This is a genomic window from Microcoleus sp. PH2017_34_RAT_O_A (genome assembly GCF_020737885.1).
Lineage (GTDB): Bacteria > Cyanobacteriota > Cyanobacteriia > Cyanobacteriales > Microcoleaceae > Microcoleus.
Genome location: NZ_JAEQDD010000054.1, coordinates 16,875 through 66,042, shown reverse-complemented (window position 1 = coordinate 66,042; position 49,168 = coordinate 16,875). Strand labels below are relative to the sequence as shown.

The following is a 49,168-nucleotide window of genomic DNA, read 5'->3' as shown; positions in this document are numbered from 1 at the left end:
ATGTCTTTATCTCCACATAAACTGCCTAATTATCAACAAGGCATAAGAGCTATGAGCCTTATTCTATCAGCGTTATAGGCGACTTGTCACCCCGACAGCATCGTTTGTTTTCTTACGTAACCAGAGCCTGTCAAGGAGTGATTTTTACTGATCTTGAGTTAGTGAAAAAACTCATGGCAAAAACTCATACTAAAACCGGGCTTTCTGTGGTGATAAATGTGCTTGATAAAATCTATGAAACTGGTCGAAAAGTAGCTAATGGATTGAAAGAAACAATGAAAATTATTTTTGATGAATATCTGCCAAAATGGAATTATCGTGCAGTGCCGATTATTTAACAAACGCTAAAGTTATTAAATTTTCATTCCTTAGTCCTGGGCGCATAAACTCTTTGACCTGGTGAAAAACAAGTTGAAAGACTTACTAGGCAAGGTTTTGAACAGATCATGAGTTCCTGAGGTTAGATCTTGTTAGTTGAGTTACTCTGCATCACGATCGCTCCGGTGGGATAACGGCTAGTTTCAGACGATTCCAACGTCACGAATAACCCGGAAATACCTGCGTCATAAAAGTCGGCAGGCATCCAGAATTTATCTAGCACCTTTCCCTGGGAATTAATTTTTAGAGTGCCACAGGGAATTTTTTCGCCATCCGCGATCGCCCAAAGTCGATAGACTTTACCTTTGGGTGGAGTCACCAGATTTTGCACGGCTAGAATCCCCTGCCGTTTTCCTAGATTCACCACAAAGCTACCCGCAGCAGTATCCGACGCATTCACAGCCTTGAGAGAGAAAAGTTGCGTCTGGGACTGTTGCAGTAGGGTATTGATATCTTGAGCCATGCGGAAATCCTGTCGCAAGCGATAGTTATCTACTCCTAAATACAGAATCAGAAGTGCCGCGACACCACCCATGACGGTGCGCCAGGGGAGTCGAGACTGTTTTTGTTGGGAGGGTTGGAAAGTCGTGGTAGCGGCAGCCAGGATGACAGATTGGAGATGAGGAGGCGGTTCAACGCTGTTTAAGCTGTAAACAACTTGGTCTAAGGTTGCCTGAAGCTGCTTCACTTCTGCCACTAATGCTGGATTTTCTGCCAACATTTGCTCGAATACCTCTACTTCGGCGCGATCGAGATCGCCGATGACATAGCCTGCTGCCAAGATTTCGATTGCTTCGGGAGTCAGAGATTCAGTCATTCGATTTTAGATTTTAGATTTTAGATTTTGGATTTTGGATTTACCCCAGGGATAAATTCGGGGGCTTGAGGATGCAAGGATTTTCGATTGATTCCACGGATAAATCCGGGGGCTTGCACTATCAAGAAATTATTGGTCATAAGTCAATTGAATCCTGTAAAAGTTGCTTCAGTTTGACGAGTCCCTGGCGAGTCCAGCTTTTCACGGTTCCCAGGGGTTTATCCAGTTGTTGGGCAATTTCTGATTGGCTGAGTCCAGCATCATAGGCTAGTTCGATCGCCTGCCGTTGCTGTTCTGAAAGCTGGGTCAATGCCTGTCGCACTTGCTGCGATCGCTCATTGAAAACAGCCTCCTCAAACGGAGTAGGCGCGGGGGTTGCAGCGGTGACGTTCTGCCCCCAACGTTGCACCAAATTAAGGATACGACTGCGCGATCGCAATTTGTCGATCGCCCGCGATCGAGTCATGGCAATTAGATAGCGCACCAAATGACCGTGTTTAGCAGGATCGATCGGACGCTGCCACAGCGACAGAAAAATTTCCTGTGTCAAGTCTTCGGCTTCCTGCTGGCTTTGTAACACTTTTAGCGCTACTCCATACACCACGCTGCCATAGCGATCGTAGAGACACCCTAATGCCTCTGGTTGCTTTGCCTTCAGGCTATCCAATAGTGTGGCATCACTGGGAGTTAAAGGCTCTGAGAAATTGCGATCGGGAGAACTCGACGGCATAGATTCAGGTAAGTAGACCGAGGTTAATTTCTCTGCAAAAATGCCCGATGCCTCTTGCAGTATGAGTGCCAACCCTGATGTAACAACTTTTTTTGAGCATAGAGCAAACTTCCTGTCATTTATAAAACGATTGATCGAGCTAATTGGATGAGTCTAGCATCGATTTTTTGTCGAAGTGGTGATTTCGATCCGATCCGTTGACATTAGCTAATGTCTCAAGCCGAACAAACCGCGCACAGCAGTTTAGTAAGAAATTTTACAGAATTCAAATCCAAAATTGATCCGCAGTCGTCTTCATAGTACAGACAAGCAAATAGCCTGGTTAGCATTCTTCCCAGGGAGCGTTTGCAACTAAATCCCTGAAAAACTATGAACTTCCACAAAATCACGTTTGCGACTTTATTAACTATCTCTACAGTCGCAGGATTACAAAGCACAGCTTTTGCCAATCATCGCTTTGACGCTCTCAACCAAAAGAATAGCGTTCAAGTAGAAGCTTCTCAACCAGAAAACCCTCAAGACATCTCTCCAGAGACGCAGCAATCTCAACCAGAAACCCCTCAAGCCATCTCTCCGCAAATGCAGCAGTCTCAAGCCTCGACAAAGACTCAAAAAGATAACGAAATCAACGTTAAGGATATTAGCCCAGAATACTGTCGCTATCTGTTCCCATCATCAGGTAAGGTGAGTTTGTTTGAGTATTCTGAGGGTTTAAATCGTTGCCAGTATGGCAATTAACAAAGTCCTTCTTCTTTTTGACCGCAAGCAATTTGGTGACAAGCCGCCGGATTTATAACCGCAGGAAGCAGGAAGAAGGAAGAAGGATCATCCCAATTTTGCAAATAGACTGCCAGCAGACAAAATAATGGAACATCCCAAATTTAAGTGTAAGGGCGAAGCATACCGACAGACAATTTATTGGTAAAAACCAGAGATTTACGGCCGTCAGGTGCTTCGCCCCTACCGATATATTTGCAAATACGGAATGCTCTCAAGGAATTTGCCTCTCCTACTCAAATTATAAGGCGTTTCCATACCATTACACGAAACTAAAATGATGAAAAAAGATTTTCGCAAGTACCATCGGATGATTGCCACATTCTTTTGTTTGCCACTACTTTTCACTGCTCTAACTGGCATTAGCATTGCGATCGCGGATACATGGCTACATCAAGCAAGACTCGCTGCTTTTTTAATCTCTGTTCATACATTTCAAATCTTCAAACTTGATGCAATCATGCCAATTTTGAATGGGTTGGGTTTGATTTGCTTAGTGGCTACTGGAATCAGTATGACCGGATTATTTACCAAACGCCATCAACCGAGGCAGATAGGAGATCGATCGTGAAATATATTGCTTATTTTTTCATGGCAATTGCCAGTGGATTCCTGGTTATTATGTTGTCGTTGTCATCCTGTAGTCCGAACCATCAGGCAACGAATCAACCAATGGTGATGAAAGATCAACCCAAAGCAACTCCCAGTCAGACTCCGGCAAAATCCCCGGCTAGCCAACAAATTGCCGATGTCACGGTCAAAATTAGTAATTTCAAATTTGAGCCAGCGAATTTGACGATCGCAGTTGGTAAAACTGTTCAATTTATCAATCTTGATGAAGATCCCCACACAGCAACATCTATGGATGGTGCTTTCAACTCTAAAGGACTGGATACCGATCAAACCTGGAACTACACCGCCACAAAACCAGGAACCTATCCCTACATTTGTGCAGTTCACCCTTTTATGAAAGGAACGCTGACAGTCACACCTTAGAAAAACCGATCGAAAACTAACCAGAGGAACACTCATGCAACGCAGAAAATTTATCGAACACGTTAGCTGGACAGGATTAGGAATCGTGTGGGCAGTCAATTCTAATGGCTTATTGACTGCTTGTCAGGTAGGAGAATCAAATGCTCAAAAATCATCCACGGCTGCACCGTTTTCCTTCGTTCAAATTAGCGATACGCACATCGGTTTCAACAAACCGGCAAATGACCATGTTACCGACACGCTTCAGAAAACGATCGATGCGATTAATGCTTTACCCACTCCGCCAGCATTTGTGATGCACACGGGTGATATTTCCCATTTATCTAAACCAGAAGAATTCGATCGCGCGAAACAACTGCTTTCTCAATTAAAAGTCCCGTTGTTTACTCTACCAGGAGAACACGATACGATCGGCGATCGGGGCAAAGCCTACGAGGAAGCCTTTCCCCGAAAGGATGTCAGGGAAGGTTTACAGGTTTGGGATCAGGCGGGAATACACTTTGTCTCTTTGACCAATGTGCTGGAATTTGGGGAGACTGGAACAGGTAAACTAGGTCAGGCGCAACTGGACTTGCTGGCGAAAGATTTGGCAGCACAGAAACAGGATACGCCTCTCGTTGTTTTCAGCCATCTTCCCCTATATGACCTTTATCCTAAATGGGGATGGGCAACTGCTGATTCTGCCAAGTTGCTTTCGCTGCTATCTCGCTTTGCGTCGGTCACAGTATTGACGGGTCACATCCATCAAGTAATTGAGCATACCGAAGGCAATATTCGCTTCCACACCGCTGCGGCGACGGCTTTTCCTCTACCCGCCCCTGGTAATGGCGAGCAACCTACTCCCATCAAACTCCCTGAGAAAAATCTATTGGCGGTGTTGGGATTCCGCACGGTTGAGGTGATTGCAGGGAAGGAGACTAAAGTTGACCAACATACTCTGGGCTAGATCGTGTTGGTTAATAGCTACCCGCCTCAACGATTGACTCATAATCGTTTAAAACTGGGTAAGGATATGGAGAGGAAGCATCCCAACTTCGTTAGCGCAGCCCTCGAAGAGGATCGCCCTCCTGTCTTGTCCCTTGCCTTATGTCCCCAGCAGAAACAATTATGCTATCCCCAAATCTCAAATATGCTTACTTTCCCGGTTGTGTCGCCCAAGGGGCCGCCCGCGAACTTTACCTTTCTACCCAAGCGCTGACTCAAGCTTTGGGGATTGAACTGGTGGAACTCAAAAAAGCTTCCTGCTGCGGTTCTGGCACTTTTAAGGAAGATTCACAGTTGTTGGAAGATACTGTTAACGCCCGCAATATTGCTTTGGCTGAACAACTTAATCTGCCTTTACTCACGCATTGCAGCACTTGTCAAGGGGTAATCGGTCATGTGGACGATCGCCTCAAGGAATCCCAAAAGACCGATCGACCTTACCTCGAAAAAGTAAACGGTTTACTCGAAAAACAAGGCTGTTCGCCTTATCAAGGCAGTACGGAAGTGAAACATCTGCTGTGGGCAATAGTCGCAGATTACGGTCTGGAGGAAGTGCAGAAGCGAGTCACCCGCAAGCTTTCGGGTTTGAAGTGCGCGTCTTTTTACGGGTGCTACCTGCTGCGAGCTCAGGATAACTTGGTTTACGACGACCCGCACCAACCGGAATCCATGGAAAATGTGTTTCGGGCGATCGGGGCAACTCCGGTTTACTATCGAGGACGGACGCAATGCTGCGGTTGGCCGCTGGCGAGTTATGCCACAAACCAATCTTTTCAGATGGCCGGCAAACATATTGTAGATGCTCTTGACAACGGTGCTGATTGTATGGTAACTCCTTGTCCGCTTTGTCACTTGAATTTGGATTCGCGTCAGCCGGAAGTCGAAAAAGTAATTGGGCGTAAGTTGGGTTTGCCCGTATTGCATTTACCGCAATTGGTGGCTTTGGCTTTGGGTGTTGAGCCAAAAAAACTAGGACTCGATCGGCATATTGTTTCAACTAAGCCCGTGTTAGAAAAATTAGGCTTTTAGTTTTTCTAAAGTTCGTAGTCAGGACTTCAGTCCTTTCTAACTCGGATAGGACTAAAGTCCTGACTACGAACCTACGATCGACTGTGAAGTTTTGTCGCTTTTTCGCGAAGTGCTTCCAAGCACTGCGGTAGACTAACCTTTAATTCTCTGTGCAGGCATAAGCGGTGGTACCTCGCCGTCAAATCTTTTAACTCGCAGAGCCCGCAAATTTTTAGTGACTCGTTGGGAGCCTTTATTCAATGTCTCATTCAGTCAAAATCTACGATACCTGCATCGGCTGCACTCAATGCGTCCGCGCTTGTCCGACTGACGTTTTGGAGATGGTACCCTGGGATGGCTGCAAAGCGGCTCAGATTGCCTCGTCTCCCCGCACAGAAGACTGTGTCGGTTGCAAACGTTGCGAAACAGCTTGTCCTACCGATTTTCTGAGCATCCGGGTTTACCTGGGAGCAGAAACCACTCGCAGTATGGGTCTAGCTTACTAAATATCGATCGAACTGTCGATCGAGTTACGGGCACAGGAGAGGGGGCGATTAAATTGCCCCCTCTCTTTTTGTCGCGGAATCTGCATTCTGCGACAGGAAGAAGGTAATACAATTTGGGATTTGGGATTTGGGATTTTCGACGATCGGCAACAAACGGACACAAGCCCCCGACGCGAGTGTCAGGATCAAAAGCAAAATATTAGATCTGAGATCTTGCACCATTCTCAATTAGCCGTAGGGGCGGGTTCGCCAGTAGCCTTAAAGGTAGCAAACAGGTTCTATAAACCCGCCCGACCCCACGAAAAATCCTCTTATTGACAAGGCGTGCAAGATCTCAGTTAGATCCTAGTTCCAGCTTCCAAATTCAAAGTTGCAAGTCAAATCTAAAATCTACAATCTAAAATCGACTGAGTATCATGGTTGGGATCTTCCCTACAGTTGCATTCTTTTTTGCAACTGGTGTAAAAATGATAAAAATTGGGTTTTATCGCGATCGCTAAGCAGGAGTAGTACCTTAAATGTGCGGAATCGTTGGTTATATCGGCACGCAAGCAGCAAGCGAGATTTTGCTATCAGGATTGGAGAAACTGGAATACCGGGGTTACGATTCATCAGGCCTCGCTACCATCTCCGAAGGAAAAATTACCTGCATCCGAGCAAAAGGCAAATTGCACAACCTCCGGGAAAAGCTAGCAGAGATAGACTCTCCCGCTCCCATCGGTATCGGACATACCCGCTGGGCAACTCACGGCAAACCAGAGGAATATAACGCTCACCCTCACCTAGATAATAGCGGGCGAATTGCCGTAGTTCAAAATGGAATTGTCGAAAATTATCGCGAGTTGCGCGAAGAATTGAAAGCCAAGGGACATAAATTTGTCTCGGATACGGATACAGAAGTTATCCCTCATTTAATAGCTGAAATTTTCCAAGAAGGAAGAAGGAAGAAGGAAGAAGGAAGAAGGAAGAAGGAAGAAGGACAAGATCCAACAGCAGAGGAAATTACTGAGTTGTCGTTTTTGGATGTGGTTTCAAAGGCGGTGAATCGGCTAGAAGGAGCTTTTGCGATCGCCACAATTTGTGCAGATTTTCCAGACGAAATAATTGTCGCCAGACAGCAAGCTCCTTTGGTGATTGGCTTTGGTGCAGGTGAATTTTTCTGTGCTTCCGACACGCCAGCGTTAATATCTCACACCCGCGCTGTTTTGTCCCTCGAAAATGGCGAATTAGCAAGACTAACTCCGATGGGAGTAGAAGTTTATAGCTTTGCAGGACAAAGGCTGAAAAAAACTCCGCGCATCCTCGGCTGGAACCCAGTTTCAGTCGAGAAACAGGGCTTCAAGCACTTCATGCACAAGGAAATTTACGAACAGCCGGCAGTCGTTCGAGCTTGTTTGGAGACTTATTTAGACAGCGATTGGCAGCCCGGAAATCCAGGCTCTCCCATCAATCTCAACTTGCCACCAGAACTTTGCGCCGATGTCGAGCAAATTTCCATTCTCGCCTGCGGAACGAGCTGGCACGCCTCGCTAATTGGCAAATATTTGTTGGAACAGTTAGCTAATATTCCCACGGCTGTGCAGTACGCTTCTGAGTACCGTTACGCGCCCGCACCGCTGACAGCAAATACTTTAATTATTGGGGTAACTCAGTCGGGAGAAACGGCGGATACGCTGGCTGCTTTGGGGATGGAACAGCAGCGTCGCGCGGCTTTTACCGATAAATTTCGATCGCGAATGTTGGGCATTACTAACAGGACTGAAAGCTCGATCGCCCACATGATGCCACACATCATCAACACCCACGCTGGTATAGAAATCGGGGTGGCGGCAACTAAAACTTTTGTCACTCAGTTGATGGCTTTCTATTTCTTAGCTTTGGATTTGGCGCACCAGCGGCAAACCATCAGCACCGAGAGATTGGCAGAAATTCTTGCGGGTTTGCGCCAGTTACCAGCCCAAATCGAGAAGTTTTTGGAGATTCAAGAACAGTATGTCGAGGAATTGTCGCACCAGTTTACAGAAACCCAAGATTTTATCTTTTTGGGGCGGGGAATTAACTTTCCGATTGCTTTGGAAGGGGCGCTGAAACTTAAGGAAATTAGTTACATTCATGCCGAAGGATATCCGGCGGGAGAGATGAAACACGGCCCGATCGCCCTTTTGGATGCTAAAGTGCCTGTAGTGGCGATCGCGATGCCCGGAAGCGTCTACGAAAAAGTCCTTTCCAACGCCCAGGAAGCCAAAGCCCGCGACGCCCGTTTAATTGGCGTTACGCCGAAGCATGGCGCGGCGGAAGCTGATATTTTTGACCACGTTTTGCCGGTGCCTTTGGTGGATGAATTGTTGTCGCCGATTGTGACAGTGATTCCGCTGCAATTGTTGGCTTATCACATTGCCGCGCGCCGAGGTTTGGATGTGGATCAGCCACGCAATTTGGCGAAGTCGGTGACGGTGGAATAATTGTTGACAGTTGACAGTTGACTGTTGACTGTTGACTGTTGTCAATTACCCGATGCCCGATTCCCGATGCCCGATGCCCGATTCCCGATGCCCGATTCCCTATTCCCTATTCCCGATTCCCTATTCCCGATTCCGCAAATCGCCGCCAACAACACCCAACTTATCGTATTAACCCGCAAATCAAACAGAGTTACATCTACAGTGTTAAACAGCGTACAGGCGGCGAAGGCTAATAAATAACTGAAGAAAATTAGGCGATCGGCATTTTCGACATCTTGACAAACCACCTGATTTGTGCTAGTAGATATTGAATTTTGATTGAGAGCTAAAGGATTTTCCGGTACTTCCAGAGTTGCTATTTGCTCCTGTTTGATATTCGCAGGAAAAATCTGCCAATTCGCCAGCAATAAAACACCTTTAGCCAAAACCCAACCAACTAAACCAAATAACAAAAGCGTTGTTGGGAATCCCGTTTCCGCAGCCAACATCAGCATCAAACTGTGAGGATGACCCAGCCATTCGTGCATTCTATCTTGATAGAGAGGCGTAAAATTTCGCAATCCCCAACCAGTCCAAGGACGCTGCTGAGCCATCGACCAAGCAAATTCCCATTGAGTAGTTCTCAAAGTAGCAGTCGGGCGATTTGGAAACATTTCATCCGTAAGTCTCGCCCAGAAAAAAGCCGGGATAATTATTCGCAAATATTGCCGTAAAGGTTCCGGGCCAAACGCCGACAAAAACACTGCACCCACTGCACTAAAAACCGCAGCTAATATTTTTTTATAACCCGCATAAAATGCAAAAGCCAAAACTGCCAAAACTGCCAATCCCCAAGCATTCCGAGAATTAGTAAAAATCAAAGCAACAGCATTTCCTACTACTGCAAAACTTAAAAATATGAATTGGGTATTGGGCATTGGGCATTGGGCATTGGGCATTGGGCATTGGGCATTGGGCATTGGGGATTGGGCATTGGGCATTGGTAATTGGTAATTGGGCAATTCTCCCCCTCTCCCCGTCTCCCCCTCTCCCCCTCTCCCCCTTTCCCCCTCTCCCTTCTTCCCTCTTCCTTCTTCCTTCTTCCTTCCTCGTTCTTCCATCCACAATCCGAGTGTTAAAATAAAAGCGATTGTTAAATAGCCGGCTAAAATATTAGCGTACATAAATACAGAAGCCATGCGGCCGGGGGGATTGCCTTTCGGTTCGAGTACCCAGCCAAAAATAGGCTGCAATTGATCGATGCCGCTCCAACCTAAAAATTGCTGTCCCAAACCTAAAATTATGACGGGAATTGCACTAATTGCTATTATCCAAGACAATTGTCGTAACTGAGCTGGAGTTTGAATTAAACTGCTAAAAGCAGCAAACAATATAAAGAATGGCCAAAAATTGCACAAGCCTAAAACAGCCTCGATACGGTTGTTGGCAAAAATCGTTGTGATGACTAGCAGCACACTCAAAATTGCGAATCCTCGATTCAGCGGGCTGCGGCAGATTTGCCGGAACTTTTGCTGACAAGTGCCGGCCAATCCCAGGAATATTCCTAAAGCTCCCAAGATTGGAATTGTCGGAAAAATTAGCATCCCGATTTGAGCGAAATTCCAAGGGATTTGCAGGCGGCGATCGGGATGTTTTTGCAGGTAAGAATTGAGATTTTTTGCTGTCTGTTTTACAGCTAATTTCCACGTTTTTTTGATATTCACCCAAACTCCCAATTCTTCAATTCTTCACTCCAAAATCCAAAATCCAAAATCGCTATGCTAGTTCCCAAACGCATTCCGATCGCGTTAAGCGAATTTGAGCCAAGGCAAAAATGGTCGGGATAATGCGCCCGTAGTTCGTAGAAATCGATCGCCAACCCAAATCTGCTAAAAACCAAGTCCACATCACCGGGCCGAGCAATGAAAACACGCTCCGTGTCGCACCGTAACGAGCCGCAGTCACGGCCATCCCCCGCCGCGCCGTCTGAATTGCGACATAATTTTGAAACTGGGTTGCTGCGGTTGCAGTCCCTGCGATCGCTACTTGTGTGGCCATTTGATAGGTAGCAAAGTGCAGCGCAAATTGATTGGCCATCAATTTCAGCAACATGGGTTTTAAAATTGAACTAACGGCTAAAGCGCTGCCACCTTTGAACAGCAAACCGAGCGGGTCTTTTTCAGCAGAAATTGGCAACGGTTCAGAAAGTTTAGCATCGACAATTGCTCGCTGTACGCGGACTGTCAGGGCTTGCTGTTCGTCTTTCGGTAAACGCTTCCAGGTGCGGCCCATTAAATGCAGAAATACTTCTGCCTCTAAGTCGGTGGTTGACAACTGTTTGGGATAAGGGATTTTGAGATAGCGGCAAACTTGAATTAGTGCTTGTCTGTAGGTTACTTGTTCGGTTCGCCCTCTCAGTACCGTCAACCCGTCGGCGGCAAGATACCGAAACCTTTGTTCTACGGCGTCTAGCCATGCTTCGCGATCGCGGCTTTGTACGTCTAGGGGTGCGGGGGTTTGCACGTAATCTAAAGGGTTAAACTTGCGACTGAACAGAAGTTCGGTTAGTTGCTGCAATTCTTCTTCTGTTGTCAATTCTAGTGCTGCTCTGAGTTCGTCCAAGATTTTGCCCTCCCGTCATACTATTTTAGATTTTAGATTTTAGATTTTAGATTGTCGCTGAGTAGCGCGCTTTTGGAACTTGCCGATCGCTACATTTTTTTAACTAATCTTACCTGTCGATTATTTTACTACCTGGCGGAGGGCGATGGCTTACGCCCCGCTACGGCTTTGGCCTTTTATGTTCGTGGTGCAGAGCATCTTTTGCCCCGCAGCCTTTATGCTGATTGGTAAATCAAAAATACCTGACAGTTTAACTATGTTCGATGTTGTGGCGATCGGTGCGGGGATGGCGGGGCTGATTTGTGCTCGACAGTTGCGTCTGGCTGGCTATTCTGTGGCGGTTGTTGAGAAATCTCGCGGCCCCGGCGGACGAGTCGCTACTCGCCGCGTACATGGCACGAGGGCCGATCACGGGGCCCGCTATTTGGAGCCGCAGGGGGATGCGGTGCAGGCGTTAATTGATGTTTTGGTCGATCGCCAGATCCTGAAACTTTGGACGGATAGCGTGGGAGAATTTCGAGAAGGAGAAATATCTTCGATTCCCAGTTCTTGTTATGTGGCACCTGCTGGGATGAATGCTGTCGGTAAGTATATCGCAGAGGGTTTAGACATTTGGTACGGCCGCCGAGTCAAAGCGATTTCTCGTACTGAGAGTGAAATGTGGCATCTTTCTCTGGAAGTTACCGACGACAATTTAGATCTACCTCAAGAATTGATTGCTAAGGCTGTGGTGGTGGCAATTCCTGCTCCTCAAGCTTTAATGTTTTTGGATACAGAACTTGGTTTTTCCTCTGATTTTATTGACAAATTGCGCTCTGTAGAATACGACGCTTGCATTACAGTTATGGCTGGCTATTCTGCGGAACGAAATTCTGATTTGAGCAATCTAAATCCGCAGTGGAAATCGGTTTCTTTTCCCGATGATTCTGATTTAAGTTGGATTGGGCTCGACAGCAGCAAGCGCAGCGAGTCCCAGCAGCCTGTGTTTGTGGTTCACAGCAGCGCCAATTTTGCCGATCGCCATCTAGAATCTACCGATTTGCCAACAATCGGTCAGCAATTGCTCGATCGCGCTTCTGAACATTTAATGCCTTGGCTCAAGCAGCCGGAATGGTTGCAGGTTCACCGCTGGCGCTATGCTTTTTGTCGGAATCCTTTACCTGTTTCTTGTTTGGTGGCGGAAGAAACTTTGCCGTTGGTTTGTGCGGGGGATTTGTGCGGGGAAGGTCAAATTGAAGCTGCTTTGCGATCGGGAGTTGCGGCGGCTAATTGGGTTGATTCTCAGTTGGATAGTTTGCCGTTAAATTCCAGTCTAAATTGGTAATTAAGACTACAATTAAGGTGTGGCTGGGAGGAAAATCTAAGTTAAGCTTGATGTTAGGTTGGGTTCTGTAGTGAAGATTTACAGCAAAGCAAGTGGTTGAGATTAAACTAATCCAGCAACATCAAATTGAACAAGCCAAGCAAGTAGTCATTGCGGTATGTCTAGAAATTTGGCAGGGCGTATTAACCAAGGATGAGTTGAGTCGCTATGATTCAATGTCTGATATTGAGAATGTACGATCGCACTATTTCGACAATAACGGCACTTTTTTGGTATTAGTTGATGGTGAGCAGGTTGTAGGCACTGGAGGCATCCGAAAACTTGATGATGAAATCTGCGAACTTAAGCGGATGTGGTTTCTCAAAGAGTATCGAGGACAAGGGTTAGGCTGGAAAATGGCTCAAATACTCTTTGATTTCGCACTCGCGGCAGGTTATCGGAAGATTAGGCTTGACTTAGCAAACGAAGAGCGACAACCAGAGGCACTCAAACTTTATAGGAAGCTTGGCTTTTATCCAATTGAGAGATACAACGATAGTCCATGCCTTGTATTTATGGAGAAGTTGTTGCAATAGATTTCTGGCAAAAAGATAGTCCCTAACAGGCAGGATGCCTGTTCCACAATAATTATGCCAGAGGTCTAATAGTAGGGACAAAGAAGCAGAGCTTTATCTCAAACGCTGCACCTCCTCCACCGACACAGAAAGCGCCTGGGCAACTTGTTCGAGACTCAAACCCATTCCCAACAGTTGGGGGATAGCATCTCGTTGTGTTTGCTCCGCGCGATCGGCCCGTTGACTCTGGGCTTCCGCCCGTTGACTCTGGGCTTCCGCCCGCTGACTCTCAGCTTCCGCCCGCTGGCGTTCCTGTTCGGTATGGAGGCGTTCGAGTCGAGCTTGCTCGCTTCCGGTTAGCAACAAATTTCCCTGGTTATCCCACCAGCGCAACCACCGCTGTGTCTGATTTTGATAGCTGCCTTCCCATAGGCCTAATTCTATGCCCATACGGTCGATCGGGTAATGTCCGCGATCGTTCGGTTCCAATCGGCAATAGCAACCATTCACCCAGTTGTAGACTTCCAGTTGGCTGGTTTTAATTACATAAATGGCGTAGTAGGGAATGCGGATAATCTGTTCGTATACCCAAAACTTCCCTGGTTTCTGATTAGTACCTTCTGGTAAACGAGATAAAGGCGTGTTGTCTCGTTCTTCGGAACCATTCCCACTGGCAAACTCGATCGCAATTATTGGCACCATATACTCGCGCCAAATCACGTAAGAGCGACGAATTTCGCCGTCCACGAGGGGCCCAACGTTGGGGACGTAGAACCAGTCAGGCGCTTCGGCACCCTTTTCTGGTGGGTCGGTTTCGCGCCAGTAGATGCCACAATCTTGCCCGATCGCATATTGTCCGTCGGGGTGAAGCCTTTGCAGTGTGATTTCTAGGGAGTCGGTGAGCAAAATGCTCTGGGGATGCGCTTGAAAATTATGACAAAATGTACCGTCAGATTCGGGGAGTTGCGTGTGATCTGGGAATGCGGGAGGCAAGCCTGTTTCACTGAGACTTTGGGTCATGACTGGTACGCGATCGACCTAGCGATCGGACTGATGCTCTATTACCACAGCATAGCGATTGTCGATCGATTTGTGCAGAGGAAGAAGGCAATTAAAGCAATGATTTTAGCAAAAGAACATCCGGTGGAACCGGGCGTGGTTGCTACTTCTTCGTTATTCATTCAGCTATTGCTCTAAAAAATAGATCGAATGATATCAAATCCGCTCTTCATCGGAATCATATAAACGGAGGATACCGCGAGTGCCTTAGTCCCTACAATTGATCGCGGTAGGGAAACGGCATCTTGAGTGTCCTCTATATCATTCCGGCGCAGCCGGAATTGATATGACTTACAAAAACCTGGGAAATGGTGTAAATTGCCACTTTCCCCATTTTTTATTTTTGTGCTGTCTCCTGCTTTTTCAAAGCTTGTTCTTGCATCTGCAATAACTCTGGAACTGTTACAAATTTGTACCCTTCTTTTCTCAGTTTAGCAATAATATCCGGCAAAGCTTGTACAGTTCTCGATCGATTGCCACCGCCGTCGTGCATCAACACAATGCCGCCGGAATTTGCCTGCCGCATCACGTTGTCCATCAACGATTGCGTCGCAGTCCGCCAATCTAAAGAATCAGCAGACCACATGATAACTGCATAATTTTTCTTCTGTGCGTAAGCTGCCAATCCATTGTTTAAAATGCCTCCTGGTGGCCGAAACAGTGATGTTTTTACCCCGGTCACTTCCTCAATTAATGATGACGTGCGATCGATCTCGCGAGCCGCACCGTCTTCGTTATATTTAATGTATTGGTGGTTCCAAGTGTGGTTGCCGATCGCGTGACCGGCTGACGCAACTTGTTTGCCAAGTTCGGGATATGTTTGCAGGTATCTTCCTACCCAAAAAAATGTAGCCTTAATATTGTTTTTCTTGAGAATCTCTAGGATTTGTCTCGTAGTTGTCGGCCAGGGCCCGTCGTCAAATGTTAGGGCGATCGCCTTGTGCTGCTGGTCCAGTTTTGCCTGACGCAGCATGGTACCTTTAAACTGGGATGGTAGGGATGATTGAAAACGAGTTTCCTGCTGTTGAGCTAGAGCTTTTTGGGAAACTTCTACTCGATGGGCGATCGCTCCTGCGATCCCACTAACATTAGATATCAATTTTGGTTCTGGCGAGGATACTGCCAAGACTTGTGGCTGCATCGGTGGCGCTGGTTGATTGGCCCGCAAGTTCATTGGTAACGTCACACCCAGCAAAAAACTGCCTGCGGCGGCCAGAAAAGCAACGATTAATTTTTTTTGCCGCCTCAAAAGCCGTTTCATATTTGTCACGTCATTATCTCCTTCACACCTTGGAAAATTAATTCTAGATTTTATTTTGATATCAAGTTAATCCACTCAGGACGATCGTATTAAATGCGATTGTCCATAGAAATGTTACTGCAAATGACCGATCGCGGGGAAGTCCGGCAGGATTAACAAGTTTAAGAATTTTCACCCAGAGTTCCCCTAACCGATCAAAACGGGGAATAGTGGCAATCTTCCGGAAGGTAGTTAAATCCCGTTAATTGCACGTTCTATTCTATATAGTTAGGGGCTCAGACCCAAAAAGCCGGGCCGCTAACTGACACTACGGGCCGATCGCCCGCCCCAGCGTCTTCAAATTAACTTTTAGGGCCGATTCTTTCTTGATACAAGCCGACAATCCGATCGATAACTTCGTCAACAGTCAGATTATCTGTTTGAATTTCCACAGCATCAGCAGCTTTCCGTAAAGGTGCTATCAGGCGAGTGCTGTCCTTGGAGTCCCGCAGAGCGATGTCTTGTTCTAACTGGGCCAAACTAATATTAGCCCGATCGGCGTCTTTAAGTTCTAACATCCGCCGGCGCGATCGCTCTTGTACCGAAGCCGTCAAATAAATCTTCAATTCCGCATCGGGAAAAACATTAGTTCCTATATCGCGGCCTTCTGCCACAATCCCACCTTTTGTACCGCAGCGCCGCTGTTCATCTACTAGAAACTGGCGCACAGCGGGAATTGCCGCCATTTCCGAGACGCGAGATGTCACTTCCAAACTGCGAATTGCCTCGGTTATGTCTTCGCCGTTAATCTTCAGCATGAAAGATGCGGGATCGAGATTGTATTCCAAATAGCTGTAACTAATTAATTCGGCGATCGCACATTCGTCGGACATCGGCGTGTTTGTTTTCAAAGCCAGCCAAGTCAGCGCCCGGTACATCGCGCCAGTATCGAGATAAAACAAGCCCAAAGCTTTTGCTGCTTGGCGAGTTACGGTAGATTTGCCAGCGCCCGCCGGGCCGTCGATCGCCACAATTGGCCTGCGATTCCTGAGAATTATATTATCAATCAAGCGAGTAGAGCCAACTCTGGCTGCTACGGCTAAAAGTCCCGCTGTTTCCACCACCTCCAACGGCATCAGAGTGTCGGGATCGACGAGTTCGGCGTATTCGAGCTTAACTTCGGGTTCTCCAGCGACTTCGGCGCGCGCGGCAGCGAGTGCTGCGGCCCAGGTGCGGTCGCCTGAAGCAAAAGTTTTTGAGGCTTGTTCCAGCGCGCGGTAGAGGGCGCAGGCTTGCTGTTTTTGCTCTGTTGTTAAATACTGATTTCGAGAACTCATTGCTAGTCCAGACTCTTCGCGGACGATCGGGCAAGCAACAATCTCTACAGGCAAGTTAAAATCCACAGCCAGCTTGCGGATAATTGCTAGCTGCTGGGCGTCTTTCTGACCAAAATAAGCTTTTGTCGGCTGCACCAAACTCAAAAGTTTGGTCACAATTGTCGCGACGCCCTGAAAATGACCGGGCCGAGACTTGCCGCACAACACCGATGTCATCGCGGGTGGCGGCACTACTTGAGTTAAGGATGAAAGTTGATTTTGTGTTTGGGCGGTTTTGTCGGTTGCTGTGCGATCGCCCCCTGGGTTCCCAAACATTTCTGTTGCTGGGGGAGCAAAAATGGCATCAACGCCAGCTTGTTCGCACAGCAGCCGGTCTCGATCCAAATTTCGGGGATAATCTTGAAAATCTTCTGTCGGGCCAAATTGCAGCGGGTTGACAAAAATGCTGACTAGGACGATCGCATTGTCTTGTCTTGCCCGCTGGATCAAGCTGAGATGTCCGGCGTGCAAAGCTCCCATCGTCGGCACCAAACCGACTGTCACGTGAGGTGCAGCAGACTTTTGTGAATTTAAGTAGCAGCGAAGTGCTGCAATGCTAGTAAACAGTTGCACCGATACAATCTCCTCAAGGCATTCGGCAGAATGCAGAATTTATTTGTCTGAATTTGTTCGATCGGACATCTGGCACCAATGTTAGCAACTTGCCTCGCGTGCGAGTTCCACAACAAATAAACTATGGTGGGGCGCGAGACTATGGCGACGAGTGCAAGATGTCAGATACTTCAAGCCCGGACAAGTTTTATTCTAGTTTCTGCTTTCTACAGTTCGGATAACTTTTGTATTCTGCCTTACCAGAAAGAATTGGTTTAAAGCCGCAACCCTTGTAGGGGTCTTTGAGCGATCCTTCAACCGCAGATGTCAGACAGATAAACACAGATAAACGCAGATGATTTCAGGGTGTTTTCCGATTTTTGCAAGAGGTCTATTACTCCAATCCTCGGACTTCTAGGTAGAGGTCGCCCTCAAGCTGTCAACTGTCAACTGTCAACTGTCAACTGTCAACTGTCAACTGTCAACTGTCAACTGTCAACTGTTGTTTACTTTTTCGGTTCGATTACTTGGATTTCCACTCTCGCAACGCCGCTGCTCATCATTCCGAGCACGTTGGCTGCGCCGGCCGACAAGTCAATCAGCCGATCGCCCACGTAGGGGCCGCGATCGTTAATCCGAACGACGACGGAGCGGCCGTTGTCAAGATTTCGCACCATGACTAGAGTGCCGAAGGGCAAGTGGCGGTGTGCAGCAGTCAAGGCATTTTGGTTAAAACGCTCGCCGCTGGCGCTGAGGTTGCCATCAAATCCGGGGCCGTACCAGGAAGCCAAGCCGCTGAGCCGCACTTGAAGTGGGCCCAAAGATAGCACGGGGGCTTCTGGTTCGGGTTGGGGTTGGCCTGCGACTGCTTCCAAGGGTGGGGCGTTGCCCAGGAGTCGGCGGAGGCGATTGGTTACTTGCAGAGCATCTCGGCTGAAGTTGCTCGTGGTGTCGGGGAGGATGTTTTGAGCGTTGATGCTTACCAAATCCTCGCCGTTTGCCTGGATTATGTAGCGATCGCCTTTTTCCCACTTAACGGTAATGCTGTTGGGATCGATGTTGTTGCGGTTTAGCTGGTTGAGTCTTGCTGCTAAGCTAGATGCCCGCCACATTGGATCTGGTTCTTGATTGGTGGAATTGCTGGCAGTGTTTCCGGCTTTGGGATTTTCTTTTGTGCCGGCTACTTTTGACTGACTGCTACCACTGGCTTTGCGATCGCCAGTTTCTCCAATTTTGGTGTTGGTTTCCTGGCTTGGGTTCAGAAAGGTGATGACTGGAATGTTTCGCACGTAGACTGTCACTGCTTGTCGCCCCTCCAAGTCGTGGGGCTGAATTTTGACGATCGAGTCTTGGTCAATGTCAGCTCTTGCTTGGTACTGATACTGTCCAACTTTTTGTGCTTCGGCCCGAGTTGCGTTTAACTGCGGGGACGGTTGGGTGGCAATTACTTGCTGCTTGGAGCCCTGAGAGTCTGGCTTCAGAGCGTCTGTCGCTTGTGCGTGACAAGAAGAGGCCGTTCCTACCACAGGAACTAACAGGACAGCGAGTAAACCACCAACAAATTTTTCCTTCATACGTCCATTTTTGTGAAGAGCCATTGCCAACCGAGATTGGAGGATTGGCCATTTGGCGGCAGGCGTCAAGGATTTTTCTCGATCCCTTCGCTATTCCCCCGTGAGTCAAAGCAAAGTATCCGGGTGCGTTTTTGCTGTAATGCTTCAGCGAAAAAAAAATTTTGGCTGAAACTTCCCCGATCTTTGACAACTCAATACTCGATCTGCAATTTGTGTTTTGGTAACGAACTGCAACAGACTACCACAAACTTTTGCGCTTGGGGATCGCTGTTTCGATACATTTGAGCAATATTGCTCAAATTTTCTCAGAACTCTGTCTAATAAAGTCCTTTAATTGCAGTGGTTACAGCCATTTTCAGAATTCCAGAAATTTTTACAAAAATTTACAAAAAATTCGTGTATTTTATGGCTGCCGAAGGATTAGCCTGAAAAAATCTGTTTGTCAAGTATTAAATGTTGAGTTCGCCCCCAAATGGATACTTGCTGCGATCGCAAAATTTTATACTTCTGTTCGAGATCCCAGCTCCAGAGCTCGTTCAACCTTGGCGCTTACCTGGAAGCCTAAAATCCGCAATCGGCAATCCCCAATCCCCAATCCGCAATCGGCAATCCTCAATCCGCAATCGGCAATCCCCAATCCTCAATCCAAAATCCCCAATCCTCAATCCAAAATCCCCAATCCTCAATCCAAAATCCGCAATGCCCAATGCCCAATGCCCAATGCCCAATGCCCAATGCCCAATGCCCAATGCCCAATTCTCAATCCCCAATCCCCAATCCAAAATCCAAAATCCAAAATCCAAAATCGGCTGACTCTTGGGAATAAACTAAAACTTACAAATGGATTTGGGGGACTTATGGATTATCGAGCAGCAGGTGTGGATGTTGAGGCGGGCAGAGCTTTTGTCGATCGCATCAAAAATACAGTCAAAAGCACCCACCGATCGGGAGTTTTGGGCGGATTCGGCGGATTTAGCGGGTTTTTCAGCGTTCCGGAGGGTTTAAAAGAGCCGGTGATGGTTTCGGGCACTGACGGCGTGGGAACTAAGTTGAAATTGGCCCACGATCTCGATCGGCACGACACGGTAGGTATCGACTTGGTGGCGATGTGCGTCAACGACGTACTGACATCCGGCGCCGAGCCCCTCTTTTTTCTCGATTATTTAGCGACAGGAAAGTTAAATTCCGAACAATTAGCTGGGGTGGTGACAGGAATTGCTGACGGTTGCAAACAAGCGGGCTGTGCTTTGCTCGGAGGGGAAACCGCAGAAATGCCTGGTTTTTACCAAGCCGGTGAGTACGATTTGGCTGGTTTTTGCGTGGGAATTGTCGAAAAGAGCAAATTGCTCGACGCTTCCCAGGTACGGGTGGGAGATATCGCTGTGGGGCTGGCTAGTTCCGGGGTGCACAGCAACGGTTTTAGTTTGGTGCGAAAAATTGCCGGCGATCTAGGTTTTGATTGGAATTCCCAACCGGAAAGATTGGGCGGTCAAAGTTTAGGAGAAGTGCTGCTGACTCCGACTACAATTTATGTGAAACCAGTCCTCGAAGCCCTTAAGAGCGGTTTAGAAATTCACGGTATGGCTCACATTACAGGCGGCGGTTTGCCGGAAAATTTGCCCCGCTGTTTGGGAGCTAATCAATCTGTAAAAATTGACAGTAATAGCTGGCCGAGTTTGCCAATTTTTGACTGGATTGCTGAGGCTGGCTCTGTGGCGACTGCCGATATGTTCAATACTTTTAATATGGGTATTGGCTTTGTGCTGTTGGTCGATCGCCGGGAAGTTGAGCAGGCTGTGAAGTGGTTTGAGTCTCAGGGAATTGGTGCTTTTGCGATCGGCGAAGTTATTGAGGGTAACGGGGAATTGGTAATGGGCGTCGATTAATTTTAGTTGCGTGAATTAAAAAGAATCGCCCTTTTTTTTCGGGTTAAATGCTTGACTCCTGGCAGCAAAGGAAGTACAATTAGATAATGGAAATAGTGGCAATTTTAAAATTTAAGTTACCACTCCCATTATCTAAAATATACCACAGTAATTCTAGCCTAGTCAATAGGTAATACTTCTTTTTTAAGGCAAAATTTTTTAACAAGATTTATCGCATTAACTCTCATTATAATCAAGACAACCTAAAGGAGGTAATACTATGTTGACAAGCGATCTCAATGCTCTACTTGACCAACAAGCACTCCAACGCCAAGATTCCGAATGTCGCTATATTACCGATCGCGTTAACTGGGAGCAATATGAAACTTTACTCACCAGAAATGGGGATAGTTCGGCATATCGAGTCACTTATTTAGATGGAGCTTTAGAAATTATGTCACCTTCCCGTCGTCATGAAAACAGAAAAACGCGGATTGGAGATCTTTTAGTCATTTACTTTTTAGAAGCAGATATCGACTATTTTCCCTTTGGTTCTACCACCCTGCGGCAAGAGGAAAAAAGAGGTGGGACGGAACCCGATGAAGCTTATTGCATTGGTACAGACAAAGAATTTCCCGATTTGGCAATTGAGGTTGTTGTTACCAGTGGTGGCCTGAATAAACTGGAAGTTTACAGAAGGTTAAATGTTAAAGAGGTTTGGTTTTGGCAAAATGAACGTTTTAGCCTCTACTACCTGAGAGAAGAAATTCCAGTTCAATTTGTCCAAACCTGCGGTTATGAGCAAATCTATCGGAGCGAAATTCTCCCTGATTTAGATATAGAATTGTTGGCGGAATATGTCCGATATCCGAATTCGCTCGCAGCAGTTAAGGAATTTCGACAACGAGTGATTTCTGGTTAAAACCAGAATAGATGCCGATCGAAGGTAGCTATGACTCTTGATCAGCATAAGCTTGACGGCATACTCAAATTACTGCAAAAACCTTTTGTGCTAAAATTAAAGAGCTTAAACATTACTGATTAAGAGCCTTTAACTAAGATGTCTAAGGAATCAGTCATCACAGAACATATCGAAATTACGCCTGGGGTACTTGGTGGTAAGCCACGCATTGCGGGCCATCGAATTGCTGTAGCACACATCGCCGAAATGTATCTGAAAATGGGGATGTCTATAGAAGAAATCGCGGGCAAGTATGATTTGCAACTTGCCTCGGTTCATGCAGCAATGACCTATTATTACGATCGGAGAGAAGAAATCGATCGTCGCACTGCTGAAAGTCGAGCTATTGTGGAAGAATTAAAGCGCAATAGTCCACCATCTCCGTTACAAGAAAAATTGAGGGCAATTAGAGGTGAGTGAGCAAATTCGTTTTCATTTAGACGAACATATTGACTCTAATATTGCGCGCGGTTTGCGTCGTTACGGCATAGATGTTACAACAACAGTTGATGCAGGATTGCGGACTAAAAGCGACGAGTCACACCTGGAATTTATTCGCGAACAGCGGCGCGTGATAGTAACTCACGATGACGATTTTTTAATTATGGCAAGCGATACCACAGATTATCCGGGGATTGTCTATTGTCCTCCTAATTCTCGTTCTGTGGGCGAGATTATCCGTAGTTTGATTTTAATTTATGAAGTGTATGCGCCTGAAGAAATGATCGGGAGGATTGAATATATTTGACATGATTGTAAGGCGATCGCCCTTTGGGTTATTTGGGGAAAAAAGCGCGATCGCACTTTCGGAAAAATGAAAAATGCTACATCTGAGCAACTTGTCTCATCAATTCATTCAATTGCCCATCAATAGCATTTAATTGATCTGTGAGTGATGCTAACTCCCGAATCTTTTGGTCAACATTAGCTTGACCTTTTTGCTTTTCAGCCAGAATAGACTTAACTTGAGTCCGAACACTTTGAATCTCGTTACCAAGTCCTCCATCTACACCGTCCTCAATTTCTTTAATCTTAGCTGCAACAGCATTAGCTACTTCATCGGGCTGGTTTGATGCTTGAAATTGAATTTTGTATTCTTTACCTACTTGTTGTTTAACCTTATCGTTAATCCCGTTAACCTTAATGAAGGCTTGTAGTGAACCACTAGCAAATATTGCTGGAATTAATATCCAAGGGTTGAGTCCAACGAGCAAGTAAGTTACGCCAACGGTAGCAAGTTGAGGAATCAGACTTTTGAGCATTTCCTTGTAGCCAAATAACCCTCCTATCGCGGCAGAACCATAGTCCATCAATACAAAACCAGCAATCCCAGAAAGAATGCGATTAATCGGAGAAATTTTAGTATCTTCTACCGGTACATCTAGTTTTGATACCTTAGTTCCAGAAATCTCAACACGCACTCGATCTAAATCGGAGAAAAAGTTGCCTGCTTTGTCTTCTAATTCCTTGAATAGATCATCCAATCGACTTCCTAAAAAGGGCTGTAACTCATGACGTTGCCATTGGGTAAACTCTTTCTCTACTTTGCTGGAAAGATATTGAGTCACCTCTTCAACAACTCTTTTAGCCGCCTTTTCCATGTTGACGATATCTTTTGAGAATAGTTTTACACCTTCTTGGATCGTATATTCCTTCACCCAGCCATCGATTTTGTCACCGACTTGATTGAGAAGCTGGCGAGATTTTCCTCTAACTAGCTCTTTAATATCTTCACGGAAGTTCGATATCCGTCTCACTATGCTTTCACGCTCCTTCTCCAATAGTCGCAGTGACTCCTGAGCATCAGTATAGCGTTTTTCCAAAGTTTGCAAATCAGTTCTCAGCATTGATTCTCGCTGAGGAATAATTTTTCGTGACTCCTCAATAGACATTCGGAAAACTTTTTCTGATCGGACAATTTTCACCCGCCCTCGTTCCTTAGCTAAAAATGTTGCTAGTGCTTGCTCAACAAGTTCTATACCAGAATTTTTAATTCGGTTCACATCCTGATCTAAATAACCTTCCAAAGCATCTACAGCCGTGATAAAAAAGATCCCCTGGGTTCCTTGTTTGGTTAGATTTCCAAACTGAGATAAGCCATGTTGTCTGACTCGCTCTTGCTCTTCTTTTTTCCGAATATCATTGAAGCGATTGCAGATAAAAAAGATATCCTCGTGACCGCAATTACTCAACAGTTCGATCATCTTCTGTTCAGAAATTGACGGGCCGAGTTGTTCGCAAGACAGAACAAAAAGCACGGCATCGACTCTTGACAAGTAATCTACCGTAACTTGCTGGCGTACTTCGTTTTCATTCAATCCGGGAGAATCAATAATTTCTACACCATTGCGACAGAGTTCTAAAGGCCAGAATAATTCCACCTTTTCATAGGGACTTTCTTTTGCTTCTTTTTTATCAGAGTTTTTAATCACAACATATTCTTCTATTTTATCCACAGGTATTTCCTGGGGCAATCGCGTTGAACCAGAAGCAGCCTTTTTGTAATATAGCATCGCTTTCTGTTTATTCCCCCATTTAACTTCATTAATGATTGCAGTAGTTGGCGTTGAGTATGCAGGTAGCACTTCTTGGCGTAATAAAGCATTAATAAAAGTGCTTTTTCCCCGTTTGAACTCACCCACTACAAGCACTTTAAAACCATCGGTTAAAATCCGCTCTTCTAATTGACGGATAGTTGCTTCTGTTTCCGTCATATTAAGAGAATGCAACACATCTATTTGCTGCTTCACTAAAACAGCTAGGGCGTTACGTTTTTGTTGAAATAACTGATATTGTCGATCGTTAGAGTTCATAGTAGTCTCCTTTTGACTATTAGATAGAGTTTAGCCAGCAAGATTAGAGAGATTGAGTTATGTAACTGATTTAATACATCAACGTAAATTGACTTTTATTTGCAGTTGCCTTCGCTCAATCTCCCCTAAGTCAGCTTGAATGGTCGCTTGCAACTGTGTCAACCGCTGCAATTCCATTTTTTGTTCGTTCAACATACCATCTACAACAGATTTGTAGTGAGTAATGTAAGCATTAATCCGCTGATTGATGGCTGTCTTCAGATTGTCCGCATCTTTCTTTACTGTTGGTTGCACCTGTTGTTTGATTTCAGCAAAACAGTTATAAATTTTAGGTCTAATTTCATTCCAAATCTTTTGCTTGCGCTCGTCAAGTAAGCCACGAAATACATGAGAAAACAAGCCTGCCATTGCATTACCAAAACTTGAACTGTTGAGTTGTTGTGCTGAAGAAATAACTGAATATGTATTGATTGAAATATTACTACTTGCGAACACCGAATTAGTTTCAACACGCCCACCTAATGCTTGTAAGCTCCGATAGACTTCAGTAAATTTTTTATCAAAATATTGCCCAACTTCGTGTGCAGACTGAGAAAGATTCTGGCATTCATTTTGAATACTATCACTTAGTAAGTTTTGTTGCTCTCGTAAAATTGTCGCAACCTTAGTATTAACAACATACTTGAGATCGTCCCAATCACTTGCGCCAAAAATAGCTTCTTTTACTTTAGCAGTAGTTCGATCTCTAAAATTGTCAACATGATCGTTGATTTTATTTTCCGAGCGACTAGCAGTTCTATCGATCATATTAATACACTCTCTATATTGTTGATTTTTAAAAGATTCAATATCTTGAATCGTTTCTTTCTGAATTTTTGATTCTTTTTCCTTGTATTGATTCCATTGAGATTGTAAATAACTTTTGATTTGATTAAATAGCTGACCAAATAAACCTTGGATATTTTCACTAATAATCGCATTTCGTTCAGCTTTTAAGCGTTCTATGATTTCAACCTGCATTTGCGTGAATTGCTCGATCCAAAATTCGGGGTTATTTACTGCTTGCTGCTCTCCTGTGACATCATCCATAACAACCTGAGCAGAACATGAATACAATTTATTAGGATTAACTTCTAGCTGATCTACCAATCTCTCTCTCACATTAGCCAACATTCTATTATGTTCTCTCTGGCGAATTTGATCCATGCGGCTAACAACAAATATACAGCGATCTAGCGAAGATTGTATTGTCGAGATCAAAAATTCCGCCAAAGTGTCACTTACAGGTTGTGTAGCAGGAATTATAACAATAGCAACATCAGCTTCGTTTTCTACAATTTCTCGTGTAATTTGTGCGTGTCTGGTATTGGTAGCATTAGTACCAGGTAGGTCAATAATCACGATATTATTTTGTAGAAAAGTGGCTGGATGATTAATATTAACATCAATAACTTCTTTGGCTATCTCTTCTTCAGACGTAACTTTGTGAATAAACTCCCTAATATCTATACCCTTAGCCCTAATGTCTTCAGATGTAATTATATTTGTAAGATTATTTGAGCTGTTAAAAAGGCTGAATAAAAAAGCAACGGTATCATTTAAAAAATCTTCAATAGCAGTTACTATGTCAAAGTCTAAACCTAAATTCTCGAGAAATCTAATAATAACTGATATAGCATTTCTAGTCCAAAATCTTCTTGGTTTAATTATTTCTGGTACTTGCCTAAAATTTATTTCTATGTTAATTTCTTGACCATAGCGTAATCTAGTAGCAGCAGCAGTTGTCACTAAAGCTGATGTTTTCAGCAAATTATCACGAATTAAAGCATTAATAAATGTACTTTTACCACTAGAAAATTCTCCAATCACTGCTAAGTAAAGATTGGGGTCGTTTTGTCTTTGCTGAATGCGTTGTATTAGCTGATGTAACTCACCTCTTTGGGATTCCGGCAGTTGCGATCTCTCAATTACATTCTCGGCAAATTGTATATGGTCATCATAATTATTCATATTACTATCCGTTAAATTTTGGGTACAAAAAAGCGGAATTGCCCGATCGCACGCACCCCAAACAAATACCGCAACGCCTAAGCATCCAGTACCAACTCGGCCCCGCACCAAGCAACATCTTGCTCCTATATCTATGTATTCGGCTTCAATCCCGAATTTTTACGCAGAATTTGGCGTATTGTTACAAATCTTTACACTAGCCCACCAACCGCTGCTGTATCTGCACCCTAAGCTCTTGACAAACAGCTCTATCTTTTTACAGCAGAGCGCTCGCCACATCCGTTCCTGAAATGATAAACTAAGCATACTCAGATAACAACTAGCCAAAGCTATAACTTTAGTTAGGCTATGACTATCAACTAAGCGGGACATACTGCGATGACATCCAATGAGGAGATGTTTGCCGAAGCTGCGAATAACTGGGACTTGGAAAGGCTCTACAAAGCTATGGCAGAAGCCAAGTGGCAAGTATCTCCTCGTTCCAGAAAGGGACTCACAGAACGGGAAAAGCTTTTTTTGCGCGGTTTGCTGTGTGGCCACAGTCCTGCGGAAATAGCTAGCCAACTCCATCAAAGTCGTAAAGGTGTTGAGGTTTATATATCTAAAACTTTATATCAATACTTTAAAAAAATTACAGATGTACCTAATGAAAAGGTAAGCAACTGGAGAAATATTCACAACTCCCTAGAGGAAGCTGGATATAAAACTATGCCATCTGTGAAATCTCACTCAAGCAATTATTCACCCCAAGTTCCATTAGTAAACATAGTTAACATAGGTTTGAATAATCAAACTCATACAATAACAATTGACATTCACCTCCAACTAACATTACCTTCGCTTTCAGAGCCAACAATCACAGAAGACATGGATACAAAAGATCGCCCCTATACAAACTAATCTAACTGAAGTGCGATCGGCTTAATAAGACTCGATGTGGCCCAGAAACCGGGTTTTTTCCAAGTTCCTTCGTTGTTACCCGCCGATTTGGTAAAAAACCCGGTTTCTTTGTCGGAGTCCATAAATTTTGTTATTGATGATTGTAGCCGATCGCTCTTCGATTTCAGCGATCGCTTGAGGCAAAGCACGAGAGAAAAATGAATTACAGAAACCTGGCGGGCACCATCCACCGCCCCTACATAAATCGATCGCGCCTCCTATCAATTTTCGCCAAAACAGCACCGGAAACATCCGCCAGAATGCTGATAATCCGATACAAAGCGACTGCACTCAAAATTATACCCACAGAAAAGCGATCGTCCAAAAGGGCGATCGCCGTTGCTTCAAATACTCCCATCCCCCCCGGCGCACCCGGTACAACCAAACCCACAACAAACGCCAAACCAAAAGCACCGAACAAGTTGGGAATATCGATAAAATTTACCGGATTTAAAGCCATTACCGTTAGCAAAAAACCGCTGCCCCGCAATCCGATAAAACAGATTTGTCCGATTAACGGCACTAAAGGATAGCGTTTTATTGGCAAATTATTTTGGCGCTCGGACTTGACATTAGATATTTTTTTAGCTAGATTGGAGCTAGACTCTAAAGGCGAAATTAGTCGATCGCCCGCAGCATCCCCAACCTCTGAATTTTCCCCCTTGTTCTTGGATAACTTCAACCGCTCTACAAATAGGACGATCGGATTTAAAATTCGGGGATGAATGGCTATTAAAATAGCAGCACAGCCGACAATTCGCAAATAGCCATCGGCGCCCTCAAAACAAATCAACCCAATCAGCACGCCCGCAGAAGCCATCAGCAACGGTTCCAGCAAGACGCTGAGAGTAGCAGCTTTGGGCGCAATGCCTGCCTTTTTGGCCTCCAAGATGCGACCCCAAAAATGCCAAATATTCCCCGGTAAATACTTGGCAATATTAGTCTTGAGAAAAACTTGAATCGCCCAGGCGGCATTGACAGGTTGGCGGAATTCGCGCAAAATCAACATCCACACCCAGCCGACAAAAATTAGAGACAGTAACGTGATACCAACCGCGATCGCCAATAACGGAAAACTTTCGGCTCGAATTCGGATATTAGCGACTTCTTGCCAATGACTTACAAAAGCTTTGGCAATAAATAAAAACGTGCCGCCCAAAATCACATAGCGCAAATAAGGCTTTAAACGTGATTTGGCGAGGTTGAAAAAATTCTGAATTCGATGCAAGTGTTGTTTTCCCATTTTCCGATCCTGATTAATGAATTTGGGATGGTAGATTTATTAAGGACAATTTCATGTTTGAAATCTAAAATTTAGATCGATCGCAATTTAAGGAGTAAATTTTTATGGCCGGCCCGAGCCCCGACGGATTTTCCTATCTTTTAGATGATAGCGCCAATAGTTTCGCATTAACTCCGGGCTTTTTGACTCCTTATCGTAACGGACTTTTTGCCCTCGGAGGTAATGATTTTATTGTCGGTGCCTCGGATGCCGATCGCCTCAGCGGTGATAATGGTAACGACAGACTCCTCGGCGGTGGCAATTCCGATACTCTCTTCGGTGGTGTCGGGAATGACTTGCTTAACGGCGGTGCCGGCAATGACTTCCTATTTGGCGGTAAGGGCAGCGATACCTTGCAAGGAGGTAGGGGAGATGATAGCCTCAACGGCGGCAACGGTAGCGACGTTTTAATGGGCGATGGAGGCAAAGATACGCTGACAGGGGGTTTGGGCGCAGATACCTTTGTCCTTCGCAGCAACTCCCCAGTCTCAGATCCGGCTGTTGCAGACGCGATCGCTGACTTTAACAGTTTTGAGGATGCGATCGGACTAACTGACAATCTTACCGAAGCAGACCTCACTTTAGAAACAGTTTCCGGCACTCCCAATACAGTAATTAAAATTCGCCAATCCGGTGCTATTTTAGGCTTAGTCGCCAACACATCACCACAAAACCTCAGCGGTAAGTTCATCTCTGCAAATGCCGTATTGGGCAACCAACTCAGCCAAGCCCGAGATTTAGGCGTTTTGAGCAGCACTCAAACCATCGCTGACTCGGTTAGCAACGCCCGCCCAGACAACCTTTATCGCTTTACTTTGCCTGCAAATAACGACTTTAAATTAACTGTCAGCGGTTTTAGTGCCGATGTTGACGTGGCTGTGATTAAAGATATTAACGGCGACAATTCTATTGACTTTACCGATATTATTGCTTCTGCTAAAGAACCCGGTTTATCGCCAGAGTCTATCGATCTCAAAAATTTGGCAGCCGGAACATACTTTGTCCGAGTTTATCAAAACCAAGGTAATACAAATTTTACCCTAAATTTATCTGCAACTCCTGCAACTATTGTTCCTGACAATCCCAGCAACTCACCGGGTTTTGACTCTCGTTTTGGGTTCGGTTTGGTGAATGCAGCGGCGGCAGTTGCTAAAGCTCAAGGTGTGCCAACTTTTCCTGATGTTCCCGACTTGGGCGGCGATGAGTGGGGCAGAGACTTAATTAAAGCTCCAGAAGTTTGGGCGAAGGGCTTGACTGGAGATGGCATTGTCGTAGCAGTTATCGACAGCGGCATTGACTACAATCACCCAGATTTAGCAGGGAATGTTTGGAGCAATGGGGGGGAAAATGGCGTTGATGCCGCAGGTAGAAATAAAGCTAGCAACGGCGTAGATGATGATGGCAATGGCTTTGTAGATGATTTCCGGGGATGGGATTTTGCCAACAACGATAACGATCCAATGGATGATAACAATCATGGCACTCATATCTCGGGTTTAGTTGCTGCGAAAAAGGATGGAGTGGGAATAACTGGAACGGCTCCGACTGCCAAGATTATGCCTTTGAAAATACTCAACAGCACAGGAGTAGGCAAAATTAGGGATGAAATTAATGCGATTAATTATGCGGTGGCAAATGGGGCAAAGATAATTAATGTAAGTTTTGGCGGTCAACAGTTCAACGAGCAAGAGTTGAGCGCGATTCAAGCGGCGGAAGCTAAGGGCGTGGTGGTGATTTCGGCGGCAGGAAATGATGCTCGCCCGGATGTAGATTATCCGGGTAGGTTTGCAACTGAGGTAGGCATTACTGTCGGTGGAGTTAACCGGAATGGCTTGTTTACCGATTATTCTAACCGGGCGGGATCTAACACAATTAGTTATTTTGTCGCTCCGGGTGGCGACGGCGGCAGGGCTGATGCTGGGGACGTTTATTCAACGGTGTCGCTTTCTCAACCGGGGGTTCCCTATCGATATTTTGCGGGTACTTCCATGGGAGTGCCGCACGTATCCGGGGTGATAGCTTTGATGTTGCAAGCCAATCCCAGTCTGACTCCTGCTCAAATTAAGCAGATTCTGGCGGAAACGGCGAGTCGATCGGTTTAAAAAGGTACGTTGTTGCGCTTAAGCGCTCTTTCAAAGGTACGTAGTTGCGCTTCAGCGCTCTTTCAAAGGTACGTAGTTGCGCTTCAGCGCTCTTTCAATATATATATCAGAGCGCCTAAATATATATACCCTTTCTCAAAAAGATGAGGTATAACTGACAGCTTATATAACCCTTAAACCAAGAGGGCTGAAGCCCAACAACATACCTCATCTTTCTGATAACCGCTATAAGAGCGCTCAAGCGCAACAACGTACCTAAAAACTTAATAATTGGCGGCGTAAGTCAAGTCAAATTGACGGCACAGGGTGATGCAGCAGTAGCCTGGTCGATCGAATACTAACTCGTAATTCATCTCGCCATCTATTTTGGTAATCGGCTGCTTTAAGGGGATGCCGTGAATGTCGTATTGGCGGCGTTCTAAGGCACTCCAGTCGATAATTTTGATATCGATTTGGTTCTGCAACTCACTTGCGATCAGATACAGGTGCATCTTGTCTTGAACTTTCCCAGTCAGGGGAATTTTCATTAACACTGACTGAGTGACAAGGGGTTTTTGGTCGTTGGGATGCTTCTGAGTGTGGCAGTTGTTGAGTTCGATATCGTAAGGTTCTAGCTTAAATTTCTCTCCATTGGCGATCGAGGAAGAGTGCAAATCTTGCAGGCACTTTTCTAGATGAGGGATTAGCCCTAAATCTGGATCGCACAGCAGTCTGCGAATATTGGAGGTTTCAGTTACTGTCATTTTAGATTTTTGATGTTATGTTTGTGATTCTTAAATCATAGCTTACCGCAAAAAGTAATTATGTTCTATTATACTTGCGACATAGTTCCAAAAACCAGGTTTCTGGGCAGTATTTCCCGGCAAACCAGATTTTGATTAGTTAATGTTTTTATAGCCTTTCTCAGAAAGATGAGGTGTGACTATAAATGGAGTTTTTTATGCGACCTCGCTTACTATATAATAAATATAAGAGGGCTCCCATCCCAACAACGTACCTCACTTTTTTGAGAACCGCTATAAATTATTTTTTGGTGAGTTTCCACAGATTGAGTTCGACATTACCGCCAACCGGATCTATTTGATAGTTTTGTTGCCCAATTGCCGATCGCAAATCTGAGGAAGGCCTGTATAAAAACAACTCGCCCAAACCGCTGGGAATTTTCGGAGGTTCTGGTTTTTTTCGTGCCAACTCTCGATTTGTGTAACAAGAAGTGTAACAGCGGGGTTGGATTAGCAGTTTGACTTTTGGTTGCAGGCGATAACTTAAAGGCATGATGTATGCGATATTCGCATCGCTGATAATTAAGGGATTGCTTGCAGAATTGACAGTCGCTGCGACTTCTAATTCCGCACGCAACCAACCGCTGCCTTTATTCCACCAACTATCGGCTTGAGAACTAACTCCACCGGAGATGATGCCTGCACAAAACAGTGCAACTATAACTATTTTCCACAGTCTTTGCAGTTTTGAGTTATCAAAATTGTTGCTAATTTTCACAGACAGCAGGTAAGCAACTGCTAGCTGAATTCCCACATAACAAGGAACTAAATATCGCGGATTTGCCGATCGCCTCCCGCCTTTAAGTATATCGGGCACTGCCAAAAATAAGGCAGTTGTGGCAATTAACAATAATATCAACAACCAAACCCGTTTTGGTGTTTGCCGGCATAGAAAATAAAGGGAATAGCCGACTAAAGCTAGAATCAGGATGCCAACGGGAATTACCAAGGCTAGTTGTGCGGCGTTGGCAGTGCCATCAATCCCAATATCAAAAAATCCTATGCTGACTGCGCCCACCCACCTGCTGACTAATCTGAAGAGATTTGTTTGTTCTGCCCATACTGTGGTACTTCTAACTTGATTGAAGTTTTCGACAATATTTACGAGGGAAGGCATGAAGCCAATTAAGGCGACCATTGCTGCTGCATAATAGGCAATAAATGTTTTAACATCGCGCCAGTTGGCAATAACTGCGACGTAGATTGCGTGGGCTGCGGCTACGCAGATAAATAATAAGTGGGTGTACAATCCCATTGCTGCTGTGACTGCGTATAGTGTCCAGTGAGAAATCAGCAACATTGGATTTTGATTGACATCCGGGCGCATTGCTCGCAATAAGGCTGCACTGGATAAAATGGTAGTTAATGTCCACAAACTGTACTGTCTGGCTTCTTGGGCAAACAGGATGTGGTAGGGAGAAATGGCGAGAATTGCGATCGCCATCCAAGCCACAGCAGAGGATTCAAATAACTCCCAAGCCAGCCAATAAATGGCGGGAAATACTAGCAAGCTAATGACGGCGGCCAAACTTCTCATTGTTGCCACGGAACTGCCGAACCATTGCGCCCAAAATCGCGCTAGTATGTAATAGAGTGGCGGGTGTTGGGGGTCTTCGGTTGTTAAGGAATTGAGGGTATTGCTTAAAGTTTTTTGGGAGTTGATCTGCTGGTATTTTTGTAAATCCGAGGGCGAAGTTATTTTCTGGTATGAAATTTGTTTGATAATTTCGGCTTCGGTGTAGCCGGAAACTCTTAAGGAAGTATAGTTTTCGTCGATCCAGTAGAATTTGCGATCGAGATTGACAAATCGAAATAAAATGCCGATCGCCAATACGGCTATAATTAAAAATCGCAACCACTTCTCAAGTGGAGGGTTGTGAGAATTTAGTCGATCGCGATTTTCAGTAGATTCCATTTTTTAGCTAGCTAATCTCGCAGAACTTTTTTGATGTCACCCACAGACAACACGGTTCGTAGTGAGGACTTTAGTCCTTCTGTCTAAAGATCCGATAGAGATCGAGGACGACAAGACATTGTAATTAATCCACTTTCACGCTCAGAGCATCCCGTTTTTGTAGGGGCGAAGCATTCGCGCTGACAATCTCTCCTATAGTCGATAGGATACAGGCGCGAATGCTTCGCCCTTGCGGATATGTTTGTACAATCGGGATGATCCCCTTTCCCTGTTTTCTAAAGTCTGTCATAACTTTAAAAAAATGGTATTAGTGCTTCTTTCTTTCTTAATAGCCAGAGAGAGGACTGAAGTCCTTACAGACAACATGGTTTGTAGTGAGGACAGGTGCATCTGGTTTTTGCAGAGGGCGAAGCATTTCGGCACATAACTTATGAGTGAGAATCAGAGATTTACTGCCGAAATGCTTCGCCCCTACAAATCGTCAACTGTCAACTGTCAACTGTCAACTGTCAACTGATTAATCGTCTACTCCTTCAATCGGTGCAAAACCTTGGCGCTGAATATTTTCAGTTATAGTACGAGGTTCGAGGAATTGCAGCAAATAATCCGGGCCGCCCGCTTTGGAACCAACTCCCGAAAGTTTGAATCCTCCGAAGGGTTGGCGCGATACCACAGCGCCGGTAGTTCCGCGATTGATGTACAGATTTCCGACTTCAAAATCGGCTTTGGCGCGATCGATATGCGAAGGCGTGCGAGAATACAATCCACCAGTTAAAGCGAAATTCGTATCGTTAGCAATTGCGATCGCCTCATCGAAATTATGAGCCCGAATCACCGACAAAACTGGGCCGAAAATTTCTTCTTGGGCGAGAGTTGCAGTCGGCGCTACTTCCGTCACAATCACTGGGCCGACAAAATAGCCTGTTTGGGGCGCGGCCATTTCTAAGGCTATCTTAGCTTCAGCGCGACCTTTTTCGATGTATTCGCGGATGCGCGACTGCGCCGTAGCATCGATGACAGGCCCGACTTGAGTGCCGGGATTTTCAGCAGGGCCGACATTGAGCGATCGCGCTGCTTCTACCAATCTTTCCACAAAAGCATCGTACACCGACTCGACCACAATTACTCGCGAACAAGCGGAACATTTTTGACCGCTATATCCAAAGGCAGAATAAACTACGCCAGCAACTGCTTGGTCTAAATCCGCACTTTCATCGACAATAATTCCATTCTTGCCACCCATTTCCGCAATTACTCGCTTCAGGTGTTTTTGTCCCGGTTGCAAAATCGCAGCTTGGGCATAAATCTGACAGCCAACTTCCTGAGAACCTGTGAAGGTAATCATGTGAACGTCGGGATGTTTCACCATGTAAGCGCCGACTGTTGAACCTTTGCAAGGTACGTATTGAAATACGCCTTTGGGGATGCCTGCTTCTAGCAAAATTTCAGCTATCTTTGCAGCAATTACTGTGGAAAATTCCGCAGGCTTGAGTAAGGTACAGTTACCTGCAACTAGCGATGCAACTGTCATCCCGACGGGAATTGCCAGGGGAAAATTCCAAGGTGAAATAATCAGAGAAATGCCGCGCGGTTGATAGGTATAGCGGTTGTTTTCTCCGGGGATGTCGTAATTTTGCCCTTGTTCCAACCGTTCCATTTCGTCGGCGTAGTAGCGACAAAAATCAATGGCTTCGGAAACTTCGGCATCGCATTCTCTGACTGGTTTGCCGACTTCAAACACCATCCAAGCTGACAGTTCGTGGCGCCGCTGTTCCATCAATTCGGCTGCTTTGCGGAGGACTCCGGCGCGCTGGCGGACGGGGGTTTTGCGCCAACTTGTGGAGGCTGCTTTGGCTGCTTCTAGGGCTTGTTTGGCTTGTTCTTCAGACAGCAATCCGATTTTTCCGACTACTTCTGCGGGATTGGAAGGGTTGAGGGAATTAACTGTTGTTTCGGTGTTTTGGTACTCGCCATCGATTAGTGGCAAATATGTTTTACCTAGGTTGGCGCGCACTGATTTGATGGCTGCTTCTGCTTGTTGCCGCAATTTGGTATTGGCGTAGTCGGTATCGGCGACGTTGGGAAATACTTTGCTGTAAGCTATCTGGTCGTTGCCATTAGCGACTGGGGCGGCTAATAATTGTTCGATCGGCATTTCTTCGGAACTTTGCCGAATAAACGAACTGTTGGCGGTATTTTCCAGCAATCGGCGGATTAAATAAGCCATACCTGGGAGCAAATCGCCGTAGGGACAGTATACTCGGACGCGATAACCGCGATCGACTAAAAGCTTAGCCAGTTTGTCGCCCATACCGTACAGCACTTGCATCTCAAAGCGGCGGCGCGGTATATTGAGAGTCTCGGCAATCGCGATCGCCCTGGCTTGCGATCGGACGTTGTGACTTGCGATCGCAGCATACAAATATTCGTGATTTTCCAGCAGTAACTGAGTCATCTGCTCAAAATTTGCATCCGTAGCAACCTTGTCATTGTAGACAGGCTGCGGCCAATCCTTCTGCATCGCCTTGATAGTTTCCTGATCCCAGTAAGCGCCTTTCACCACACGCACCGTTACCGGATTTCCGCGTTTTTTCGCCCAAGCAATAATGCCTTGCAAATCTTGTTTGCTATCACGCAAATATGCCTGCATTGTAATTCCGACATCTGTGCGACTGCGGAACTCTTCCTCTAACAATAAGTCTTTGAGAATGCTGAGAGTTAAACTCTTATATTCGTACTGTTCCATGTCGAAGTGAACAGCCGCACCCAACTCTTTAGCGCGCCGCAATAACAGGCGAATTCTCTCGCTAACTTTTTCCTCGCTGCCTTTCGCATCCAGCGGATCGAACTGAGAATAAAAAGCCGTTAACTTGACAGATACTTGCACTCGCGGCAGAGTTTCGCCGTCAGCCTTATCAATCGCATCTACCTGCGACCAATTCTTAGCTGCACTGCTCAATTCGGTCATCAATTCCAAATAGCGATTCAGATAAACTTCCGCCTCAGTTTCAGTAATCACAGCTTCGCCCAAAAGGTCAACTGTAAAACCCATTTTATCTTTGCGAAGTCGTTCTAAGGTTTTAATTACCTGCTTGATATTTTCCCCAGAAATATACTTGTGCGCCAAAGTTTCTACAGCAGGTGCAACCGTCGTCGCCGCCAATTGTCCAGGAATCGAATCAGCGTTAGTAAAACTTAGCAATTTTTTCAAAGCTTCCGGCAATTCTACCTCTTCCACAGTCAGGTATTCTTGCAAGTGGCGGGCAATTTCCGGCTTGCTGCGGAGTGCGGGTAAACAGTCAATAAATCGAAACAATTGCACGCGCAGTCCGGGGCTAGCCATTGCCCAATCCATCAGTTTATCGTCCCAACGCATTTGGTCTTGCAATTGACCGAAAAACGATCGCTTTTTGTCTTGAGTTGCCTTAAGGATTTCTTTAGCAATTTCCTGAGTCTTTGCTTCGTAGATGCTTGGAGATACTTGTGCGACCATTGGTAATTAGTAATTGGTAATGGGTAATTGGCAACGGGAGCATCTCACTTTTGCATTTACAGTGCGAGCGTCCCCGCTCGCGTATTGTACAATACGCGAGCGGGGACGCTCGCACTACAATAAAAAAAATGCTTTTTACAAAACTGAGATGCTCCCATTGGCAACCAGGGCGGGTCGATCTATTGTGCAACTACCCCCTGATACAATTATACTGGCTATTTGACTTCAATTTTCACTCCGTAGTTTGCTTGGCGATCGCCCGAAATTTCAATAGTATAATCGCCGCTGCTGGCTAGTTGACCTTGCCACTGACCTGTGCTATCAACAGTACCTACTTTTTCACCGTTAGGAGCAATAATATCTGCACTAACTTGACCTTCTTGAACCTTTACTGTCATGCTTTGGCCGCTATTGCATTCTAGCAAGTAGCGCTTCGATTTGTTGGCTGGCAAACTATTGCTGAGAGTAGTTCCGGTAGCACCTGCTGGAAAGCTAACTCGCTCAGTTACAGGGGTTTCCACCGCAGCGGGAGACGCCGCCGGAGAAGGTAACGGTGACGGGGAAGCAAGTTGCGGAACGCCTGAGAGCGATGGTACTTGAGTCGGATTCGGCGATGGTGCGCTGTTGGCGGGCAGTGTCTGCTGGGGTGCTGGGGGCACTCCGGGCTGGCGGTAGGCGCGCGCTGTTGGAACAGGGGGAGCGCTTTCCGGTAGGGGTACGTCGGAAGGCAATCTGATTTGAAGGTTCGCTCTTTCTTGATACATTCTCCACGCGAGCAAACTGCCGAGACTTATCGTGGAACCGACTAACATTCCGCTCAGAAAAATTGCCAATATTTGCCAGATTCGACTTGGTTTGCGATCGGGATTTGCGGTGTAATTTGTAACAGGTAAATCACCGATATTTTGACTGGTTTCCGGGGCATTTTCGGCGGAAATTGGAATTGTTTCTGTTTCGTCTATTGCCGTTAAAATATTTTCGGGTGCGGCAATTTCATCGGAAGTTTCTGGGGGTTGGGAAGTTGCTGTTAAAACATTTTCACTGGGGAGATTTTCTGTAGGAGTTTCTGGGGGTTCGGAAGTTGCTGCTAAAACATTTTCACTGGGGAGATTTTCTGTAGGAGTTTCTGGGGGTTCGGAAGTTGCTGCTAAAGCATCTTCAATTGGGGGGATTTCAGCGAGAGTTTCTGCGGGTTCGGAGGTTGTATGGGGATTGGTAATGACAGTATTCGCGAACTCATCGCTGTCAGTAGCAATTGTTTCCGGTTGCTGAGTCAAAATTTGATTTTTTTCCTGTTCGTTACTCATGGGACTAAATTTTTTGTACAAATACTGCTTTTAGACATTTTACGTTATATTAAATCTGGTGATGGTCGAATGATGCTGAGGGCGCGAGCGTCCCCTTCGCACTTAGGACTGAAGTCCTCACTACAAGCCAATTTTATGAGAAATTTGTCGGCTGGGGCGATCGCAAATTTACCAACTTTTAAAACCTCTGATATTTATCGAGATGGACGATTGACTCTAAGGAGCCTCCCTGTCAATGTTTCCACATTAGAAATAGCCTCCGAAATTCGTGTAGCCATCCTCTGTCTGTCCTGTTGGTCGTCTTTACAGACAATGATACCAGCATGGTTAGGCTGTGAAGCGTGCAGTCGAATAAAATCGATACGATTTAGTGTCAAAACTGCCCGTTCGTTTGTAACAGCGGCGCGGGTGCGTCGCTCATATATTGTCGTCAATTACCGAGATTATCGCAGCGACACACCCTACTTTCATATCAAATCCCGTTGCATAGGAATTATTAATCTCTCTATTCTCTCTCTGTGTCCTCTGCGCCCTCTGCGGTTAAATCATTTCCATACAACCGGAAACGATATCACTCGCGGCGCGGGTGCGTCGCTCATATATTGTCGTAAATTACCTAGATTATCGTAGCGACGTACCCTACTTTGACTACAAAATTGGTACATTTGAATTTATCGTTGGGTGGGGGCGGGTTTTTGAGATTGTGGGTTTTTGGCGGGAATTTTTGGCGAACCAGCCCCTACAAGATACTCAATTATTAGGCAAAGATTGCCAAAAAGGCCGGGGTTCAGGCTTCCTCACAGTATTCGTCGCCGACTGTACATTTCCTTTCAATTCTTGATAATATCTATCGTCCAGAAAACTCATGCTAACACCAGCAGGAAGCAGCAATTGGCGCAATCTTTCTTGAGTGTAATCTAGACCATCAATTATCGGGCCGCGCGGATTTGAGACTAACAACTTACCGTTAACAGGCACCGAATTGACCATATTCGGCCACCAAGCATAACCGCTGTAGCCAAACATCGCTGGAACCTGAACGATTTGGTCGTCTGCGAGGGAAAACTCTCTTTTCAACTTCTCTAAAATCGGATAGATTTTCTGCTTTTGCAGATTGAGATTGTGTTGAATTAAAGCAGGATTATTCAATGCAGCCCTGACTGTAGTTTCGGTGCTCAAGCCGCGATTGATTGTAACATCACCATAACCTTTTCCCGCCAATTCTTCCAACAGCCTAACTCCGGCTTCTGGACTGGCGATCGCCATTATATACTTCCCGGGAGTTTGAGTGGGAATAAAATTGATAATTTCATCGACTTGACGAGTCAAAAGCCAAGAAGTATCAATATCCACCGCTGGGCCTTGAATTCTTTGAGCTTGAATAAAATCAAGTACCTCAGGATTAAAACCAGCATTCCCCGAATTTCCGTAATAAACTCGACCCATTGGATGTCCGGGAATCGGTGGCGTCACTTGCAAATTGCCGTAGCCATCAGACCACTGATTCACAGGGTCTAAAGAGCGAGGTTTGCCAATTTTAAATACTCTTAAATCTCGCTCCTGAGTTGACTTTGCCGGCTTGTCGAGCGCTGAATTGCTAGGGCTTTTAATCGCGACATTAACTTGACGCATATCGGATTTTTCGGGAACTTGAACGTAGCCATTTTTCTGACTGTCTTGCATCCAAGCATTATCGCCCTGGATGATTTTTACTTGAGCGCCCGTGGGTTCTACAGCTTGTTTGAGTTGGGAGATAAATTCACTGTTAGCCGAGCCTCGGTCGCTGACCTGAAGTTCTGTTACGGGTGCTGTATTTGGTGCTATCATCCAAGGACTAACGCCCATTTGGATTGTGGTGGTGGCGATTTGTTGACCGTTGTTTTCGGCAGTTGCTTTGAGATTAACCTGGCCGTTCCAATTGCGATCGGCAAATTGTTTTGCTTCCACTCCTAAAACAATATTCGTGTTGAAAATTAGGGGTTTAGTACCGGATATATCTACAGGTAGCCAGCCGTCGGCAGTTTTCTGAAAAACGCTGATGTGAGAGCTGCCAATGCTGTCAGCGGTGATAAATAATTGAGAATCTTTGAAGTTTTCCGACAGGATTAAATTAACTTGAGAAAGCATTGCTGCGCGGCGAGGAACGCTAACCTTGGTTTCTTGCCAAGTCGGTATTTTGCTGCGGCGATCGTTATTGCGATCGTTATACACAATCAGCGCGCCGCTGGACAATGACCATTGTTCTTTTCCGGCTTCGTCTACCTGATTAATTTTGCCGTCTCTGTTAGTATCTCCGGCAAAGAAGAAGTTGGTCGCTGAGGTTGCGGGCGTAACTGGGGTGGGAGTTGCGGTTGCGGTTGATTCGGGAGTTGGTGTTGCGGTTGACTCGGGAGTTGGTTGAGGAGTTGGTTGTTGATTGAGTTCTAATTGTTGTCTTTGTTGTTCTTTTAGGGCGAGTTCTTGCTTTTCTAATTCTTGTCTTGTGAGTTCTTTTAGTGCTAATTCTTCCCTTTCTTTTGCTTGGCGGGCGAGTTCTTGTTTTTCTTGTTCTTTGCGGACTAATTCTTGCCTTGCAAATTCTTGTCTTTCTATTTCTCTGCGGGCGAGTTCTTTTTTCTCTTGTTCTTGTCTCTCTATTTCGCGGCGAGCAAATTCTATCTTCTCTTGTTCTTTTCTGGCAATTTCTCTTACCTGTTCTTCCTCGGCTCTAATTTTCTGTGCAGAACGTGCTACTTGCCATTCGTAGGTAGCGAGAGTGAGGTTTCCTTGATATTCGATGGTTTTGTCGATCGCCCGTTCAGCCAAAAAAGAACCGTGGGGAATGAGCCGGAGGTTATTGATAGCCAATTGCCAAAAGCGTTGCGACTGTTCCCAAGTAGCGGGATCGGCTTTAGAAGTGCGTCCAATGACGACGGCTTGGGAGGCTAATCTAGCAGCTTCGTCCCAGTTATTTTTGGCTTGTTTTTCTATTTCAATCTGATTTTGAAGGTTTTGGAGTTGCTGCGTAAGAGTTTGGGATTGGTTGCGGGGGCTTTCTGGTTGCCAATATTCGGGAGAAAACAGACTGCTGTCGGGAGTTTGGGCAAGTTTATCTAATCGTACCTTGAGGCGATCGCGCAATTTGTAGAGTTCCGGGAGGGATTGCGGAGTGTCGCCGTCGGGTTGTCGCGCCGAGAGTGCGAGTTTGTAGTTTAGAGTAGGTTGAGCCACTGTCGTAGGGATGGCAACCCAAATTATACCGATGACGACACCGAAAGCATTGACGATCGCGATCGCCACATATCGAACCCAGCGCATATAGTTAATCCTCAGACACCCAGATGATTTTACCTAATCTTGGTGCATTTAGTAAGATTTTAGGATAGGTTTGGGCAAATAGGACTTAGCATGGGGCCCAGAAACCGGGTTTTTCGCGAAAATACTTTGTTGCTACCGACAGATTAGGTAAAAAACCCGGTTTCTTTGTCGGAGTCGGTAAGTTCTGTTATGGGTAATTTGCGCCATGTTTTATGCTGCTTCATTTCTAGCTATTGCTGTTTCAATTTCGTCTGGGTAAGCATCAGCATAAGCCCAGGCATTTACTAAATCAGCCGCAGTCAAATGGGGATAGCACTTCAAAAGTTCAGCATCGCTGCATCCGAGACGGCGATACCCGACAAGTACCCAAACTTGTATGCGAGTATTGCCAACACAGGCATCGCCGCCACACACGCCGGGAGTTTTTTTAACGCCTAGAGAACCGTTGGTTAAAGTTTGAGTTAGGATGCTGATGAGTTTAGCTTTATCAACCGGATTTTTTGTTAGTTTGGAAGTTTCGCGGGCGGGAAGCAGCGAGCAAGATGGCGAGAAGAATCAGAAGAAGAGTGAAGTGAGGATAGATACTTGCTAAACCCTTATTTTTTCTTAGTGCGGTTGCGTTTTCTCGATTCAGCCGCCATATTTTTGGCTTTTTTTTGCTTTGCTTTACTTGCCTTAGAGCCATTGACAGGACTACCACCGATCGGTTTGCTTGACCATCCAAATAGATCGGAGTTTTCAGATGCAAGCGTAGGGGCAATTTTAGCATTATATATCTGCTGAAATTGTTTTAGACCTTCCTCCGTACTCATATCAAACCCTGCTTGATGACCGAGCGTTACAAAGGATTTGGCAAATCCGAATTTAGAAGAATCTTCCATAATCTCCTGAAATTCCGGCTCAATATCCCGCAGGTATTTGATAATTGAAGTGGCATTTTGCAGTTTAAATTCTCGTTTCAAAAATTGCCATAACGCCAATAATTCCGGGATAGCATTTTCACCGTCTTCCGGCGAAAGCAAAGTCACTTTCCTGGGAAATAAGTCTTCGATTACAGTTTCCACATCTGCCACTTTCATGCAAGGTAGTGTAAAACCTTCATAGCTGAAAGCGTAATAAATGAACTGCGATATCCAAGATCCAACGTCTGGATAAGTTTTACCGTATTCTTCTCCTTCGGGAGAATTGACAAATAACTCGATTAGAGTTTCCTGATAATCTTCCAGGAGGGGTTCTGCTTCGTCATAGTCTAGGCCGTCTAGTTGGCGGATGTTAAAAGGTTTATCTGACATAGTTGATTTTTTTTGAATTTAATTGACTTTAGATCTAAGGTTAGTACAACTTTGGCAGTTCGATTAATTCTTTAGGATTTTATTATATTTAAAATCTTCGATCGCAGAAATTTGTGCCATGTTTTAGGCTTCCTCATTTTCTTCGATCCCTCGTTCAATTTCTTCTGGGTAAGCATCAGCATAAGCCCAAGTATTTACTAAGTCAGCCGCAGTCAAATGGGGATAGCACTTAAAAAGTTCAGCATCGCTGCATCCGAGACGGCGATAACCCACAAGTACCCAAACTTGTATGCGAGTATTGCCAACACAGGCATCGCCGCCACACACGCCGGGAGTCTTTTTAATGCCTATAGCACCAGTGCTTAAGGTTTGAAGTAAAATTTCTATAGCCGCTGCTTTGTCGGCTGAATTTAAGGATGCTAGATCAATTTTTAATTCGGTGAGTGTCATTATTTACTATCCCATTTTTACAGATAGAATATCCTAGCTAAATTATAACAAAATAGGACTTAGCATGGGCCCAGAAACCGGGTTTTTTACGAAAATATTTCGTTGCTGTCGATAGATTCGGTAAAAACCCGGTTTCTTTGTCGGAGTCCATAAGTCCTAAATCTTAACTTGTCACCTTCGATCGCTCCCATCTCCTTACCCGTAGCTACGATCGCAAAAAAATGGTATACTTTCATATTAATCTCCTACCTAGAAAACAACACATCACTGTTGTATAAATTATTCATTTACTCCCTTATTCCCTAAAACTCTCAGCAAAATTCATGAAATTGCGCTCTTGCTGGCTAATTTTCACCCTCATCGGACTCTCATTAACAAGTTGCTCCCAGCCGAAGTCATCTCAAGAAATTGCTGAAACGGTTAACAAGAGCCTCGTGCTGATTTACTACGAAAATCAAGGCGGACACGGTACCGGGTTTATTGTACCGGGAAAAAAGGGAGTTTGCACTGTTCTCACCGCCGGTCATGTGGTTAAAGGCTATAGTTTGAAACTGCAAACTTATCAGGATAAACAAGGTCATACAACTGACAGCATTCAAACAAGTCCAACTTACGATTTAGCAGTGGTGACGTTTAAGTCGGCTGGGGAAAGTTGTCCTTATCCAAGTGTCAATTTTGGTGATTCTAACGAGCTGAAAGTAGGACATAAAATCTATATTTCTGGTTTTCCTGTTCTTCAAAATGAAGATTTAGCACCGGAATTTTTGGAAGGTTCAGTATCGAGGATTAATGTTGTGTTGACGGAGGGATATGGAATTAACTATACAGCTCAAGTTTCTGTTGGGATAAGTGGCGCGCCTGTTTTAGATGCTAGCGGTAAAGTGGTTGCAGTTCACGGGCAGGCGAAGGATAAATTGCCGAGGGGAATTCCCATTAAAACTTATCTGGCAAATCAGTCTTGGGAAAATCAACCCCTTGCTAAAGCAGACTATACTAAACTGCGCGATTTATTGGCGGCTGGACAGTGGGAGGAAGCAGATCGAGAAACTGATAACAAAATGTTAGAAGTGGCGGGGATACAACAAGAAAATTGGCTAAGCAAGGAAGATGTCGCAAATTTTTCCTGTCCCGATTTGCGGGCGATGGATCGACTTTGGGTAAAATACAGTGATGGACGCTTCGGCTTTTCTGTACAGAAGAGCATTTATCAACGTCTTGGCGGTGGCGCGAAAAATTATGATGGAACAGTCAAGGAAGCTTTTAGTGAGACGCTCGGCTGGAAAAAGAAAGGAGATTCGGTTTCTGCTTTCTTTCAGTATTCATCGCGTAGACTTACTTTTAATATCAATGCACCCGAAGCTCACCTCCCAGGTGGGTGGTGGGGTTCCGTGGGTTGTATGGGGGTTTGTGGTCCTTCTTTCCTGGATAGATTCGTAGATTGTAACTTATAAAGACTTCAAGTTTTTATTAAGAATAGTGAACGCATCAAAATCCACGAAGTCATGCGGTGTCTTGGTTTTCGATACATGGCAGTGGGGTTTTATCTGATGTCCATCGACCTCATTTTTGTATGTCATTGCGAGCTAAACGTAGTGAAGCGAAGCAATCGCAAGCCTCTGGGATTGCTTCACTTCGTTCGCAATGACATTCGCTGGCTATTAAGTATAATATCACTTAGCAGAATTAGATCCAGCAATCCGATCCTCTTCAGCCAAAAAAGGAGTTAAATCAATCTCTGGCGAAGACGGAGAAAACTGAGAAGTTGCCAACTTACCATCGCTATTTTGATAAACCGCATTACCACCATTCAACAAATTTTCAGTCATATCTCGCATTGCTTGATAAGCCTCTGTTTCGCTACCGGGCTTCAACGTCAACACCAGCGGACAAACCTCGTCGCCACTCAACTTAGTTTTAGCACAAATCACGTATTGATTCGGCGTCTTAGGCTCCTCTCTATAAGCTAACCGAATTAAACCATCTTTGCGATAACCGTTCAAGCTTTCAGAAATTATTTGGCAGCGTCTTACAGGCGTATAATCACCGCCTAAAGTTGTGACCATTTTTAGCCAAGGTTGTTGACCTTTATCGTGACGGTACATGACAGTCCAAACGTCACCTCCCCGCTGAGTATCTGGCTGAAGTTGGCAGGAAAAACGAGTATTTTGTCCAACCAATAGGGGTGTCCAACCTTGAACAACAGCAATTCCCGCACCGCCAATAGCCGCTAACAAACCTAGTACGCCGATAGTCAGGTTTGCGACGTTAAAGAACTTTCCACTATTACTCACGGTACAGAATCCTCGATAAAGTTTTGATAGACAACAACAGCGATCATAATAGGACTTACGGGGAGTCAGAAACCGGGTTTTTTTCGACAATACTTCGTTAAAGACCGTAAAAACTGCAAAAAACCCGGTTTCTTGGGCATCGACACGCAAGTTCTAAATAAGTTGAAATTTTCTACATCAGCCAAGTAACGCATTCCCGAAAACCGCCACGGAATTAATTCCCTGCCGGACTGGGCGAAGTTGCAGTAACTGACGTGTTACACTCAGTATATACTCAAAACTCACAGTGAAAATGATAAACCATCATGCAATTAGAAGATTACTTTGATTTTTTAACACCAGAAGATATCCGCATCAAAGGAACCCGCGTCGGTATCGAACACATTCTCTACGAATACATCCACCGCGGTCAAACTCCTGAAGCCATAGCTCAAAAATTTCGGACAGTGACTATGGCTCAAGTTTATGCTACGATTTTGTACTATCTGGAAAATACAAAGACAGTAGGTAAATATGTAGGAGATTGGTTAGAATATTGCCTCAAAGCTGAAGCTGAATACGATCGCAATCCATCACCTTTTGTCTTGAAAATGCGTCAGCTTAAAGAGCAAAATAAGAAATCTCAACAACTAGATCGAGTTTATTAATGAGTGTCAAATATCTGTTAGACGAAAATATCGATCCTGAATATCGGGTGCAGCTTTTGTATCATCAATCCGATCTGGTTGTGTTGATGGTTGGTGATGAAGGTGTTCCGCCGAAAGGAACGAAAGATCCAGAAATCTTGTGTTGGTGCGAGGAGAATAACTTTATCCTCGTTACTAATAACCGACGTTCAATGCCAGTTCATTTGTCAGATCATACAGCCGAAGGTCGTCATGTTCTGGGAATTCTCACAATTCGCTTGAATGCAGATATGGGCAAAGTGATTGACGAATTAATTGAAATTGCGGGAGCATCTTTTGAAAATGAATATCAAGATCGGATTGAATTTATCCCGTTAAATTAATTTATCTGGCGGACAATATAGATAAGAATCGGCGATTGAAATCGCTTCTACATAAACGAAGTCGGCCTCCGCCGACTGAAGAATATTGATATCAAACTAGACTTAAATACCCGCTTATTTTCTGAGATAAGATTCGGCGATTGAAATCGCTTCTACATAAACGAAGTCGGCCTCCGCCGACTGAAGAATATTGATATCAAACTAGACTTAAATACCCGCTTATTTTCTTAGTCCGCGCAGGCGGACTTTGTTTGTATAGACGCGGTTTCAACCGCCGAGTAATCAAGACGGTTGCTAACTCTAAAGAAACCGGGTTTTTCATCAAATATATCGACTACAGCGCGTCTTTTCGTAAAAAACCCGGTTTCTCGGCCTCGCAATCCTACAACTGCTTCACCTCAGCAACCAACTTCGCAACCACATCCTTAGCGCTACCAAACAACATCATTGTCTTATCTTTATAAAACAACTCATTGTCAACACCCGAAAAACCAGCACTCATCCCGCGCTTAATTACGATCGTATGTTTAGCCTTATCAACCTCCAAAATCGGCATCCCATAAATCGGGCTCGCCGTATCGTGACGCGCCGCCGGATTCACCACATCATTCGCCCCGATTACCAAAGCAACATCGGTTTCGTCAAATTGCGGGTTGATATCGTCCATATCGTACAACTGCGGATAAGGCACATTTGCTTCCGCCAACAGCACATTCATGTGCCCAGGCATCCGCCCAGCCACCGGGTGAATCGCGTATTTCACGTCAACGCCCATTTTTTCCAAACCGTCGGCTAACTCGCGTACTGCGTGCTGCGCTTGCGCTACAGCCATCCCGTAACCGGGAATAATTACTACCGATCGCGCATAGCCTAACATCATCGCACTTTCTTCGAGATTGATACTGCGAACAGTTTTGTCGATCGCACCACCAGCAACCCCAGCAGCCGCAGCACTTCCGCCACCGCTACCAAAGGCGCTAAACAGCACGCTACCCAACGATCGATTCATCGCCTTACACATGATTTGCGTCAAAATAATCCCCGACGCGCCCACCAATGCACCAGCGATAATCAGCATATTGTTCATCAAAATGAACCCAGCCACACTCGCCGCAATCCCCGAATAAGAGTTTAGCAGCGACACCACCACGGGCATATCGCCGCCCCCAATGGGTAGCACAAACATGATTCCCAGAATATTGGAAATCGCCACCAAACCGAGGAATACCGGCACATTTTCGGGATTCGTCAGCATATAGCCACTGCCGGCTAAAAGCGCGATCGCCAGCATGGCATTAAACGGCTGTTGTAGCGGAAACGTCATCGGCGCACCCGGCAGCAATTCTTGCAGCTTCGCAAACGCTACAAGGCTACCAGTGAAAGTGATTCCGCCAATCAACACGCCCAAAAGGATCGTGATTGTCGCGTCAGGTGCCGGCGATTCCGAAATGCTGAGATAGCGCCAGAATTCGCCCACAGCCACGAGGGCAGAAGCCGCGCCCCCAAAGCCGTTAAGCAAACCTACCATCTGCGGCATATCCGTCATCGCCACGGTTTTCGCCATGATTGTTCCGGCGATCGAACCAATGATAATTCCGACTACAATTAATTCGTAGCTGACTACTTGCTTTTCTAGTAATGTACCAACGATCGCAATTAACATCCCGATCGCAGCTAACACATTTCCTTGACGCGCAGTTGCGGGCGATCCCAACTGTTTCAAACCGACAATAAACAAAGATGCGGCAACTAAATAACCTAGTTGAATGGCACTTGGCAGAAAATCACTCACGCTTTAACCTCTTTTTTCTTGAACATTTGTAGCATTCGATCGGTGACTAAGAAACCCGCAACAACGTTAATTGTGGCAAGGGCGATCGCGATCGTCCCCAAAATCGAAGTAACAGTCACATTACCTTGGCCTGAAATTAGAATCGCCCCTAAAACCGCAATTCCTGAAATCGCATTAGAACCCGACATCAAAGGTGTATGTAGCGTCGGTGGGACTTTGTTAATAACTTCAAATCCCACAAACGATGCTAGGGTAAACACCACTAAACCTGCAATCAATCCTTCTGCCATAATAAGTGTGAGTTGGTGATTGGAAATAACTCGTTCTCGGTTGCGTTTTGCATTAAGATTCGGCGGTTGAAACCGCTACTACACAAACGAAGTCTGCCTCCGCAGACTAAGAAATAAAAGATGATTCGGCGGTTGAAACCGCTACTACACAAACGAAGTCTGCCTCCGCAGACTAAGAAATAAAAGGGGTATTCTAGCCAGATTTGGTATCACTGATAGGCAGAGCCCTGTAACTATAGAACTTCATTAGTCCGCGGAGGCGGACATTGTTTGTGTAGCCGCGATTTCAATCGCCGGGGCTTCATTAGTCCGCGGAGGCGGACATTGTTTGTGTAGCCGC

The 49,168-nt window shown here is 45.4% G+C and carries 46 protein-coding genes; 20 read left to right on the top strand and 26 right to left on the bottom strand.

Translation table 11 applies throughout. From position 1 onward, the window contains the following. The first annotated feature begins 137 nt into the window (after positions 1 to 137). Entirely contained in the window at positions 138 to 338 is a 201-nt protein-coding gene (locus JGK11_RS18945; protein ID WP_293212478.1) for a hypothetical protein, read from the top strand. Between the two features lie 122 nt (positions 339 to 460). Here JGK11_RS18945 and JGK11_RS18940 read toward each other — a convergent pair whose 3' ends face one another. After that, positions 461 to 1,195 carry an anti-sigma factor gene (locus JGK11_RS18940; RefSeq protein WP_293212476.1) on the bottom strand — a complete coding sequence of 245 codons (735 nt, stop codon included), beginning with the start codon at positions 1,193 to 1,195 and terminating at the stop codon, positions 461 to 463. Positions 1,196 to 1,331: 136 nt separating this feature from the next. After that, positions 1,332 to 1,997, bottom strand: coding sequence for a sigma-70 family RNA polymerase sigma factor (locus JGK11_RS18935; protein ID WP_293212474.1), 666 nt, complete (start codon positions 1,995 to 1,997; stop codon positions 1,332 to 1,334). Positions 1,998 to 2,294: 297 nt separating this feature from the next. Between JGK11_RS18935 and JGK11_RS18930 the strand changes: the two genes are divergently transcribed. The 7 genes from JGK11_RS18930 (at position 2,295) to glmS (ending at position 8,658) form a co-directional block, all read left to right on the top strand. Beyond that, entirely contained in the window at positions 2,295 to 2,663 is a 369-nt protein-coding gene (locus JGK11_RS18930; RefSeq protein ID WP_293192872.1) for a hypothetical protein, read from the top strand. A gap of 316 nt (positions 2,664 to 2,979) precedes the next feature. After that, positions 2,980 to 3,273 carry a peptidase gene (locus tag JGK11_RS18925; protein WP_293192874.1) on the top strand — a complete coding sequence of 98 codons (294 nt, stop codon included), beginning with the start codon at positions 2,980 to 2,982 and terminating at the stop codon, positions 3,271 to 3,273. Between the two features lie 107 nt (positions 3,274 to 3,380). Beyond that, complete coding sequence (locus JGK11_RS18920) at positions 3,381 to 3,698, top strand: cupredoxin family copper-binding protein (RefSeq protein WP_293192876.1); 318 nt, start codon at positions 3,381 to 3,383, stop codon at positions 3,696 to 3,698. Between the two features lie 34 nt (positions 3,699 to 3,732). After that, complete coding sequence (locus JGK11_RS18915; protein WP_293192878.1) at positions 3,733 to 4,644, top strand: metallophosphoesterase; 912 nt, start codon at positions 3,733 to 3,735, stop codon at positions 4,642 to 4,644. 161 nt (positions 4,645 to 4,805) lie between these two features. Next, a complete protein-coding gene (locus JGK11_RS18910; RefSeq protein ID WP_293212472.1) occupies positions 4,806 to 5,711 on the top strand; it encodes a CoB--CoM heterodisulfide reductase iron-sulfur subunit B family protein in 906 nt (301 codons plus the stop codon). Positions 5,712 to 5,950: 239 nt separating this feature from the next. Continuing rightward, positions 5,951 to 6,196, top strand: a complete 246-nt coding sequence (gene psaC, locus JGK11_RS18905; RefSeq protein ID WP_015175986.1) for a photosystem I iron-sulfur center protein PsaC — start codon at positions 5,951 to 5,953, stop codon at positions 6,194 to 6,196. A 518-nt stretch (positions 6,197 to 6,714) separates the two neighbouring features. Then, positions 6,715 to 8,658, top strand: coding sequence for a glutamine--fructose-6-phosphate transaminase (isomerizing) (gene glmS, locus JGK11_RS18900; protein WP_293192880.1), 1,944 nt, complete (start codon positions 6,715 to 6,717; stop codon positions 8,656 to 8,658). A 41-nt stretch (positions 8,659 to 8,699) separates the two neighbouring features. On the opposite strand, the gene JGK11_RS18895 is transcribed toward glmS, so the two are convergent. Continuing rightward, positions 8,700 to 10,361 carry an O-antigen ligase family protein gene (locus JGK11_RS18895; protein ID WP_293212469.1) on the bottom strand — a complete coding sequence of 554 codons (1,662 nt, stop codon included), beginning with the start codon at positions 10,359 to 10,361 and terminating at the stop codon, positions 8,700 to 8,702. Between the two features lie 52 nt (positions 10,362 to 10,413). Further along, positions 10,414 to 11,259 carry a YaaW family protein gene (locus JGK11_RS18890; protein ID WP_293185418.1) on the bottom strand — a complete coding sequence of 282 codons (846 nt, stop codon included), beginning with the start codon at positions 11,257 to 11,259 and terminating at the stop codon, positions 10,414 to 10,416. A 256-nt stretch (positions 11,260 to 11,515) separates the two neighbouring features. Between JGK11_RS18890 and JGK11_RS18885 the strand changes: the two genes are divergently transcribed. Next, positions 11,516 to 12,583, top strand: a complete 1,068-nt coding sequence (locus tag JGK11_RS18885; RefSeq protein ID WP_293205841.1) for an FAD-dependent oxidoreductase — start codon at positions 11,516 to 11,518, stop codon at positions 12,581 to 12,583. Positions 12,584 to 12,675: 92 nt separating this feature from the next. Further along, the gene (locus JGK11_RS18880) at positions 12,676 to 13,158 is read left to right on the top strand and encodes a GNAT family N-acetyltransferase (protein ID WP_293205764.1); all 483 of its coding nucleotides are present in this window, start codon (positions 12,676 to 12,678) and stop codon (positions 13,156 to 13,158) included. Between the two features lie 93 nt (positions 13,159 to 13,251). On the opposite strand, the gene JGK11_RS18875 is transcribed toward JGK11_RS18880, so the two are convergent. Then, positions 13,252 to 14,157, bottom strand: coding sequence for a Uma2 family endonuclease (locus tag JGK11_RS18875; protein WP_293212467.1), 906 nt, complete (start codon positions 14,155 to 14,157; stop codon positions 13,252 to 13,254). Here JGK11_RS18875 and JGK11_RS18870 point away from each other — a divergent pair. Then, a complete protein-coding gene (locus tag JGK11_RS18870; protein WP_293185421.1) occupies positions 14,149 to 14,334 on the top strand; it encodes a hypothetical protein in 186 nt (61 codons plus the stop codon). The genes JGK11_RS18875 and JGK11_RS18870 overlap by 9 nt on opposite strands. Before the next feature lie 199 nt (positions 14,335 to 14,533). Here JGK11_RS18870 and JGK11_RS18865 read toward each other — a convergent pair whose 3' ends face one another. The 4 genes from JGK11_RS18865 to JGK11_RS18850 form a co-directional block, all read right to left on the bottom strand. Continuing rightward, positions 14,534 to 15,457, bottom strand: a complete 924-nt coding sequence (locus tag JGK11_RS18865) for a polysaccharide deacetylase family protein (RefSeq protein ID WP_293185445.1) — start codon at positions 15,455 to 15,457, stop codon at positions 14,534 to 14,536. 341 nt (positions 15,458 to 15,798) lie between these two features. Further along, positions 15,799 to 17,385, bottom strand: coding sequence for a bifunctional pantoate--beta-alanine ligase/(d)CMP kinase (locus tag JGK11_RS18860; RefSeq protein ID WP_293205768.1), 1,587 nt, complete (start codon positions 17,383 to 17,385; stop codon positions 15,799 to 15,801). A gap of 485 nt (positions 17,386 to 17,870) precedes the next feature. Then, entirely contained in the window at positions 17,871 to 18,938 is a 1,068-nt protein-coding gene (locus JGK11_RS18855) for a septal ring lytic transglycosylase RlpA family protein (protein ID WP_293185424.1), read from the bottom strand. Between the two features lie 536 nt (positions 18,939 to 19,474). Then, positions 19,475 to 19,741 (bottom strand): hypothetical protein, encoded by a 267-nt coding sequence (locus JGK11_RS18850; RefSeq protein ID WP_293185425.1) that lies wholly within the window; start codon positions 19,739 to 19,741, stop codon positions 19,475 to 19,477. 54 nt (positions 19,742 to 19,795) lie between these two features. On the opposite strand from JGK11_RS18850, the gene purM reads away from it, so the two are divergent. The 4 genes from purM (at position 19,796) to JGK11_RS18830 (ending at position 22,512) form a co-directional block, all read left to right on the top strand. Further along, positions 19,796 to 20,824 carry a phosphoribosylformylglycinamidine cyclo-ligase gene (purM, locus tag JGK11_RS18845; protein WP_293205770.1) on the top strand — a complete coding sequence of 343 codons (1,029 nt, stop codon included), beginning with the start codon at positions 19,796 to 19,798 and terminating at the stop codon, positions 20,822 to 20,824. 259 nt (positions 20,825 to 21,083) lie between these two features. Next, positions 21,084 to 21,725, top strand: coding sequence for a Uma2 family endonuclease (locus JGK11_RS18840; RefSeq protein WP_293212465.1), 642 nt, complete (start codon positions 21,084 to 21,086; stop codon positions 21,723 to 21,725). A gap of 138 nt (positions 21,726 to 21,863) precedes the next feature. Then, the gene (locus JGK11_RS18835) at positions 21,864 to 22,184 is read left to right on the top strand and encodes a DUF433 domain-containing protein (protein WP_293196706.1); all 321 of its coding nucleotides are present in this window, start codon (positions 21,864 to 21,866) and stop codon (positions 22,182 to 22,184) included. After that, a complete protein-coding gene (locus JGK11_RS18830; RefSeq protein WP_293196705.1) occupies positions 22,177 to 22,512 on the top strand; it encodes a DUF5615 family PIN-like protein in 336 nt (111 codons plus the stop codon). Before JGK11_RS18835 ends, JGK11_RS18830 begins: the two co-directional genes overlap by 8 nt. A 76-nt stretch (positions 22,513 to 22,588) precedes the next feature. Here JGK11_RS18830 and JGK11_RS18825 read toward each other — a convergent pair whose 3' ends face one another. Further along, complete coding sequence (locus JGK11_RS18825; RefSeq protein ID WP_293212463.1) at positions 22,589 to 24,577, bottom strand: dynamin family protein; 1,989 nt, start codon at positions 24,575 to 24,577, stop codon at positions 22,589 to 22,591. Between the two features lie 78 nt (positions 24,578 to 24,655). Continuing rightward, positions 24,656 to 26,587: a dynamin family protein gene (locus JGK11_RS18820; RefSeq protein WP_293212461.1), complete on the bottom strand. Its 1,932-nt coding sequence runs from the start codon at positions 26,585 to 26,587 to the stop codon at positions 24,656 to 24,658. Between the two features lie 378 nt (positions 26,588 to 26,965). Between JGK11_RS18820 and JGK11_RS18815 the strand changes: the two genes are divergently transcribed. Next, on the top strand, positions 26,966 to 27,487 hold the full coding sequence (locus tag JGK11_RS18815) for a LuxR C-terminal-related transcriptional regulator (protein WP_293212459.1): 522 nt from the start codon (positions 26,966 to 26,968) through the stop codon (positions 27,485 to 27,487). Here the strand turns inward: JGK11_RS18815 and JGK11_RS18810 are convergent. After that, on the bottom strand, positions 27,484 to 27,717 hold the full coding sequence (locus tag JGK11_RS18810) for a hypothetical protein (protein ID WP_293212458.1): 234 nt from the start codon (positions 27,715 to 27,717) through the stop codon (positions 27,484 to 27,486). The genes JGK11_RS18815 and JGK11_RS18810 overlap by 4 nt on opposite strands. Positions 27,718 to 27,722: 5 nt before the next feature. Continuing rightward, on the bottom strand, positions 27,723 to 28,769 hold the full coding sequence (locus tag JGK11_RS18805) for a UPF0104 family protein (protein ID WP_293212457.1): 1,047 nt from the start codon (positions 28,767 to 28,769) through the stop codon (positions 27,723 to 27,725). Positions 28,770 to 28,873: 104 nt separating this feature from the next. Here JGK11_RS18805 and JGK11_RS18800 point away from each other — a divergent pair, with 104 nt between their 5' ends. Further along, a complete protein-coding gene (locus JGK11_RS18800; protein WP_293212456.1) occupies positions 28,874 to 30,910 on the top strand; it encodes a S8 family serine peptidase in 2,037 nt (678 codons plus the stop codon). Positions 30,911 to 31,173: 263 nt separating this feature from the next. Here JGK11_RS18800 and JGK11_RS18795 read toward each other — a convergent pair whose 3' ends face one another. From JGK11_RS18795 to JGK11_RS18750, 10 genes are all read right to left on the bottom strand, one after another. After that, positions 31,174 to 31,653 carry a hypothetical protein gene (locus tag JGK11_RS18795; RefSeq protein ID WP_293178197.1) on the bottom strand — a complete coding sequence of 160 codons (480 nt, stop codon included), beginning with the start codon at positions 31,651 to 31,653 and terminating at the stop codon, positions 31,174 to 31,176. Positions 31,654 to 31,933: 280 nt separating this feature from the next. Next, positions 31,934 to 33,607, bottom strand: a complete 1,674-nt coding sequence (locus tag JGK11_RS18790; RefSeq protein WP_293212455.1) for a glycosyltransferase family 39 protein — start codon at positions 33,605 to 33,607, stop codon at positions 31,934 to 31,936. A gap of 517 nt (positions 33,608 to 34,124) precedes the next feature. Continuing rightward, complete coding sequence (pruA, locus tag JGK11_RS18785; RefSeq protein ID WP_293196697.1) at positions 34,125 to 37,100, bottom strand: L-glutamate gamma-semialdehyde dehydrogenase; 2,976 nt, start codon at positions 37,098 to 37,100, stop codon at positions 34,125 to 34,127. 215 nt (positions 37,101 to 37,315) lie between these two features. After that, positions 37,316 to 38,407, bottom strand: coding sequence for a hypothetical protein (locus tag JGK11_RS18780; protein WP_293178188.1), 1,092 nt, complete (start codon positions 38,405 to 38,407; stop codon positions 37,316 to 37,318). 194 nt (positions 38,408 to 38,601) lie between these two features. Next, positions 38,602 to 38,841 (bottom strand): DUF5615 family PIN-like protein, encoded by a 240-nt coding sequence (locus JGK11_RS18775; protein ID WP_293192917.1) that lies wholly within the window; start codon positions 38,839 to 38,841, stop codon positions 38,602 to 38,604. 316 nt (positions 38,842 to 39,157) lie between these two features. Then, positions 39,158 to 41,704: a protein-arginine deiminase family protein gene (locus tag JGK11_RS18770; protein ID WP_293212454.1), complete on the bottom strand. Its 2,547-nt coding sequence runs from the start codon at positions 41,702 to 41,704 to the stop codon at positions 39,158 to 39,160. Between the two features lie 210 nt (positions 41,705 to 41,914). Beyond that, the gene (locus JGK11_RS18765) at positions 41,915 to 42,238 is read right to left on the bottom strand and encodes a DUF433 domain-containing protein (protein WP_293212480.1); all 324 of its coding nucleotides are present in this window, start codon (positions 42,236 to 42,238) and stop codon (positions 41,915 to 41,917) included. A gap of 62 nt (positions 42,239 to 42,300) precedes the next feature. Further along, positions 42,301 to 42,996 carry a hypothetical protein gene (locus JGK11_RS18760; protein ID WP_293178182.1) on the bottom strand — a complete coding sequence of 232 codons (696 nt, stop codon included), beginning with the start codon at positions 42,994 to 42,996 and terminating at the stop codon, positions 42,301 to 42,303. A 123-nt stretch (positions 42,997 to 43,119) separates the two neighbouring features. After that, complete coding sequence (locus JGK11_RS18755; RefSeq protein WP_293212453.1) at positions 43,120 to 43,446, bottom strand: DUF433 domain-containing protein; 327 nt, start codon at positions 43,444 to 43,446, stop codon at positions 43,120 to 43,122. Between the two features lie 86 nt (positions 43,447 to 43,532). Next, entirely contained in the window at positions 43,533 to 43,682 is a 150-nt protein-coding gene (locus tag JGK11_RS18750) for a hypothetical protein (protein WP_293212452.1), read from the bottom strand. 87 nt (positions 43,683 to 43,769) lie between these two features. Between JGK11_RS18750 and JGK11_RS18745 the strand changes: the two genes are divergently transcribed. Further along, positions 43,770 to 44,897 carry a GUN4 domain-containing protein gene (locus JGK11_RS18745; RefSeq protein WP_293212451.1) on the top strand — a complete coding sequence of 376 codons (1,128 nt, stop codon included), beginning with the start codon at positions 43,770 to 43,772 and terminating at the stop codon, positions 44,895 to 44,897. Between the two features lie 219 nt (positions 44,898 to 45,116). On the opposite strand, the gene JGK11_RS18740 is transcribed toward JGK11_RS18745, so the two are convergent. After that, on the bottom strand, positions 45,117 to 45,737 hold the full coding sequence (locus JGK11_RS18740) for a COP23 domain-containing protein (protein WP_293212450.1): 621 nt from the start codon (positions 45,735 to 45,737) through the stop codon (positions 45,117 to 45,119). Positions 45,738 to 46,042: 305 nt separating this feature from the next. Here JGK11_RS18740 and JGK11_RS18735 point away from each other — a divergent pair, with 305 nt between their 5' ends. Beyond that, the gene (locus JGK11_RS18735; protein WP_293212449.1) at positions 46,043 to 46,384 is read left to right on the top strand and encodes a DUF433 domain-containing protein; all 342 of its coding nucleotides are present in this window, start codon (positions 46,043 to 46,045) and stop codon (positions 46,382 to 46,384) included. Next, positions 46,384 to 46,746, top strand: coding sequence for a DUF5615 family PIN-like protein (locus JGK11_RS18730; RefSeq protein ID WP_293212448.1), 363 nt, complete (start codon positions 46,384 to 46,386; stop codon positions 46,744 to 46,746). Before JGK11_RS18735 ends, JGK11_RS18730 begins: the two co-directional genes overlap by 1 nt. A 382-nt stretch (positions 46,747 to 47,128) precedes the next feature. On the opposite strand, the gene JGK11_RS18725 is transcribed toward JGK11_RS18730, so the two are convergent. Together JGK11_RS18725 and JGK11_RS18720 are read right to left on the bottom strand one after the other, a co-directional pair. Next, complete coding sequence (locus JGK11_RS18725) at positions 47,129 to 48,538, bottom strand: NAD(P)(+) transhydrogenase (Re/Si-specific) subunit beta (protein ID WP_293212447.1); 1,410 nt, start codon at positions 48,536 to 48,538, stop codon at positions 47,129 to 47,131. After that, on the bottom strand, positions 48,535 to 48,828 hold the full coding sequence (locus tag JGK11_RS18720) for an NAD(P) transhydrogenase subunit alpha (protein WP_106150865.1): 294 nt from the start codon (positions 48,826 to 48,828) through the stop codon (positions 48,535 to 48,537). The genes JGK11_RS18725 and JGK11_RS18720 overlap by 4 nt, the downstream gene beginning before the upstream one ends. Positions 48,829 to 49,168 lie beyond the last annotated feature (340 nt).

Bases quoted from the DNA above. Each gene is read 5' to 3' on its own strand.
- JGK11_RS18720 (WP_106150865.1), bottom strand. From the start codon at position 48,828: ATGGCAGAAGGATTGATTGCAGGTTTAGTGGTGTTTACCCTAGCATCG.
- JGK11_RS18755 (WP_293212453.1), bottom strand. From the start codon at position 43,446: ATGACACTCACCGAATTAAAAATTGATCTAGCATCCTTAAATTCAGCC.
- pruA (WP_293196697.1), bottom strand. From the start codon at position 37,100: ATGGTCGCACAAGTATCTCCAAGCATCTACGAAGCAAAGACTCAGGAA.
- JGK11_RS18855 (WP_293185424.1), bottom strand. From the start codon at position 18,938: ATGAAGGAAAAATTTGTTGGTGGTTTACTCGCTGTCCTGTTAGTTCCT.
- JGK11_RS18805 (WP_293212457.1), bottom strand. From the start codon at position 28,769: ATGGGAAAACAACACTTGCATCGAATTCAGAATTTTTTCAACCTCGCC.
- JGK11_RS18940 (WP_293212476.1), bottom strand. From the start codon at position 1,195: ATGACTGAATCTCTGACTCCCGAAGCAATCGAAATCTTGGCAGCAGGC.
- JGK11_RS18875 (WP_293212467.1), bottom strand. From the start codon at position 14,157: ATGACCCAAAGTCTCAGTGAAACAGGCTTGCCTCCCGCATTCCCAGAT.
- JGK11_RS18930 (WP_293192872.1), top strand. From the start codon at position 2,295: ATGAACTTCCACAAAATCACGTTTGCGACTTTATTAACTATCTCTACA.
- JGK11_RS18730 (WP_293212448.1), top strand. From the start codon at position 46,384: ATGAGTGTCAAATATCTGTTAGACGAAAATATCGATCCTGAATATCGG.
- JGK11_RS18800 (WP_293212456.1), top strand. From the start codon at position 28,874: ATGGCCGGCCCGAGCCCCGACGGATTTTCCTATCTTTTAGATGATAGC.
- JGK11_RS18910 (WP_293212472.1), top strand. From the start codon at position 4,806: ATGCTATCCCCAAATCTCAAATATGCTTACTTTCCCGGTTGTGTCGCC.
- JGK11_RS18835 (WP_293196706.1), top strand. From the start codon at position 21,864: ATGTCTAAGGAATCAGTCATCACAGAACATATCGAAATTACGCCTGGG.
- JGK11_RS18745 (WP_293212451.1), top strand. From the start codon at position 43,770: ATGAAATTGCGCTCTTGCTGGCTAATTTTCACCCTCATCGGACTCTCA.
- JGK11_RS18795 (WP_293178197.1), bottom strand. From the start codon at position 31,653: ATGACAGTAACTGAAACCTCCAATATTCGCAGACTGCTGTGCGATCCA.
- JGK11_RS18840 (WP_293212465.1), top strand. From the start codon at position 21,084: ATGTTGACAAGCGATCTCAATGCTCTACTTGACCAACAAGCACTCCAA.
- JGK11_RS18770 (WP_293212454.1), bottom strand. From the start codon at position 41,704: ATGCGCTGGGTTCGATATGTGGCGATCGCGATCGTCAATGCTTTCGGT.
- psaC (WP_015175986.1), top strand. From the start codon at position 5,951: ATGTCTCATTCAGTCAAAATCTACGATACCTGCATCGGCTGCACTCAA.
- JGK11_RS18915 (WP_293192878.1), top strand. From the start codon at position 3,733: ATGCAACGCAGAAAATTTATCGAACACGTTAGCTGGACAGGATTAGGA.
- JGK11_RS18780 (WP_293178188.1), bottom strand. From the start codon at position 38,407: ATGAGTAACGAACAGGAAAAAAATCAAATTTTGACTCAGCAACCGGAA.
- JGK11_RS18865 (WP_293185445.1), bottom strand. From the start codon at position 15,457: ATGAAACGGCTTTTGAGGCGGCAAAAAAAATTAATCGTTGCTTTTCTG.
- JGK11_RS18735 (WP_293212449.1), top strand. From the start codon at position 46,043: ATGCAATTAGAAGATTACTTTGATTTTTTAACACCAGAAGATATCCGC.
- JGK11_RS18920 (WP_293192876.1), top strand. From the start codon at position 3,381: ATGAAAGATCAACCCAAAGCAACTCCCAGTCAGACTCCGGCAAAATCC.
- JGK11_RS18750 (WP_293212452.1), bottom strand. From the start codon at position 43,682: ATGAAAGTATACCATTTTTTTGCGATCGTAGCTACGGGTAAGGAGATG.
- JGK11_RS18820 (WP_293212461.1), bottom strand. From the start codon at position 26,587: ATGAATAATTATGATGACCATATACAATTTGCCGAGAATGTAATTGAG.
- JGK11_RS18760 (WP_293178182.1), bottom strand. From the start codon at position 42,996: ATGTCAGATAAACCTTTTAACATCCGCCAACTAGACGGCCTAGACTAT.
- JGK11_RS18815 (WP_293212459.1), top strand. From the start codon at position 26,966: ATGACATCCAATGAGGAGATGTTTGCCGAAGCTGCGAATAACTGGGAC.
- JGK11_RS18790 (WP_293212455.1), bottom strand. From the start codon at position 33,607: ATGGAATCTACTGAAAATCGCGATCGACTAAATTCTCACAACCCTCCA.
- JGK11_RS18925 (WP_293192874.1), top strand. From the start codon at position 2,980: ATGATGAAAAAAGATTTTCGCAAGTACCATCGGATGATTGCCACATTC.
- purM (WP_293205770.1), top strand. From the start codon at position 19,796: ATGGATTATCGAGCAGCAGGTGTGGATGTTGAGGCGGGCAGAGCTTTT.
- glmS (WP_293192880.1), top strand. From the start codon at position 6,715: ATGTGCGGAATCGTTGGTTATATCGGCACGCAAGCAGCAAGCGAGATT.
- JGK11_RS18825 (WP_293212463.1), bottom strand. From the start codon at position 24,577: ATGAACTCTAACGATCGACAATATCAGTTATTTCAACAAAAACGTAAC.
- JGK11_RS18885 (WP_293205841.1), top strand. From the start codon at position 11,516: ATGTTCGATGTTGTGGCGATCGGTGCGGGGATGGCGGGGCTGATTTGT.